Below are 57,671 nucleotides of genomic sequence, written 5' to 3' on the forward strand. Positions count from 1 at the left end.
GGCGTGCCTTACACTAAAGAACGCGAATAACCGGATGCGATATGCAGACCGAAAAAAACCGCTCAAAAGAGCGGTTTTTTATTATCTAGTATTAGCAACTATAGATTAGTGCTCACGTGTTGCGCGGAATTTAATATCCGGGAAACGCTCTTGCGCTAGGTTCAAGTTAACCATAGTTGGTGCTACGTAACTCAAGTTGTCACCACCATCAAGCGCAAGGTTTTGTTGGTTCTTACGTTTGAAGTCTTCAAGCTTCTTGTCATCATCACACTCAACCCAACGAGCTGTTGCAACATTAACACTTTCATAAATCGCTTCAACGTTGTACTCAGATTTTAGACGAGCAACAACCACGTCAAACTGAAGCACACCAACCGCACCAACAATAAGGTCGTTGTTTTGTAGCGGACGGAATACCTGAACAGCACCCTCTTCAGAAAGCTGAACCAAACCTTTTAGTAGCTGCTTCTGCTTCAATGGATCTTTTAGACGAATGCGACGGAATAGCTCCGGAGCAAAGTTTGGAATGCCAGAGAACTTCAGCGCTTCACCTTGAGTAAAAGTATCACCAATTTGAATGGTACCGTGGTTATGAAGACCAATGATATCACCAGCATACGCTTTTTCGGCGCGAGAACGGTCACCCGCCATAAACGTAACCGCATCAGAAATGCTGACTGTTTTGCCGGTGCGAACGTGGTTCATCTTCATACCTTGAGAATAGGTACCAGATACAATACGCATAAAGGCGATACGGTCGCGGTGCTTTGGATCCATGTTTGCTTGAATCTTAAAGACAAAACCAGAAAACTTCTCTTCCGTCGCTTCAACATCGCGCTCATTCGCTTGACGCGTTTGTGGTGCTGGTGCCCACTTAGTCAGGCCGTCTAGCATATGGTCAACACCAAAGTTACCAAGTGCGGTACCAAAGTATACTGGAGTTAGCTCACCTTTAAGGAAAGAATCAAGATCAAACTCAGGACAAGCGCCCATCACTAGCTCTAACTCTTCACGAACGCTTTCTGCTAGATCAGCACCTACCGCGTCATCAAGGTCTGGGTTATCTAACCCTTTGATGATACGAACTTCTTGGATTTCATGACCATGGCCAGATTCGTACAGAATCGTTTCGTCACGGTGAATGTGATAAACACCCTTAAACTCTTTACCACAACCAATTGGCCAAGAGATAGGGGCACACATCATACCCAGTTCACTTTCTACTTCGTCTAGCACTTCCATTGGGTCGCGTACATCACGGTCCAATTTGTTCATGAAGGTCACGATAGGCGTGTCACGAAGACGAGTTACTTCCATCAATTTACGGGTACGGTCTTCGACACCTTTTGCCGCATCAATCACCATCAAACATGAGTCAACAGCGGTAAGCGTACGATAAGTATCTTCCGAGAAGTCTTCGTGTCCAGGAGTATCAAGCAGGTTAACCAAACAATCGTTATAAGGAAACTGCATCACGGACGTTGTTACCGAGATACCACGCTCTTTTTCCATTTCCATCCAGTCTGACTTGGCGTGCTGCGCGCTGCCACGGCCTTTGACTGTTCCTGCTTTTTGGATTGCGTTTCCGAATAACAGTACTTTTTCAGTAATGGTGGTTTTACCCGCATCCGGGTGAGAGATGATCGCAAAAGTTCTACGTTTAGAAACTTGTTGCTGAAATTGTGGATTTGACATGAATCTCGATCTTCTTGGTTTGTAGAATAGCCGCTCAAACACCTATTAGGTCTAACGGTGTTTATGCTATTCGAAGGCGTCGAAAAAATAATGGGCGCTATTTTCACCGATCTAGCTAGGTTTCTCAATCAATAGTTTTCTCTGTGCCTAGGTTTCTAGTAGGTAACATACCTATTCCATCAAAGTAATTACGGGTTATACACTTCGGCAAGTCGCTACCTCTTTTTACACTATGAGTGAATTAAAGTGGCGATAGCTAAGCTCTGCAACCCAGTGTTTACCTATCACTTCTCTATAGGTAAATCATTTATGAAAATTTTTCGTCCTTGGTATCTGGCACAAATGTCTATCGGTGTCGTGCAATGGGTAGGTATCGCCTTGATGTTGACACCACTCATTATAGAGCGCACCGGAAGTGGCGCGCTTATGGGCGTTGTCATGTCTGTTATTGGGCTATTTGGAATCTGTGCACCATTAATTGGCTGGATATGCGATCGATACGCCATTCATCGTCAAATGCAAAAGGTAGCGCTATTTGCCCACCTACTTTCGTTAGCTTTGCTCTATTTTGCCACCAATCAAGCCTACTTATATGTACTAGTCGGGCTGTCTATCGGTATCGGCACGGTAACCCAACTGGTTCTTAACCCAACCTTCGTTCTTAACGCACTACCAAAAGAAGCGCACAGTCGCGGATTGAGTCGACTATTTCAATTGCAGTTTTTCGGTATCGTCGTTGCTGGTTTGCTGGTCGGCATCGTAAGCCTATTGGGCTGGAGTAGTGAGCAGCAGTTGATACTACTAATGGGATTAGTCATGGTTTCTATCCTTGCGGTGTTTGTATCACCACCGCCTAAGATTGAGATGACGACAGAGACAGATAACAGCGAGTTAACCTCATCGAATGACACACCAACATCAACGCCACGAACACTTGCTTTTGTGTTGTTCCTCACCACAGTCTTTATTTCGATGTTTACCTCGAGCAACCTAATGGAAACAGGACCATTAATCATCAAGGAGGTGTTTAACGTCGACTTGGGACACTCTGCCTTTGGATTATCAGCCTCTGCGGTGTTAACTATGGTCTTACTTGAACCCGCAGGTCGTTTCGCAGAAAAGTATGGTGCCTACGCGGTCTGGATGGCCGCCCTACTCTGCTATGCCATTACCGCTCTCGGTTTGTGGCTGGCTGTAGGCTCGAACATCCCAAGTTTCATCCCAATCTTGCTGATCATGCTGATGATGCAAGCCATTTCATGGTTTGATATGGCCATCCCATCGATTGCCGATAGTCTGAGCCCAAGCTCACCGGCTTTAACACAAGGCTTGTTATTATTCTCAATGGCAGGAGGATTTGGCGTAGGTACGTTTATTGCGGGTCAACTGATCGAAAATGAAGGGTTTGTTGCTGTCGTCAATTACTGCGCGGGAAGCATTGTTGTCGCTATCATCATTGCTATTACCACTTTGATATCAAAAGCAAAATAACCACTAACAATAGAGCCAGCGTATAGCTGGCTCTAATCACTCTGAATACTCTTTTACTACAGCTGCCAAGCATGACCTACAGTAATATAGTACGCCCACTCTTCAGGACCTTTTGCCACATCGACACCAGCTCGCATGTTTAACTGCCTCGCCACCAAATAGCGAAAGCCTCCGCCGACAACATTTTGATATTTGGCATCTGAAAAACTATCACCTTCATCAAACGCTTTGCCAGTGCCAGTAAAACCAATTAGCGACCAACGAGGGGTAAGGTCATAGCGAGCTTCCACTTCAACCAAAGCCATATCATCACCTTGATAGCGCATTGCTGGAATACCACGCATGCTAATAAATGGACGAGCATAGTATGGTGCATCATTGGAAACGGTTTGATAATCGCCACGTAGCCCCAGAACAAAATCATTGGCTAACGGTGCAAAATAGTTGGTTTGAAAGCGTCCTTTTTGGTAGTCCACATCGCCACCAAAAGCCGAATTGTGAAAATCGACGCTCAGCTTTGCCTTCAGGCCGTCATTCGGTGTGAAAATAGTATCTCTGCTGTCATAAGTGACTTTCAATTCAACCCCCGCATCGTTCATGTCGTAATCGATAGGCGGTATACCCGGAATAATATTGCCAATATCAAAAGTACTTTGAGAAGATAGGATGGAATATTTGGCACCGACAAACCAATCACTACCTGCAATGCGATAATCAATATCCTGCATGAAGTACAAGCCATCGATATTGAAATCGAAAGGAATATCACCTTCGTAATATTTTAGGTTGAATGAGCCGTAGAACAGACCACCTTGATAACGCCACGTATCTTCCTGCCATGAACCGAAGTGAAACGCCCCAGTTAACCACGAGCCATTTTCAGTCGCAGCAGCGGCAACCGCCGTCACACTCGGCGGCAATCCCACGACTTCATCGGGATTCTCTTCACGTAGTTGCTTACGTTTTTCTGATTCGTGGAAAAACAGCAACGCTGCACCACCACCTGCCCCAACAGCGGGATCGGTGATAATTATGGGTACAGGCATAAAGCCAACCGCATTATCAAGTACCCATTTACTGGCATCGAACATGCCATCTTTAGGATCGAGGAACTGTTCCATCGCAGAGACAGAAGACGCCGCTGCCATACCACCTAACAACCATACCGATAGCTTCTTCATACTTCTTCCTTGAACGCTATGCAAACCGATCCATCAAAACAATGAAAGGCTTACTAGTTATATGTTTTAACAATTATCCAACTAAATATACATCATTTCAAAAACTTGCTACTACACAAAAGCTATTTGACAGGATCTATCAATAAACCTCGGACTTACCCTACACTTCAACGCTTTCTAGCTAAGGTCTCAGCCATTTGATGCTAACCTTAAATAACACAGGTGAGCAGTCGCAAATAGTGAACTCATTACTATTTTTAGCTGTCTTAAAATGGCAAAATACCCAGATCCTACGATAAGAGAGTTAACTACGGTGTCAGAACAAGCTCCATTAGATATTCGAATAGAAGAGAACCAAACCCGAGTCAAAGATCAGCTTAACCGCATTCTTTCGAGTAAAGCATTTGATCAAAGTCCGAAGATGAAAGAGTTACTGTCTTTTGTTGTCGAGCAGACTCTCATTGGTAACGGTGATCGTCTAAAACAGTTTACGATCGCAACTGAAGTGTTTGATCGTGATGCTGATTTTGACCACCAAGCTGATCCTATCGTTAGAATTCAAGCAGGGCGAGTTCGCCGAACTCTAGAAACCTACTACCTTACCGAAGGCGTCAATGACCCCATTGTCCTGTCAATTCCAAAAGGGCGCTATAGTCCACTATTTACGCCGCAAGCGCCTCAAGCAGCAAGACAAACAGCATCCTTGGCTCAGTTTGCACGTGAAACTCAGAAATCCTTAAGCCCTACCTTAACGGTATTACCGTTTCTTTCACTGTCAGATGATCCTGAGAAACGCTTTTTTGCTGAAGGTTTCGGCGAAGAGTTAGCCACTGAGCTTGCGCGCTTTGATATGCTCAAAGTCGTCTCAATGCATGCTCTCGGTGAAACGAGCATTGATCCTCGAACCTCTGCCGATGTCAAAGGTTTAGGCGAAAAGCTAGGTGTGTCGTTTATTACCTCCGGTACCATGCAGGCATTAGGTAATAAGGTGAGAATCTACGCCAAGCTGTATCGCACTGACTCCGGTGAGCAAGTTTGGGCTGAGAAGTACACCTGTGATTTAGCAACCGACGATCTATTTTCTGTTCAAGATGACATCATTGCGGAAGTCGTCGCTGAGCTGGCTTCCAGCTTTGGCATTATTCACAGAGAAATCTATCAAAGCTGTAACCAGAAAAAGATTGAGCATCTCTCTACCTATGAAGCGACATTGCGTTATCGTCACTACTTAATGACGCTCTCGGAAGATACCCACCAACAGGCCACTCAAGCCTTGTTAGGCGCTGTACAAAATGAACCTGATGTTGCGTTGCTGCATGCTATGTTAGCTGTACTTTACTTTGATGCTGACATGTTAGGAATGAATAAGGTCGACAGTGCAGTAGAAACAGCCCTTAACTATGCCAAACGAGCGGTTGAGCTAGAGCCGACTAACCAAGAGTCCCAAATAGCGATGTTAATGGCGCACCAAGTTTCTGGAGACGTCAGTAGCGTCATCGAGACTGTCGATAAAGTGGTTGCGATTAACCCTAATGCCGCCTATCAGATTGGCTTATCCGGCTGGGCATTATGCATGGCAGGGGAATTTGACCGAGGATTGCAACTTATTCAAGACTCAAAATCTTTGAACCCATTTAAACCACCATGGTTCTCTGTGGCCTCTATTATTCACAAAATCATGCTTGATGATTTTGATGGTGCCGATAAAGCCATTAGCAAGCTATCATTACGCCGTGTATTTTGGATTCCAATGCTAAAAGCGATCATTCAAGTATATAAAGGTGAGTTCAAACAGGCTCAAGCCAGCTATAAAGAAATGCTGCAAATGCAGCCAGATTTTGAGAACAATGAAGAGCACTATCTCAGCGCTTATATTGCGAGCCCTGAGATAAAAACAAAGTTACTCAACGCTTTAGGCAGGCTTTAACCTCATAGCTATTAATTAAAAAAGAGAGCAGTTTGCTCTCTTTTTTGTCTAGATTCTAATCGTAATAGTCATCATCATACATTTCTTCTTCGATAATCTCTTCTTCCACGATTTCTTCGGCAATGTATTCTTCTTCGATATATTCCTCAGCAATATACTCTTCAGCGATGATCTCATCTTCAACAATAGCGTCAGTTGCCATCTCACAAGCGCCCTCATAATAAGCGCCATCGATAGCCCCCCCAACAGCCCCTGCGCCACCACCAATAACAGCACCAGTTTTCGCGCCTTCACCACCATCAACAATACCACCAACAATGGCTCCGGTTATTGCTCCATCCACGGCACCAACTATGGTACCTTCCGCGGTTTGGTCACAGTAGTACGCGTAGCTGTTAAAGCTGGCTGATAATAGTAGTACTAAAGTGATTTGAATGTGTTTTTTCATTATTTGCTCTCAATTACTGCGCAAGTTGGTTGTAGGCTTCAATACTCATACCTGCGCTAAAGCCACCGTCCACTCCGATGGATTGACCATTAACAAAGCTACTGTCTTCAGAGGCCAAGAAGTGGACAACGGCCGCCACTTCTTCAGGCTGAGCAATTCTTCCCATCGGGATCGAACGTCTCTCCATTCTCAGTTGAGGTTCGCCACCTTTGGCATAAGCACGAGGGGTATCGACAGAGGTGGGACAAACGGCATTAACACGAATCTGTTTACTGCCAAGCTCCAAAGCCGCCGTTTGAGTAATGCCAAGCACTGCCCACTTTGAACTAGCTAACGCGCCAAGATAAGGCACACCCTGAGTTCCTGACATCGAGGCAATATTGATGATACTGCTGCCTTTAGGCATATAGGGCACTGCATGCTTCATCGACAATGCTGTCCCTAGTGCGTTGACGGAAAAATTGGCTTCATACTCATCTTTTTTCGATTCCACTATGGTACTGTAACCGTTAGTCGAACCCGCGCAATTCACTAACACGTCGATTTTGCCAAACTTCTCGAAGGTAATAGCCATCAGTTCACTCAGTGACAACTCATCCGTCACGTCAGCATTAATATAGAGGGCTTCTAGTGATTGCAATTCTTTGTCTGATGCATTAACTCCAGCGATGACCAGCTTAGCGCCTGCAGAGCTAAAACGATGAGCAATCGCCTCTCCGATACCAGAGGTGCCGCCAATAATGACAACAACTCTATCTGTTAGCTGAAATGGCACTTTCATTATTGGCCTCTCTTCTATTTTTCACACTGAGATTAAACGAGCTGAGTAACGTGGGTATAAAGTCAAAACGCACTCTATCTCGACCGATAACAGCTGTTGAGTTATTAACTGGAATCGATCCAGTAACACGGAGAAAAAAGTAAGAAACAATTAGAGAGGATGAATAAAGGCTTCCGTGCCTTAAACTGAGTAAAGCGATGAGATTAGAAGAACCAAGTCGCACCAATGCGAACTTCTCGGTTACCGTCTAAGTGTTTCATACGCGATTCACCTGCCGCTTTAAAGAAGTGTTCAGAATAGGTCACGTTACCCCAGATGCTGCCATCATTGGTAAGCGGAATACCACCTTCAAAATTCAATTCAAGAGATTGTTCATTCTTACCGATAGCATTGTTGTAGTTGGCGTACTGTGGGTTTACTGTGATGTAAGACCCTTTTTCAGTTAGATAGAAAGAGTTAAACCAATTCGCTTGCCAGCCATTTTCTGAGCGACCGTTGTCGTACTCATTCTTCATTACAGCCAAATTTGGATAAGAGACCCAATTTTCAAATGGCGTAATCACTTTAGCCACGGCACCAATAGCAGCAGTTTGCTCTGTGCCTGAGTTCTTAGCTACCCAGTTAGAGCCATAGCTGATGTAGTCCAATGAGAAACCTATTTCTGGGAGTACCTCTAAGCCCGTTGCGTGCACTTGAAAGTAACGAGCTCGAATACGCGACAAACCAAAGTCTTTAGATTTGCCTGGTTGCGCATCCAGATTAGTTTGAAAGTCGGTTTCAAACTGGCCTAAATAGCCAATGTCTTCGCTGTATGAGCCCGCCATGTTTAACTGTAGGCGAGTCATACCATCTTTACCTTTGGCGCCAGAATCAACTTTAAGATAGGTTTGGGGACGGGTTACATCGGCAGGATCATTCACTTGTGCCTCATCTGCCATTACTTGAGCGCTAATAACACTCAATAAGGCAGCAGAAACTACAGAGAAGTATTTCATTTTCTATTCCTATTGTTATCAATAACTAATAGGAAGTATGAGGAAATCGTTTTTTTATCGAAGTAACTACGGGTAATGTAACCTATTTACAGAACGACTAGATTACCTCGCTTCATAGAGGGCCATGCGGATAGGTCACTACCCTCGTGATTTAGAAATAGACAGCAGAATTAACTCGAGAATAAAAAATAATAACTCATGATAACGGCGTCTTCTCGACCTTGGTCTGATGGATAATAATCACGACGTCTGTCAACTTCATTAAACCCTTCATCAAGATACAAAGAAACTGCGGCTTGGTTACTTTCTCGAACCTCTAACCAAGCACTTTCTGCTTCACGAGATTCACACTGTTCTAAAAAGTGATTCAGCAATGCCCTACCGTAGCCTTTGCCTTGCTCGCTCGGTGAGACCGCAATATTTAGCAACGAAACTTCACCTACAATGTTCTGTGCATAAAAGTAGCCAACAACGCGTTCGTCGGCCAATAGCACATAATTGAAAGCTCCGCGTCCATTCAAGTCGGTAATCATGGAGGCTTTCCAAGGATGGGAGTGCGCCATATTTTCTATGGATAAGATGGCATCCAAGTGCTCAGTATCCATGATTGCAAAGGTAAGATTAGCCATAGCTGCGGATTTGATTCCAAAGTGCACGTCTTTCCATATCATTACCATCAATGTTAGACAGTTGCGGAGAAACGAGTTTTTTCGGGGACGTGGTGAATTGATACTGTTGCGTTAATTGAGCAAAGCGCTCATTTGCCTGTTCTTCTCCAGCAAACCATATCCATTCTGGTATATGTTGACCATCAAGACTAAGTAATTGTTCTGGAGCAATATGTAGCGTCTCACTAAGATCCAACTTCATCGCTTTAAGGATCTTCTGATAGAACAGCACATTATCGCCTTGCGGCTTTACTGATGAAACAAACAAGAGTCGACAGTCAGGCCGAAGTGACAACGAAGGGCTACTACGCACAGGAATACGCTCAGGGTGAGTTAGTTCCCATGTTTGAACGCCCATTAACTGTAGTTTTATGCTGTCTTGCATGATTGATTTGCGCCAAGTAATTCGCCGTCATAATGACGCGCAGTTTAGCAGAGCTCTATTTGATTACCAAGATATCAACGTGCGGATAAAACAAAGCCTAGCGGTGATGACACAGCGTTAGGCTTGATATTTCACTTTGAACGCTATTACAGACCGTTAAACTCAGGGCAGTAATCCACCAACCCTTTACGGCCCGCGAGCTGTTCGGCCACCGAATCTTCCGTCAATGAACGAACTTGGAATGCACCTTCTGGTACTTCCCACTGACAATGAAGATCATAGTCAGCTGCAGAAGAAAACTGGAATCGTCCGTAATAGCTTGGGTCTCCAAGCACCACACAAGCGGGATAACCGAACTCAGGTAAAGTGGTGAATGCCTCTTCAGCGAGTGCAGATGCTACTCCTTGCCCCTGATGCTCCTTGGCAACCGCTAACGGTGCTAAACCTTGCCATGATAAGTCGTCGCCATCGATAGTGACAGGTGTAAACAACAGATGCCCAATGACTTCACCTTCATCGGAACACGCTACCAAAGATAACGTTAAACGACCATTTTCTCTCAGTGCCATTACTAAATTGGCTTCTGCATCCGTATCAAATACCGATTTGAGTAATCGGTCAATGGCAAGTATATCGGCCGGCGCTTCAGTTCGAATAAGCATTCGCTACCTCGTTAGGATTTGTTGCAGGCTGCATGCCTTTCTGAACAAAATCCGCTAAATGAGTCAATGCAGAAAGCATTGGTTTCGGTAATGCGTCAAGATCAACGCTATCCATTAAGTTCTTCACTTCTAGACCTAACTCGGTATCACCTTCAATACTCAAGCGGCGTTGGAAGAATAAAGTATCTGGGTCTTCTTTACGACCCGCAATCAACACTAAGTCATTTAAATTACCGCTAAAACTGACATCTTCCTGCTCGACAGTTTCAGAAACCACCAGCTGTTCATCGCTGTAAGAAATATACCAACTGAGGTTTAGATCACGAATATGAACTTTTAACCATTTTTCTTCGAGAAATTCAAAGTCACCGTCCTCAAGTGCTTCTTTAAAAACGGTTTTTAGTCCTTCAAGCAAAGCTCTATTCTGGATTTTAGTTGGCAGAAAGTGGACTGGAGATCGCAAAATTTGTGCTGCGTTTTTAACTAGTTGACTTCGAATCTTGTCTAACACGCGGTTTTTCCGTTAATTTGTAGTTCAGAAGGCTAATAATACGGCATTAGTACAAAAAAAATCCTGTTGTGCATCAAAAATTTTTTGCTTTCGCCTTTACCCTTTTCTAACTGATAAATCACAGTTATAGTGTTGGGGTTACTGATATATAAGCTCTCCGGAGAACTGGTAGTACATTGATGTCATCCAAAATGTTAAAGGAATACTTTGCTAAGTTAACATCCAATAGCCCCTTCTTTTTTGCTATTTTGGATGACGAGCATCATTACTGTATGGTCAACGACCGTTATTGTGATGTGGCAGGGTTAACACACAGCGACTTAGTTGGCATGAATGACTTGCAAATACTAGGTGAGCGTTTTTATAACCAGTTAAAACCCTATTACGATCGTGCGCTACAAGGTGAATCGATTGAAGCCGAAGTGACACTTGATGAGTCGGATGTCGAGTCCAGCCTGCATTTCAGCGTGTCGCCAATCCTCAATGACGGCGTCATCGAATACATAGTGTTCCATGCCATCGACACATCCGAAAAACAGATCCTAACCCGCTCTCTCGAAGAATCAGAAAGCAAGTTCCTCAAACTGTCTCAGCTTATCCCAGATGGATTAATTCTGGTTGAAGACGATTGTATTTTATCGGCCAACCCTGCGTCTGCACGTCTATTTGGTTACGCAAAAAGTACCGATTTACTAGGTGAGTCGTTAAACCGCTTACTAAGTAACGAGAAAAATAACAATCGTGTGCAACTCGATTTAGCCAATGTCGCTAGCGGCACACCACTGCATTTTTTGACCAGTGAGTACTGCGGAACGCAGCGCCGACTGTCACTGCATGTCGATGACGCTAATCTATTTGGCAACAGTGCTCATTTAGTCCTAATTCAAGATATGGACGAAAAGCCAAACCCAGTGGCTCAAAACAGCAATGAAGACGTCAACATTGATACCTTGACGAAGCTCTACAACCGACTAGGTTTCACCCGTTGCTTGGATCATTTTATTCAAGATAAAACTCCGCTCGTCATGCTTTACCTCGACATTGATAACTTTAAGAACATCAATGACTCTTTAGGGCACCACATTGGCGACCGAGTGATTCAGGAGGTGTCTTCTCGACTGAAGCGTCACCTTCCTCAACAATCGGTATTGGCCCATTTAGGCGGTGATGAGTTTGGGATCATTCTCCCAGAGCCTGAAAGCAACAGCACGGTAGAAATGTTGGCTGAGAAAATCATTGGTCTCATCAACCAACCTTTCGATTTACACCACTTCAGCAAACGCCTTGCTTGCTCCATTGGCAGTGTTCATTACCCAAACGATGGAAATGATGCACGTATCCTGCTGCAAAATGCCGATACGGCCATGTATGAAGCCAAAGCCAGAGGCAGGAACCGTCTCGTTAAGTTCAATGACCAAATGAACAAAGAAGCGCGCATGCGCCTTTGGTTAGAAATAGAACTGCAAAAAGCGCTACAGCAAAATGGCTTGGAGGTATGGTATCAACCCAAGGTCAATGCCCGTGACTTTAGTATCAACGGTGCAGAAGCGCTAGTTCGATGGAAACACCCCGTCGAAGGTTATATAAGCCCGGCTTCGTTTATCCCAGTGGCAGAACAAGCAGGACTAATCGAAAGCCTTGGCCGCGTGGTCATGCGCGACGTGTTCAACACCGTCAAACGCTGGAAACTACAAGGTATCTTACCGGGTCGCGTGGCGATCAACTTGTCTCCAGAGCAATTTGGCAACCCTAAGCTTATCGATTATATGGAGCGCTTATTACGCAGCACAGGCTTGGATCCTAGCTGTATCACGTTCGAACTCACTGAAAGTGCGGTAATGAGCAACAGTGAACACACATTGCAAATGCTCGATGCCATCAAGAAACTCGGCTTTGCGTTGTCTATTGACGACTTCGGTACAGGATACTCTTCGCTATCCTACTTAGCGCACTTCCCAATAGATGAACTTAAAATCGACCGCGCCTTTATCATGGATATCGATACACTGCCAAAACAGCTCACCGTTATCGAAAACATCATCAATCTCGGTAAATCACTCAATCTCTCTGTAGTCGCCGAAGGTGTGGAGACACGCCACCAAGCAACACTACTTTCCAATCTTAACTGCAACTCCATTCAAGGCTTCCACTTTCACCGACCACAACCTAAGCACGAAGTCGAAGCACTATTTGCGCAAAACCGTCGTCATCGAAATTGACCATGTTAACGTTACCTCTTTGGTGTTAATTACGTGTTTATTAAGGTAAACCTGCCTTACATCAAATTCGCTGTTCATAATTGTTCATAAAATGCGGGCTACTGTCAGAAATATGGTAATGAGCATATGGAACTCTTATGCCCAGCAGGGAATTTACCTGCTCTAAAAACTGCAATTGATTGCGGTGCGGATGCGGTTTACATCGGTTTCAAAGATGATACCAACGCGCGTCATTTCGCTGGTCTAAACTTTACGGGAAAGAAACTCGAGCGTGCGGCTCAATATGTTCACGATCGCAATAAAAAGCTACATATCGCGTTGAATACCTTCGCGCACCCTAATGGCTTTGAGCGCTGGACTAATGCCGTCGACCAAGCTGCCGATCTTGGTGTCGATGCATTGATTGTCGCCGATATTGCTGTATTGGATTACGCTGCCAATAAGTATCCTGAGCTAGAGTTACACCTCTCAGTACAAGCCTCAGCGACCAATGTGGCTGCTGTAGACTTCTACCATAAAAACTTTAATGTAAAGCGCGTTGTATTACCTCGAGTGCTGTCTATTCATCAGGTAAAACAACTGTCTAGAAACATTACCTCTGATGTCGAGCTTGAAGTATTCGCGTTCGGCAGTCTTTGTATCATGTCTGAAGGGCGCTGCTATTTGTCGTCCTACTTGACCGGTGAATCACCTAATACGGTTGGTGCGTGTTCTCCAGCGAAGTACGTGCGCTGGCAAGAAACAGAGCAAGGGTTAGAGTCTCGTCTAAATGACATTCTTATTGACCGCTACGCTCAGGGCGAAAATGCCGGCTATCCGACACTCTGTAAAGGCCGCTTTGAAGCCGAAATAGAAGGAGAGCGTAAGCGCTACCATGCACTTGAAGAGCCAACCAGTTTGAACACTTTGTCTATGCTTCCTGAGTTGTTCGCCGCTAATGTTGCGTCGGTGAAAATTGAAGGACGTCAGCGCAGTCCAGCTTACGTTGAGCAAGTCACTCGAACTTGGCGTGAAGCCATCGATGCGTATCAACGTAATCCTGAGAACTATCAAGTGAAACCAACCTGGGATCAAGCCTTGGCAAATGTTTCTGAAGGAACCCAAACCACATTGGGTGCCTACCATAGAAAATGGCAGTAAGGAGCAACTTATGAAATACGCATTAGGCCCATTACTGTACTTTTGGCCAAAACAAGACGTTGAAAGTTTCTATGAGCAAGCTAAATCGAGCTCCGCAGATATCGTGTATCTTGGAGAAACCGTGTGCTCAAAACGCAGAGAGATGAAACCAGCACACTGGTTAGATATCGCTAAGGAGCTAAATCTAGCAGGCAAGCAGGTAGTTCTGTCAACAATGGCACTGCTAGAAGCACCAAGCGAAGTTAACATCATGAAAAAGTACATCGATAATGGTGACTTTGCGATCGAAGCCAATGATGTCTCAGCGATTCAACTAGCAAGTGAACACAAAGTTCCATTTGTTGTTGGTCCTGCCGTTAATACCTACAATGCCCACACACTGAAGCTATTTGCCAAACAAGGCATGATTCGCTGGTGTATGCCTGTTGAGTTATCGCGTGAGTGGTTAAGCAACGCTCTAGAGCAAGCCGACAATATTGGTATCCGCGATCAATTTGAGGTAGAAGTCTTTAGTCACGGTTATCTACCGCTAGCTTACTCGGCACGCTGCTTTACAGCTCGTGCTGAGAACCGAGCAAAAGACGATTGCGAAACTTGCTGTATTAAGTATCCAACGGGTCTTCAAGTGGAGAGCCAAGAAGGTCAGTCAGTCTTTAACCTCAATGGTATTCAGACTCAATCTGGTTACCAATACAACCTGATCAATGACCTGAAATCTATGCAAGGTTTGGTAGATGTGGTTAGGCTTAGCCCGCTAGGGTTGGATACCTTCGCTGAAGTTGATCGCTTTAAAGCGAACGAAGATGGCACACAACCGGCCAAAATATTGGATAGGCAATGTAACGGCTACTGGCATCAGATCGCTGGGCTCGATATCAAGCAGATTTAGTCCCCGACTTTAAATGAAAAGACCTCGCTGATACGCGAGGTCTTTTTTTATGCCGTGAGCGGCTGTAAAGCCGTTCTATCAAGCTTACTAATGTCACGCCATATCATGACACCGACTACCAAGCTGATCGCGATGTTGGAAAGTGGGTACGCAACCCAAATACCATCCACTCCCCATAGCTTGGGCATAATGTACAAGAATGGCAACTGAACCAACATATTACCCAGCGTCACAAACAACGCTTTTCGACTATTACTGATCGCTTGATAGTACGCAGCAGCCACCACGATAAAGCCATCTAAGAACATTGAGAACAAGTGGAGGCGAATCCCATTTACGGTATGCTCAATCAAAAGCGGCTCACTCGAGTTAAAGATTGATACCGTTTGATATGGGAACAGGTTTAACACAGTGACAAAAATGGCACCGCCTAATACCGCACTCAAAGTCGCAATGTTAAATAGCTTACGCATATTATCTTGTCTTCTCGCGCCATAGTTATAGCTCAGTAATGGCTGCATAGCATTTGCCAGCCCCTCAGCCACAAGATAGTAAAACGCGACGATATAACCCAATATTGCATAGGCCCCCACTAAGGTGACCGAACCATAATCAGCAAACAATCCATTGTGTAGCGCGACCATAAACGAGCCATAGGCATACATAAAGAAACTCGCCAAACCAATAGATATGATTGATGGCAGCATACTAAATTGGAACTTAAGATTGGCTAACGATAAGCGCATCTTAGCTCGACCTGAGAAGAAGTAGGCAAAACCTAGCAGTGTCACTACCGCTTGAGCAATCGCTGTCGCTAACGCAGCACCACGCAACTCCCAATCAAGAACCGCGATGAACCAATAGTCCAAGGCAATATTAATAATGGCCCCTAGCACCATCAACATAGTAGCGGTGTTAGGACTATCATCATTACGTAGCAAAAATGGCACTGCTATCGAGCCCAGAGTAAATACACCACCAATAATCAAGATGTCCAAGTACTGCATAGCCAAGTCATGTACTCGCCCTTCTGCACCTTGAATGCTTAGAAATACATCTGAGTATTGCCATAAAATCACAGCGATAACAGGACTTAAGGCCACAAGCGCAATTAATCCAGTAGCCAGAGCATTCTTAGCATCTGTCAGCTTACCTTCGCCTTGTTTAATCGAGGCCAGCGCACCAGTGCCCACGCCGAGCATCATACCTAGACCAAGAATCGTACCGATAATTGGCCACGCGAGGTTAATGCCGGCTAGGCCATCCCCTCCCATATACTGTCCAATAAAGATGCCATCGACCACTTGGTAAAGACCATTAACCAACATAGCCGCAACGGTCGGAATGGCATAGCGCCAGAATTGTTTATAGATTGATTTCTCAGTCATATCATCCAAATAGTTAGTTATCTTAGCTAACTAAATCCTTAAATTTTTATCTCAGTGCTTTGGTCAATAACGTGTCAAGCAAGGCGAACTCCTGCTCGTCTAAATGTGCCCGCAGTTTTTCCGCTACCACACTGTATATCTCAGCTTCCGACATTAGCGGTAATCGTGATTTCTCCGTCAAGGTCACTCGCTTTGAACGCGCGTCTTCGGTACACGATAATCGCTTCACCAAACCTTTACGCTCAAGTCTTTTAACCATATTGGTTGCTGAGGGTTTGGACACCTCTAGTTCTTTTGCCAGATCGGTTAATCGAATCGGCTCTGCTGAAGATTGTATTGCTTTTAAATAATCGTATTCATTGAAGCTCAGGTGCCCTAGTGGGTCTTCTTTGCTGTAGCTACGCCATACTTTCGACGTCAGCCGCTCCATCTTCTCTAAATTAGTTTCTATAGTCATTCATATTAACTATTAATTAGCATGGCTAACTAGTTTAGCTAAATTAGAACTAGAGTCAACGGATAAAAAAACACCAGCGCTAGGCTGGTGTTTTTGTAGCGATGATTGTGAAAAGTTCACATTACTGTGAGTCGGTGGTGCTCTCTGCTGCTTGTTTAGCTTCTTGCTTCGCCTGCTCTGCTTGTTGTGCTCTCACAATTTCAAAGATTTTAGTTAACTCAAGAAATGCGTACTTATGCTCGGCATAATCGTAGACATTCTGGGCGATGGCCAGCTTATATAGAGAGACTGCTGCTGGATAATTGCCATCGATCTGATGACGTTTTGCCAAGTAGAAGTAGACTTCAGTGAGTCTTTCCGCTAACACGTTATTGTCTCGGCTGCTAGCGAGAATCGCTTTAAATGCCTGTTCTTCAGAGACTTTATCTAACATCAACGCAACCAGGATCCAGCCCCAATCATTATTACGTGCTTGGTAGCGCTTCTCTAGTGCAATAGCAGCATCCAGTGGACCAGCCTCACGAGAAATGATGTAGAGCCAAAGGGCACGATACGGATCGGCAGGGTTCTCTTGGTAATAACCGCGTCATGCCCTCAATCGCTAATGGAATACGATCACCATAGTAAAGCGCAATAGAACGGTTTCTTAATGCATAAGAGTTTGAAGGGTCAAGCTCTAAACTCGAATCGAAGGCTTCATACGCAGAGTCAAAATCGCCAATTTGGGTGAAGTACTGCCCCACTTGGTTAAAAACGACAGGTTGCGCAGGGTTAAGTTGTAATGACTGATTGAAGTCTAACTGAGCTAAGTCACGTAATCCGAGGCTGTTGTAATAGGAGCCTCGCTCGAAGTGCATTTTTGCTCTGACGTCATTCTCAAGGTCACTGCGCTGCAGAAGCTGTGTCAATCGGGCGACTTGAACTTCGTATTGAACATTTGCCTGTAATGGCACAGCCATTGGTGGGTTCAACCATTGTTCACCTTGTGTTGACGAGTTGGTAGCACAACCAGTCACTGCCACCACTAAGCTTAATCCTAAGATTCGAAACAACTTCACTATATCATTCTCCTTGTACCCACTATGGCGTCGCTATTATTGGCAACATTTAAAGTATCGTTATAGTTGCACAGCGTAATGCGTAGTAGCGGGAATTATCCTTCGCGCATTAAAAAAGGGGGCTATTGCCCCCTCTTTATAGCACGCTTTTTAACGTAATGGTCTAGAAAAGCGAATTATTCTGCGTCAGACGCTGAATTTTCATCCGCTGCTGGAGCTTTCGCTTCAGGCTTTTCCATTGCTTCTTTCATGCTTAGACGTACACGACCTTGGCGGTCAATTTCAAGCACTTTAACTTGAACTTCTTGACCTTCTTTCAGGTAGTCAGTCACTTTCTCAACACGCTCATGAGCGATTTGAGAGATGTGTACTAGACCATCTTTGCCTGGAAGAACCGTTACGAATGCACCGAAGTCTGCTAGACGAGCAACTTTACCCGTGTAGATCTTACCCACTTCAACTTCTGCAGTGATAGCTTCGATACGAGCGATCGCATCTTTCGCTTGGTCACCGTCAGTCGCAGCGATCTTGATAGTACCGTCGTCTTCGATCTCAATCGTTGTACCGGTCTCTTCAGTTAGCTGACGGATAACCGCGCCACCTTTACCGATAACGTCTTTGATCTTGTCTGCGCTGATCTTCATTGTGTGGATACGTGGAGCGAACTCAGAGATGTCTTCACGAGCACCAGAGATAGCTTCATCCATTACAGAAAGGATGTGCTTACGTGCACCTTGCGCTTGGTTAAGAGCAATTTGCATGATCTCTTTAGTGATACCTTCGATCTTGATGTCCATCTGAAGTGCAGTGATACCAGTGTTAGTACCTGCTACTTTAAAGTCCATGTCACCTAGGTGGTCTTCGTCACCAAGGATGTCAGAAAGAACAACGAAATCGTCGCCTTCTTTAACAAGACCCATTGCGATACCCGCAACAGAAGACTTGATTGGAACACCAGCATCCATAAGCGCTAGAGACGTACCACATACAGAAGCCATTGAAGATGAACCGTTAGATTCAGTGATTTCCGATACAACACGTACTGTGTATGGGAATTCTTCAACAGAAGGCATTACTGCTGCGATACCGCGCTTAGCCAGTTTACCGTGACCGATTTCACGACGCTTAGGAGAACCTACGAAACCCGTTTCGCCTACACAGTATGGAGGGAAGTTGTAGTGTAGTAGGAAGTGATCTTTGCGCTCACCTGTTAGCTCGTCGATGATTTGAGCATCACGCTGCGTACCAAGAGTCGCAGTTACGATTGCCTGAGTTTCACCACGAGTGAACAGTGAAGAACCGTGAGTACGTGGAAGAACACCAGTACGTACGTCTAGCGCACGAACCATGTCTTTTTCACGACCATCGATACGTGGGTTACCCGCGATAATGCTACGACGAACAACTGTCTTCTCTAGATCGTGGAAGATAGTGTGGATTTCTTTAGTGTTCGCTTCTGGATCTTCAGCAAGAAGAACATCGTTAACTTCTGCTGCAATCGCGTGAATGCGGTCGTAACGAGCCATCTTTTCAGTGATTTGGTACGCTTCAACAAGTTTAGCTTCTGCTAGTTCAGCGATGCGGTTGTTAAGAGTTGTGTTCTCTTCTGGAGCAACCCAGTCCCAAGCTGGAGTAGCAACTTCTGCTGCAAACTCGTTGATTGCTTTGATAACAACTTGCTGTTGATCGTGGCCGTAAACCACTGCTGATAGCATCTCTTCTTCTGTTAGGTTGTCTGCTTCAGACTCAACCATAAGAACAGCGCCTTCAGTACCCGCAACAACTAGGTCTAGTTTAGAGTTTTCTAGCTCAGTGTTGCTTGGGTTTAGTACTAGTTGACCATCAATGTGACCAACACGTGCTGCACCGATAGGACCGTTGAACGGGATACCAGAGATAGCAAGAGCAGCTGAAGTACCGATCATTGTTACCATGTCTGGCTGAACGTTCGGGTTTACTGACATTACTGTCGCGATTACCTGAACTTCGTTTTTGAATGCGTCTGGGAAAAGAGGACGAATTGGACGGTCGATTAGACGTGCAGTCAGTGTTTCGCCTTCAGAAGGACGACCTTCACGTTTGAAGAAACCACCAGGGATTTTACCTGCAGCGTAAGTACGCTCTTGGTAGTTTACTGTTAGCGGGAAGAAGTCTTGACCTTCTACTGCTTCTTTCTTACCAACAACAGAAACGAATACTGACGTATCGTCCATTGTTACCATTACAGCTGCAGTAGCTTGACGTGCGATAACGCCAGTTTCTAGCGTCACAGTGTGGTTGCCGTATTGGAACGACTTAACAACTGGTTTTTCGAACATTGTATTTCCTTTTTTCTGGAATCATTCCAGATAATTGATTGTGCGCTCAATGCATTACAAATCGCGACTAGTTCAAACAAACTTCACTTGAAAAAAAGTAAGTGTGCTTGGAATAGTCGCGACCCTGCGGTCGACTAAATGGACTGTAATGTACTGAGCAGATTGTGACTAAACGAATGCACTTTAGACAACTCTGTTTAGACGGGACGTAGTATAAACTACTTAGTGGAAGTTTTGCCATTAACTAAAGAATTTAGCTAACAAAAAAGGGGCATATAGCCCCTTTTAACAAACTTTCTATGCAGACGCTGATTAGCGACGTAGGCCTAGACGTTTGATTAGGTCTTGGTAGCGAGCTAGGTTTTTACCTTTTAGGTAATCTAGAAGCTTACGACGACGAGAAACCATACGTAGAAGACCACGACGGCTGTGGTGATCGCCTTTGTGTGCTTTGAAGTGACCTTGTAGGTGGTTGATAGAAGCTGTAAGTAGAGCTACTTGAACTTCTGGTGAACCAGTGTCACCTTCGCCTTGTGCGTATTCTGCAACGATTGCTGCTTTAGTTTCTGCATTCAGAGACATAATTCTCTCCTAATAAGAGTAAGTTTAAAAGTTGTAGCAGCCAATCTCTGATTCAGCCGCTACGCGAAGCGCGAATTATAGGGAATAATTCTAGCTAGAGCAAGGAGTATTCATGGCTCTATTGAGCACTTTCTTCCTCACGGAAAACAACGAGTCGCTTAGGTGCAAGCTTAGCATCGTCATTCATAGCGCCAACGCCGATGAATAAACGCTCTTCACCCATGGTCATGCGTACTGGTGCATCGACTGGTAACCCTGAAACCTGCACTGGCTGACCATGCTGAAGCAAGTCACCAAGCTCAGGTGATACATTCACTTCTTGAAGATCTTGTACTGCGCTGTCCATTGGCATTAGCAGTGGATCAAGCAACTCGCGCGGCTGACGCTCTTCACGCTTTGCCTGCTCAAATAACTCGTTAAGCTGCTCTAGGGTCACCATGTTCTCATAAGGATACTTAGCAACAGCAGTACGACGTAGCATAGTTACGTGCGCACCACAGCCTAACATTTCACCGAGGTCATCGACGATAGTGCGGATGTAAGTGCCTTTCGAGCAGTGTACTTCCATCTCTACTTCATCACCTTCAAAGCGATGTAGGACAATCTCATACACGGTAATTTTGCGCGCTTCACGAGGAACTTCGATACCTTGACGAGCGTACTCATATAGAGGCTTACCTTGGTACTTCAGTGCAGAGAACATTGACGGCACTTGATCAGATTCACCACGGAACTTGTCGATGCACTCATCAAGAAGCTCAGGAGTTACATTGATATCGCGAGTTTCTACCACTTCACCATCAGAGTCAGAGGTATTGGTACGCTCACCAAGTTTAGCGATAACACGGTAGCGCTTGTCTGAATCTAACAAGAATTGAGAAAACTTAGTTGCTTCGCCCAAGCAAATTGGCAGCATGCCAGTTGCTAATGGGTCAAGTGCACCAGTGTGCCCTGCTTTCTCAGCGAAGTAGATGCGCTTTACTTTTTGCAGAGCATCATTCGATGAGATACCGGTAGGTTTATCTAGAAGGATAACGCCGTTGACTGGACGTCCCTTGCGACGTCTAGCCATTACTGCTCTTCTCCCTCTGCACCGTTTTCTTCGCTGCGACCTGCTTCGTCTTGCTTACGCTTATCTTCGTTAACCACTTCACTCACTAGGTTAGACATACGCATACCTTCGACAAGCGTGTTGTCATAGTGGAAGCGTACTTCCGGTGTTAGGCGTAGGCGAATGCGTTTACCTAGCATCATGCGAATGTGAGCTTCGTGTTCACGAAGGGCTGCTAGGCTCGATTCTGGAGTCTGTTCACCAACACATAGGAAAGTAACGAATACTTTTGCGTATGCGAGGTCACGAGAGACTTCTACGTCTGAAATCGTCACCATACCTAGGCGAGAGTCACGAACTTCGCGTTGAAGAATAAGAGCAAGCTCTTTTTGTAATTGCTGCGCAACACGTTGTGTGCGGCTAAATTCTTTTGACATTTCTTTTCTCACTATAGAAAGAATGGGGGGATGGTATTAACCAGCCCCCCATGGCGTATTCAACAACCATCAATACTCAAGTTAAAAACTGAGTAACGATTTTGTCAATTAGTCTAGAGTACGTTTGATTTCAACGATTTCGAATACTTCGATTTGGTCGCCAACGCGAACATCGTTGTAGTTCTTAACGCCGATACCACACTCGTAACCGTTCTTAACTTCTTGAACGTCATCTTTGAAGCGGCGTAGAGACTCTAGCTCACCTTCGTAGATTACAACGTTATCACGCAGTACGCGGATTGGGTTGTTACGCTTGATAGTACCTTCAGTGACCATACAACCTGCGATAGCGCCAAGTTTTGGAGACTTAAATACGTCACGTACTTCAGCAAGGCCGATGATTTCTTGCTTGAATTCAGGAGCAAGCATACCGCCCATTGCTTGTTTCACTTCGTCAATCAATTGGTAGATGATTGAGTAGTAGCGAAGGTCTAGGTTTTCTGTTTCAACTGCACGACGAGCAGATGCGTCAGCACGTACGTTGAAGCCTAGGATGATAGCGTTAGATGCTGCTGCAAGTACTGCATCAGTTTCTGTAATACCACCAACACCAGAACCTACGATGTTTACTTTAACTTCGTCAGTAGACAGTTTCAGTAGCGAGTCTGCGATTGCTTCTACAGAACCTTGTACGTCTGCTTTCAGTACTACGTTAAGCTCAGCAACGTCACCAGCTGTCATGTTAGAGAACATGTTTTCTAGTTTCGCTTTTTGCTGACGCGCAAGTTTCACGTCACGGAATTTACCTTGACGGTAGTTTGCTACTTCACGAGCTTTACGCTCATCACGTACTACAGTCGCTTCGTCACCTGATGATGGCACACCAGATAGACCCAAGATTTCTACAGGGATAGAAGGACCAGCTTCTGTTACTTCTTTACCTAGTTCATCACGCATTGCACGTACACGGCCGTATTCTTGACCACATAGTACGATGTCGCCCTTGCGTAGAGTACCTGATTGAACAAGTACAGTAGCAACAGGACCACGGCCTTTATCTAGGAATGATTCAACAACCACGCCCGATGCCATACCGTCAGCAACGGCTGTTAGCTCTAGTACTTCAGATTGAAGCAGGATAGCTTCTAGAAGACCGTCAATGTTAGTACCTTGTTTCGCAGAGATGTGAACGAACATGTTCTCACCGCCCCACTCTTCAGGAATAACATCGTACTGTGCCAGCTCGTTCTTAACGTTATCTGGGTTCGCGTCTTCTTTATCGATCTTGTTTACAGCAACGATTAGAGGTACACCTGCCGCTTTCGCGTGCTGGATAGCTTCAACCGTTTGTGGCATTACGCCATCGTCCGCAGCAACTACAAGAACCACGATATCTGTCGCTTGAGCACCACGAGCACGCATAGCAGTAAACGCCGCGTGTCCTGGAGTATCAAGGAAGGTGATCATACCGTTTTCAGTTTCAACGTGGTATGCACCGATGTGCTGTGTAATACCACCCGCTTCGCCAGAAGCAACGTGTGTACGACGAATGTAGTCAAGTGTTGAAGTCTTACCGTGGTCAACGTGACCCATGATAGTAACAACTGGAGCACGAGATACGGCTTCAGACGTTGCATCACGATCAGACAGTACTGCTTCTTCCAGTTCGTTCTCTTTGCGAAGAACAACTTTGTGACCCATTTCTTCAGCAACAAGTTGAGCTGTCTCTTGGTCAATCACTTGGTTGATTGTCGCCATTGCACCCATTTTCATCATTACTTTGATGACTTCAGTGCCTTTAACTGACATCTTCTGAGCTAGCTCAGAAACCACGATTGTCTCACCAATTACAACGTCTTGCTTAGCAACGGTCGCTGTCTTATCGAAGCCGTGCTGCATAGAAGTTGGTTTAGCCAACTTACCTTTTTTGCCACGTTGGTTACGACCACCGCGACCGCCACGTGAATCATCACGCTCTTGTGCAGATTTCTTCTTACGACGACGAGGTGCTTTCTCTTCGCTGCGGTCTTGAGCGTCTTCCGCTTCACGAGCGTAAGTTGAAGTCGTTGTGTGATAGTCAGCTTTTTCGCTGTCTTTTGACTTCTTCTCTTCCTCAGACCAACGAGCTGCATTTTCTTCAGCCAGTTTACGAGCTTCTTCTGCTAGACGAGCCGCTTCAGCTTCTGCCTTGCGCTGCGCCTCTTCTTCTTGACGGCGCTTCAGCTCGTCCGCTTCTTTCTTCGCTTCAGCATTCTTTGCGTTCATTTGTTTCTTAGCCTTTTCCGCTTCGTCGCGCTTTTCTGCTGTTGATTCTGCGTTGCGTTTATCATCCGCTTCACGTTTTGCTTTTTCCTCAGCTAAACGTTTCTCTTCGGCTTCTCGCTTTGCTTTCTCTTCAGCTTCGCGCTGTGCTTTTTCTGCAGCTTCACGTTTGGCTAGCTCTTCGGCTTCACGTTGTGCACGCTCTTCCGCCTCACGATTTGCTGCTTCCTCAGCTTCACGTTTTGCTTGCTCGTCGATCGCACTGCGTTTTACATAAGTGCGCTTCTTACGCACTTCTACCTGTACATCTTTGCTTTTACCGCCACCTGCAGAAACAGATAACGTGCTACGAGTCTTACGTTGTAGTGTAAGACGTGTAGGCTCAGCATCGCCCGATGTATCACCATGTTCTTTTTTCAGGTGAGTAAGAAGCGTTTGCTTCTCTTCATCGTTCACCTGATCGCTCTCTGATTTGTTAAGACCAGCATCAGCAAGTTGTTCAATTAGGCGATCCACTGGCGTACCAATTTCTTCGCTAAGTGCTTTAACCGTAAGTTTTGTCATGCAACTACCTCCTTGCTGATTATTATTCTTCGTCGCCGAACCAACAGATGTTACGTGCAGCCATGATTAGCTCACCTGCGCGCTCTTCTGTTAACCCTTCAATACCCTCTAACTCGTCTACACCTTGGTCTGCAAGATCTTCAAGCGTAGCTACACCTTTGGCAGCTAGTTTAAATGCCATTTCACGCTCAAGACCTTCTAGTGCTAGTAGGTCTTCTGCTGGTTCAACACCTTCAAATGACTCTTCTTGAGCAAGCGCAAGTGTCGTTAGGGCATCTTTTGCACGGCTACGAAGTTCTTCTACAAGCTCTTCGTTTAAGCCGTCGATTTCTAGAAGTTCATTCACTGGCACGTATGCCACTTCTTCTAGTGTTGAGAAGCCTTCTTCAACCAGCATTTCTGCAAAGTCTTGCTCGATGTCGAGGTGCTTCATAAAGTTTTCGATAGAAGCAACAGCTTCTTCTTGGTGTTTCTTCTGTAGGTCTGCAACTGTCATTACGTTCAGTTCCCAACCCGTTAGTTGAGACGCTAGACGTACGTTTTGACCACTACGACCGATAGCTTGTGCTAGGTTGTCTGCTTCAACAGCGATATCCATAGAGTGCGCGTCTTCATCAACGATGATAGAAGCAACATCCGCTGGAGCCATTGCATTGATAACAAACTGTGCTGGGTTATCGTCCCAAAGCACGATATCGATACGCTCACCGCCAAGTTCACCAGAAACAGCTTGAACACGCGCGCCACGCATACCAACACACGCACCCACAGGGTCAATACGACGGTCGTTAGTTTTCACAGCGATCTTAGCGCGAGAACCAGGATCGCGAGCTGCGCCCTTAAGTTCAATTAGCTCTTCTGCAATTTCCGGCACTTCAACACGGAATAGCTCTGCAAGCATTTCAGGCTTAGAACGAGTAATGAATAGTTGGAAACCGCGAGCTTCTGGTGCCACTTTGTATAGAAGACCACGTACACGGTCGCCCGGACGGAAGTTCTCACGAGGTAATTGATCATCACGCAAAATAACCGCTTCAGCGTTGTTACCAAGGTCTAGAATAATAGTGTCACGGTTAACTTTCTTAACCACACCTGTCACTAGATCGCCTTCGTTATCAATGAACTGCTCAACGATTTGTGCACGCTCAGCTTCACGTACTTTTTGCACGATAACTTGCTTAGCTGTTTGAGTCGTAATACGGTCAAACGTTACAGAATCGATTTCTTCTTCTACGAAGTCACCAACTTGAATAGATTCATCATCGAATTGAGCTGCTTCAATTGAGATCTCTTTTGTTGGGAACTCAACTTCTTCTACTGCCATCCAACGACGGAATGTTTCGAATTCGCCCGTTTTACGGTCGATAGCTACGCGTACATCAATTTCGATTTCGTGTTTCTTTTTCGTTGATGTTGCTAGCGCAATTTCTAGCGCTTCAAAAATACGCTCACGAGGAACAGCTTTCTCGTTAGAAACTGCTTCTACTACCGCTAAAATTTCTTTACTCATTTATCTAGCCTCTAAGCTTTTATTATTAGGGACCTAAAATTTAGGGATCAGGTTAGCTTTAGAAATGTTACTCAGTGCCATTTCTTCTTCGTTGCCGTCAACAATGATTGTGACAGTCTCGCCTTCAATAGATTGGATTGTACCTTTCCACTTACGACGGTTACCCACAGCCATTTTCAGAACGATGCTGACCTCGTGACCAATAAATTGTTCGTAGTGTGCTGCTTTGAAAAGTGGTCTTTCTAAGCCTGGTGAAGACACCTCTAGGTTATAAGCCACCGTAATTGGGTCTTCAACATCCATTACTGCACTTACTTGATGACTTACTTCTGCGCAAGCATCAACAGTAATACCATCTTCATGGTCGATATAGATACGAAGGGTAGAATGCTCACCAGCACGGATGAACTCTAAACCAACAAGCTCGTAGCCAAGTGCCTCAACAGGCGCTTCGAGCAATTCTGTAAGTTGTCTTTCTAAACCAGTCATTTAACCACTCCAGAAACAAAAAAAGGGCATATAGCCCAATTTAAATTCCAAGCATTTATTCGAGCTTTTCAAAAAGCTCAAATAACAAAAAACCCCGAAAGTCGGGGTTGTTTGTTGCTGGACCCTGATCACTAAGAAAAAGTAACACTCTACACATAGTAGTCAGTGTTTTCTTAGTGTGCAGTGATTTTTTCACACTGCTAAACTTGCAATCCATCAACACTTAGAAAGTATTGGTTGCGGGGGCCGGATTTGAACCGACGACCTTCGGGTTATGAGCCCGACGAGCTACCAAGCTGCTCCACCCCGCGTCCGACTTGCTGAGCATTATACGCTCACCAAACTGTATTACAAGTTTATAAATAATGGTGCCGAGAGAGGGACTCGAACCCTCACACCAAAGGCACTAGCACCTCATGCTAGCGTGTCTACCAATTTCACCATCTCGGCATTTAAGTTAATCGTCTAGTAAATAGCGATTAACTTATTGAGGGATTTCATCACTGCTTTTAGCAGGAACATCACTCGCTGCATCAACTTGCTGTTCAACAACTTGACCTTGAGAAGGGTCAACCCATTGAGACTCACCTTTGTGAGTGTACATGTTGCCAAGTACTAAGCTGATAACAAAAAATACGATTGCAAAAATTGCAGTCATTCGGGTTAGGAAATTCCCTGAGCCACTAGCACCAAACACAGTGTTTGACGCGCCAGCACCGAATGAGGCTCCCATATCTGCGCCTTTACCTTGTTGAATTAACACTAGGCCAATAACACCAAGCGCAGCCAACAGGTAAATCACAAGTAGAACTTGAATCATTTGTCCACCTATGTTCCAAATTGTTGAGCCAGCGCCGCTTTCATTGCTACATGCATTGAAAACCTGGCTATGACCTCCTAAGAGAAGGCGGTGGCAATACTAGCGAATGCCGCACTGACTGACAAGAGAAAAATGACAAAAATCTTTCGCCGAGCCGTTAACCGCTCAAAAAAAAGGCGAAAGCTCAATTATCGTAAATAAGAAGCGGTTAATCATATAGAAAACAAACAAGAACCAAAAGCAATTTTTGGTTCTTGTTAAATATGATAGCCTGCGAAGGTTAGCAGTTTTCTTTTACAATATCGGCAATGCACTGAGCTGAGTCGTTAACCAAAGTTTCGTCCTCACCTTCAACCATAACTCGCAGCAGCGGTTCAGTACCAGATTTACGCAGAAGTACTCGACCTTTATCACCTAGATCTGCTTCTACTTTCTTAACTGCAGCAATAACAGCATCCGCTTCCAATGGATTTGCATCACCGCTAAAGCGAACATTAATCAGTACTTGCGGATACAACGTCATGCCACTTGCTAGTTCATTGAGTGACATTTTCGCACCAACGATAGAAGCCAGTACTTGCAGTGCCGCAACAATCGCATCACCAGTGGTGACTTTATCAAGTAGAATAACGTGCCCAGAGTTTTCAGCACCAATGCGCCAACCTTTCTCTAACAGTTGCTCCATTACGTAACGGTCACCAACTGCTGCGCGAACAAAAGGAATTCCTAACTGCTTAAGGCCGTTTTCCATCCCTAAGTTGGTCATCAATGTACCAACAACACCGCCTTTAAGTTCACCGCGGCGTAGTGCATCGCGAGCAATAATATAAGCGATTTGGTCACCATCGACTTTATTGCCTTGGTGGTCAACCATAATAATGCGGTCGCCATCACCATCAAACGCTAAACCAATATCTGCTTTTTCAGCTACCACTCGAGCTTGTAAGGCACGAACATCCGTTGCGCCAACTTCGTGGTTGATGTTCGTTCCATCTGGTTCAACACCCATTGTGATGATATCAGCACCTAATTCGGCAAACACAGACGGTGCAATTTTGTACGTCGCACCATGAGCACAATCTAGAACGATTTTTAATCCAGCTAAGCTAAGCTCATGTGGGAAAGTACTTTTACAAAATTCAATGTAACGACCAGCGGCATCATTTAGACGGCTTGCTTTACCCAACTCAGCAGATTCAACACATTCAATATCTTTGTCGAGCTCTTCTTCAATAGCCAGTTCAATCGCATCCGGCAGTTTCGTGCCTTCCGAAGAGAAGAACTTAATACCGTTGTCGTAATATGGGTTGTGTGACGCTGAAATCACGATACCAGCTTCGGCACGAAATGTCTGAGTGAGATAAGCAACGGCAGGCGTTGGCAGTGGGCCTGTAAAAATAGCTTTCAGACCTGCCGCAGAAAGACCTGCTTCCAAGGCAGACTCCAACATGTAGCCAGAGATACGAGTATCTTTACCGATGATAACCTTTTTAGTACCTTGTTTTGCGAGTACTCGGCCAGCAGCCCAACCGAGTTTTAGTACAAAGTCTGGTGTGATTGGAAATTGACCAACCTTTCCACGAATACCATCAGTACCAAAATAACGTCGTTGTGACATAGTATTTCCCTAATTTTATTTTTTATATATTTGATTGCATCATCTGGACGATTTTCATCGCTTCGATGGTTTCTTCTGCATCGTGCACACGAATAATTTGCGCACCTTTAGCTGCGGCAAGCGTCGCGCAAGCTAAGCTCCCAGCAAGACAGTCTGCTGGTGCTTTATCAAGTAATTTAAAGATCATCGACTTTCTCGACATGCCCGCCAGTATTGGCAGACCAAACTGGTGAAATTTCTCCAGATGAGCCAGAAGGTGATAATTATGCTCTAGCGTTTTACCAAAACCAAATCCAGGGTCAAGAATCAATTGATCTTTTTTGATTCCCACTTCCTCACAAGCCTTAATGCGCTGTTCTAGAAACTCAGCGACGTCTCCAAGTAAGTCGTTATAAGTTGGATTCGTTTGCATGGTCCTAGGCTGACCTTGCATATGCATTAAGCAGATAGGAACGCCAGCATCAGCCGCAACTTGAAGCGCTCCAGGCTCTTGCAGTGCTCGAACGTCATTGATGATATCCGCACCCGCTTCAATTGCCTTTTGCATCACTTCAGCTTTACTGGTATCGATTGAGATCCAGACATCGTAGCGTTCACGAATCGCTTGGATAATCGGAATCACGCGTGATAATTCTTCCTCAAGTGTCACATCTGGCGCACCAGGACGTGTTGACTCGCCGCCGATATCGATGATCGATACACCAGCTTGAATCATAGATTCAACCTGAGTCAAAGCTGCATCGATCGAATTGAATTTACCGCCATCAGAAAACGAATCAGGGGTAACATTGACGATACCCATGACATGTGGGCGATCCAAAGGGAGGGATTTATTGTTTGCTTTTAAAATCATAGTTGCCATAAACAAGAAAAGCCCCGAGCAAAACTCGGGGCTTATTTATTACTGCTTATTCTGAATCTTTCTTCGTCGTTTCAGAATCTACTTTTTCAGCCTTAACATCGGAGTCAACCGCTGGTGCAGACTCTTCTACTTTAGGCTCAGCTTGTTGCGGTTTCGCTTCCGCTTTTGGCTCTGGAGCACTTTCCTGCTGAGATTTAGCTTGATCACCCCAACCCGCCGGCTCACGAATGTCATCTTTACGTTCCATTAGGTCATCGATTTGACCCGCATCGATGGTTTCGTACTTAACAAGCGCATCTTTCATCGAGTGCATGATGTCCATGTTCTCTTCAAGAATCTTCTTAGCGCGATCATAGTTGCGGTCGATGATCAAACGAACTTCTTCATCAATCAGTTTCGCTGTTTCACCAGATATATGTTTAGTCTGAGTTACACTGCGACCCAAGAATACTTCGCCTTCATCTTCTGCATACAGAAGAGGCCCAAGTTTCTCAGAGAAACCCCATTGAGTAACCATTTTACGAGCGATATCTGTTGCGCGTTCAATATCGTTTGATGCACCTGTAGATACCTTGTCTTTACCGTAGATAAGCTCTTCAGCAAGACGACCGCCGTATAGACTTGAGATCATAGACTCTAGGTGTTGGCGAGACATACTCACACGATCTTGCTCTGGCAGATACATAGTCACACCCAGTGCTCGACCACGTGGAATGATGGAAACCTTATACACTGGATCGTGTTCAGGAACCAAACGACCAACGATCGCGTGACCCGCTTCGTGGTATGCCGTCGACTCTTTGGTTTCTTCCGAAAGCACCATAGAGCGGCGCTCTGCACCCATCATGATCTTATCTTTCGCTAATTCGAACTCGACCATAGATACATTGCGCTTGTTACCGCGCGCCGCAAATAGTGCCGCTTCGTTAACTAGGTTTGCAAGGTCTGCACCAGAGAAGCCCGGAGTACCACGTGCAATCAAAGATGGCTCTACGTCTGACGCTAGAGGCACCTTGCGCATATGTACTTTCAAGATCTGCTCACGGCCACGTACATCTGGTAGACCAACCACAACTTGACGGTCAAAACGACCAGGGCGAAGTAGTGCTGGGTCAAGTACGTCAGGACGGTTAGTTGCTGCGATAACGATGATACCTTCGTTACCTTCAAAGCCATCCATTTCTACCAGCATTTGGTTCAATGTTTGTTCACGTTCATCGTGACCACCACCCACACCAGCTCCACGCTGACGACCTACCGCATCGATCTCATCGATGAAGATAATACAAGGTGCTGCTTTCTTCGCCTGCTCGAACATGTCACGTACACGAGATGCACCCACACCAACGAACATTTCAACGAAATCTGAACCAGAGATAGTGAAGAACGGTACTTTTGCTTCACCAGCAATAGCTTTAGCAAGCAATGTTTTACCAGTACCAGGAGGACCAACCATTAGAACACCAGTTGGAATCTTACCACCCAATTTCTGGAAGCGGCTTGGATCACGTAGGTAATCTACCAGCTCTTTTACGTCTTCTTTTGCTTCATCACAACCTGCAACATCAGCAAACGTGGTTTTGATCTGCTCTTCACTCATCATACGAGCTTTGCTCTTACCAAACGACATGGCACCTTTACCACCGCCGCCTTGCATTTGACGCATGAAGAAAATCCAAACACCAATAAGAAGAATCATTGGGAACCATGAGATAAAGATAGTGCCCAATAGGCTTTGTTCTTCTGGTGGTGTCCCTGAAACTTTTACGTTTTGGTTAATTAGGTCATCAAGTAGCTTTTGATCATAAACTGGCATGTAAGTCACAAAGCGACTGCCACCGCCACGGCGAGTAAAGGTTATCTCGCTGTCTTTAAATTGAGCTTCTTGAATCTGGCCATTGCCAACTTCCTGTACGAACGTGGTGTAATCTACCGCTCGACCGTTGCTTTCGCCTGGTCCAAAGCTTTGGAATACCGACATCAACACAACGGCGATGACTAACCACAAAATTAAATTCTTTGCCATGTCACTCAAGGTGTCAGCCTCTCGATAACTAATTGTAATTAAAGGTAGGGTACTACAGTTTTTCGGCTGTAGCTACATTGTTAATTTTGTCTTTGTAAACTAATGTTCAGCCTTTGAAACCATTAGCTACAATAAACACCTCACGAGAGCGAGCTCTAGATGAGTCTGGTTTGCGAATCTTCACTACTTTGAAGGCATCGCGCACCTGTTTGACGTACTCATCAAATCCTTCACCTTGGAACACTTTCACTACGAAACTGCCGCCTGGTGCCAAAGTTTGATGACACATATCTAATGCTAGTTCAACAAGATACATTGCTCTAGGCTGATCGACAGATAAGTTACCTGCCATGTTAGGAGCCATATCAGACATTACTACGTCGACCATATCCGGTTGGATTCTTTCGAGTAGTGCATTTAGAACTGCTTCTTCTCGAAAGTCCCCTTGAAGAAAGCTTACACCTGATATTGGATCCATCGGCAATAAATCACAAGCAATTACCTGCCCTTCATCACCTAAAACCTTTGCGGCATATTGGGACCAGCCACCGGGAGCTGCGCCTAAGTCGACAACTGTCATCCCAGGTTTCAGTAGCTTATCTTTATTTTGAATCTCTTCAATCTTAAAGATAGCACGAGAGCGGTAACCTTTTCTTCTGGCTTCATTCGCATATTTATCATCAAAATGCTCTTTCAACCAACGACCAGAACTGGCCGAATGTTTTTGCTTACTCATTCAAATTCCAACTCAATAAGGGCACGCCCTCAGAATAAAGTATAGTCTTCGTCATTAGATGGCGTTAAAATACGACTTTTCAACCCTAATAGTAAATAAATTTGGCCGCGTTATGAACCTAAGCACCAAACAAAAGCAGCACCTAAAAGGCCTAGCACACGCACTTAAACCTGTCGTGCTTCTAGGCGCAAATGGACTAACAGAGGCTGTTCTAGCGGAAGTAGAAATCGCTCTTGACCACCACGAACTGATTAAAGTGAAAGTGGCATCAGAAGACCGTGAAACTAAGCTACTGATAATCGACGCGATTGTGCGCGAAACTAAAGCTGAAAAAGTTCAAGTTATCGGTAAGACGCTTGTTCTTTACCGTCAGTCAGAGCAAAAGAAAATCGAACTGCCACGCAAATAATTTGCCCACCGTTTGATTTGATTGAAACATTTTGTTTCAAAGTGGAAAAGGTCGCAACAGCGGCCTTTTCATTTTTCTTACATCCTGAACTCGTATCTCATCTACAAAAAAAGCCGCTCTTGGCGACTTTTTCTCTGTGAAATCAGCTTAAATATAAGCAACTTTATCGATTTCAAAATCTTTTTGACCGCCTGGAGTCACGATAGTCACTTCATCGCCTTCCATTTTGCCAATCAATCCACGTGCAATTGGGGAGCTCACTGAAATACGGCCTGACTTAATGTCAGCTTCGTCATCACCAACGATTTGGTAAGTCTGTTCAGCGTCAGTATCGATATCAATCAAAGTCACTGTAGAGCCGAAGATGATCTTGCCAGAGTTGTCTAGCTTAGTCACATCAATAACCTGAGCTACAGAGAGTTTATATTCAATATCACGAATTTGAGCTTCACAGATGCCTTGCTCTTCACGCGCAGCATGATACTCAGCATTTTCTTTTAGGTCGCCTAGCTCACGAGCTTCAGCGATTGCTTCAGAAATTTGTGGGCGAAGCTTAAGTAGACGATCTAAATCTTCACGTAGCTGTTGTTCGCCACGTACAGTCATTGGAACCTTTTCCATTTTAACAACCTCTTTTCCAAAGCAGACTTTGGACAATAAAACCCTACTCAAGCGAGCCTGAGTACAATTTAAAAAATAACTGGATTAAGCCTAGTGTAATCAAAGTGCGTAGACAAATCACTGAAATTCACACATTCGTTCATTGATGCTAGAAACAATCAATCATCGTAAGATTCACAATTGCGACGACTATCTGTGTGTTTCGAAGTGAACACTGGCTCTATTCTGCCTTAAGTTCGAAAGCTTAGTGGTCAGCAAGACAATATAGCTTAGGTCTCTTAGCATACGCAAGGTCAACTCAACTAAGTTGAGATTTATATTGTCAACAAATGCATATCGTATTTCACTGTCTACCTTGAGATGAAAACTTCATAGATTCCTTCGATAATTTATCACTTTATCTCGACTTAATAGGTTGTTAGCCTACATTAAAAATAAGCCCAACTTAACGAACCGACTTATGAAATCCAAATGCTTGCTCACTGCATTAATGATGCTACCTTTTTCCTCTTTCGCTACTGGTGTCGACGCGACTCAGTACTTGCCAGATGGTAGCCGCAACGCATTACTTTTAGCGCCATTACATTCACCAACAGAAACGCTCATCTCACTGGATGCCGACCAGTTTTTTCCCCCCGCTAGCACGCTTAAAGTGGTCACTGCGCTCGCAGCAAAGCTCGCTCTACCCAATGATTTTCGTTTTGAAACAGTGCTATCACACTCTAAAAACACCTTAATTATTCGCTATACAGGCGATCCAACTTTTAGTCGCGAAGCACTAAGAACGATGCTAAAAGAAGCTAAATCAAGTGTTGGTAAGAACATCGATACGATCTGGCTTGATGATACAGTGTTCAGCGGATACGAAAGAGCTGTAGGGTGGCCATGGGATATTCTCGGTGTCTGTTATAGCGCCCCATCTTCAGCGATCACCTTAGATGGTAACTGTGTCCAAGGTGCACTTTATACCAATAAAGATGGCACTACTCGGGTAAATGTTCCTGCTCATCAGCCTATTACTGTCTCTACTTCTGCCGTTAGTCTTTCTAAACAAGATCAAGAACAAGCTCACTGCGACCTCGAACTTCAATTTGATGGACAAAACCACTACTCAATTGGTGGTTGTGTGGTCAATAGAAGTGCCCCCTTGCCACTTAAGTTTGCTGTCGCCTCACCCGATTTATTTACCTCAAAAGTTATCAAAGCAGAACTCAAGCGTTTAGACATGAATCTTAAAGGTGAGATAAAGATTGGTAATCCTGAGATAGCGGATGAGCAGCCACTATTTATCCAGCGCTCAAAACCGCTTCCTGAGTTATTGGCCGTGATGCTTCAAGACTCCAATAACCTCTATGCCGACAATATTACCAAAACACTCGGCGCTCGCTATTACGGTCAGGCGGGCTCATTTAATAACGGAACAGCAGCAATTAAAGAGATTTTGCGGACTAAAGCAGGTATTGATATTCAATCTGCCGTGCTTGAAGACGGGTCTGGGCTTTCACGCAATAATCGTCTTACTGCCAACCAAATGCAGCAAGTATTGCGCTACATCTATGATAATGACAGCACGTTAAAACTCATCAAGCTTATGCCCGTTTCCGGCAACAATGGTACATTGAAATATCGCTCTAGTATGAGAAAGGCTCCTATCAAAGGCGCGCTTATCGCCAAAAGTGGGTCGCTATTTGGAACTTACAATATGATGGGGTATGGCCTTGATGATAAGGGGAAACCAGAAAGTCTATTTGTACAATTTGTCACTGACTATCACCCTCAAAAGCCGAAAACGAAAACTCCCACTATTTCACCATTAACGCAGTTTGAGCAGAGCTACTATCGCCAAGTAGTAGACTATAGCTACTCTTTGGGACGTTCAAAAAACAAAGCGCAGCCGTAGCTGCGCTTTACTTAAGTGACTCTTCACACAGATTTAGGATAAACCTAAGAAGTGATTCACAACAGTGAAGTAGATCCACATACCCGAAATATCAACAATCGAAGCCAGTACTGGGCTCACCAGTACTGCTGGATCTAACTTAAAGACTCGAGCAATAATAGGTAATACGCCACCTAGGGTCGTTGATACCGTTACCTGAATAAACAACGCGACTGCAATGGCCATGGCAATTAAATGGATATCAAAACCACCGGCTGAGTTCACATCACCAAAGACGAGAATTCGACCAACCATCACTAAAGCAACCGCCGCCGCAAGACAGACTGCGACTCGGCTTTCTTTCCAAAGTACCTCTAACCACTGCCGCTTTCTTAACTCTCCTGTTGCCAGAGCACGAATCACCAATGTCGCTGCTTGGGTACCAGTATTACCACCAGCAGCAGCTATTACAGGCATATAGACGGCTAATAGTACTAGTTGGCTAAGCGTATCTTCGTACTGAGCAATAATAAGACCCGAGACAATCCCTAACAGTGCCAACGTAATGATCCAACCAATGCGTTGCTTTACGTGTTCCAGAACACCTGTTGTCAGATAACCACCTGTGGTCTCTGCTTCAGAGTGAATCAGTCCCAATTGGTGAGCAAAATGCCTGGCTCGTCTATCATGGCCTTGCAAGTCGAGTTGTTCGATTAAATATTGCACCTGCCCTAAAGCACAGTGTTGCAACACACCAACGGCTTCGTCTATTGGCATCACGGTCAATAGGTTCAATTGCTGTGCTGTGTCGTATTTCAAAAATGCTTGAGTTGCCGCACTGATTTCTTCTTCTGAAAACAGTGGCGCATTCTCAATATAAGTATTGTTCATTACCGTCATGGCGAATCTCCCGATTAGCGTTGGTAACGACCATCAAACGTCAAAATAATAGCCTTACACGCAAATGTGCAGACGTCTTAACGAAATAGCAGAAAGGAGAAAAATAACGATAAGTTATTAAAAGGAAAGGAGCCCTACCTCGAAGGTAGGTACGAAGATCGCAATTACCGACGAGTTGTTACTTTTCTCCCTTGATACTAGGAGGATGGTCGGTATTGTTCATAGTTATCTCCGAAAAAACTATCGATTCGATAGCGGCGCTAGGATACCAAAAATCGTCAATGAGTAAAGGTGATTATCTTAGTTGAAACGATTTTTTACCTTTCGTAATCTTTACGCAATGATTTATAAAGCTGCCTTAGTAATATCAATACTTAATAAAAAAACGCCGCATCATGATGCGGCGTTTTCATGTTAATCAACCTGCTTGATTTGCAGCTCTCTAGGAACTTCAAAGAACATGTTTTCTTCTCTTCCTAACACTTCTTCAACGTCATCTGCACCCAAGTCTTTAATTTTATCAATGATCTGATTCACGAGCTCTTCAGGAGCTGAAGCGCCCGCCGTTACGCCCACTAACCCCTTACTTTCAAACCAAGATGCCTCAATCAAGTCTGGAGTATCAGTGAGATAAGCCGGTGTCCCCAGCTTTTCCGCAAGTTCTTTAAGACGAGTGGAGTTCGATGAGTTTGTTGAACCAACAACAACCATCACATCCACGGCTTGTGCTAGCTCTCGGACTGCATCTTGACGGTTTTGTGTCGCGTAGCAAATATCATCTTTGCGAGGCCCTTGAATCTCTGGGAACACTTCACGCAGCTTTTCGATCACATCGGCCGTTTCATCCACAGATAAGGTCGTTTGACTAACATAATGAAGGTTACTTGGATCGTTTACCTTAAGCGTAAGAACATCTTCTGGTCGCTCAACAAGGTACATTCCGCCAGTCTCACTAGAGTATTGCCCCATTGTGCCTTCCACTTCTGGATGACCAGCATGGCCAATTAGAACGACTTCCATGTTTTTACGACTGGCGCGTGCTACTTCCATATGAACTTTCGTTACCAGAGGGCACGTTGCATCAAACACGGTAAGAGCACGTTGCTTAGCTTCTTTACGAACCGCTTGGGAAACACCATGAGCAGAAAATATCACGATGTTGTCGTCTGGCACTTCGCTGAGTTCTTCCACGAAGATTGCACCGCGCTGTTTTAGACCTTCTACCACAAATCGGTTGTGAACCACTTCATGACGAACATAAATTGGCGGCTGATACATTTCTAAAGCACGCTCCACAATACTGATCGCTCTGTCTACGCCGGCGCAAAAGCCTCGTGGGTTTGCTAACTTAATTTTCATTTCATTACTCATTGATCAACCGCTTCTACTTACTCTGCTTGCTATTCTACTTCGAGAATTTCCACTTCAAATGTCACGTCTTGTCCGGCCAACGGGTGATTAAAATCAACCGTTACAGAATCACCAGCAATATCGGTAATAATGCCAGGAATCTCCATACCATCAGGACCAGAGAAGGCCATTATTGTACCGACTTCCACCTCAGAGTCACCCACAAACTTCGCTCTGTCCATATGATGAATATTGTCTGGATTCGGCATACCAAAAGCGTCTTCTGCTTTCAGCTCGATAGCTTTATTCTCGTTCACTGATAAACCGATCAGACAACTTTCAAAGTTCTCACTTAAACTTCCGTCACCAATAATAAACTTAGCGGGTTTGCCCATATTATGGGTGCTATCTGCGACTGAGCCATCCTTCAATTTAATGGTGAAATGTAGAGTGACCGCACTATCTTGGGAAATTTTACTCACGTTACTGCTTCCTTTGCTTTCAAAGAGTCTTGGTATTGCTCTTTGTTATTTGTCGTTTCGTTATCGCTATTGTTATATAAAAAAGCGCCGTGCATATCAACGCACAGCGCTTAAGGTTATTGGAAATTATTACTTCGCTTCTTTGTTGCGAAAGCTATCAATGATAATCATCCCGGCACCGAGACAGATAGCCATATCAGCTAAATTGAAAGCTGGCCAATGGTATGTTCCCCAGTAAAAGTCTAGGTAATCAACAACAAAGCCATGTACAACACGGTCAAACACATTACCAACCGCCCCACCAATGATCATGGCATAAGCAATATTGTTCCACTTTTCTTTCGCTGGGAGCTTGCTCATCCAATAGGTTAATAGCCCCGTAACAATAAACGCAATACCAGTGAACAGCCAACGCTGCCATCCTGCTTGTTCGCTTAGAAAACTAAACGCAGCACCATAGTTGTGAACGTACAGTAAATTGAAAAATGGCAGGATTTCAATGCGATTTGCCCAGCCATATCCCATATTGTCCATAACAACCAGCTTGATGCTAATGTCGGCAATAAAAATGACAATGGCCAACCAAAGCCAGCGTACACCTGATTGCTTAAAGGTAATTGTTGTTTCGCTCATTCCAATCCTTAAATTGTCATGCTTAAACAAGCATAAGAAAAGTACTAGCTAAAAGTAGCCCCAGTAAAAACTGGGGCTGTCATATTAGTTAAAAGTTCCGTTGGCTTACTGTCAATTAAGCAAACTTACGAACTTCACCTTCACCTGCGATGTTCGAAACACAGCGACCACAAATCTTCTCGTGACCTTCGATCGTGCCTACATCTGGAGTATGGTGCCAGCAACGATCACATTTCTCGTTTTCCGTTGCCTTAACTTCAACAAACAGACCTTCAACTTCTGTCTCTTTCGCAGCGTCAGTTTTCTCTGATAGCGGCTTAACTGTTGCTGCTGAAGTAAGAAGTACAAAACGCAGCTCATCTTCAAGCTTGTTGATGGTTGCTGTCAGTGTATCATCTGCATATAGAGTAACTTCTGCTTGTAGTGCACCACCAATGATTTTTTCTGCACGTGCAGATTCAAGTTGCTTGTTCACCGCGTTACGAACTGACTGGATTTCAGTCCAGAATTCGTTGCTTAGCTCTTCGCCTTCAGCAAGACCGAATAGGCCATCGAACCACTCACCTGCAAACACAAACTTGTCACGTTGACCCGGCATTTCATTCCAGATTTCGTCTGCTGTGAACGACATGATTGGCGCCATCCAACGAACCAGAGCTTCTACGATGTAGTAAAGTGCAGTTTGACAGCTACGCTGTGCGTGACCACCCAGTTTCGCTGTATATTGACGGTCTTTGATCACGTCAAGATAGAAAGAGCCCATCTCGATAGAGCAGAACTGCATTAAGCGTTGTGTTACAGCGTGTGTGTTGTACTCACCGTAAGCTTTCACAATCTCTTCTTGTGCAGCTAACGCACGACCAACCGCCCAGCGGTCAAGTGCTACCATTTCATCAGCAGGAACAAGATCCGTTTCTGGGTTGAAGCCATTTAGGTTCGCTAGGAAGAAGCGAGCTGTGTTACGAATACGACGATAAGCATCAGCAGAACGCTTAAGGATTTCATCAGAAACCGCTACTTCACCAGTGTAGTCTGTTGAAGCTACCCACAGGCGAAGGATATCTGCGCCCAGTTTGTTGGTAACATCTTTTGGAGCTACAACGTTGCCAATAGATTTCGACATCTTACGGCCGTGACCATCAACCACAAAGCCATGAGTCAGCACTTGTTTGTATGGTGCTTCGTCTTTCATCGCAATAGACGTAATTAGCGACGATTGGAACCAACCACGGTGTTGGTCAGAACCTTCTAGATATAGGTCAGCACTATTGCCGTTATACTCTTCACGTGCATCCACAACAGAGTAGTGTGTCACACCTGAGTCGAACCATACGTCTAGTGTATCAAGCACTTTCTCGTAGTTGTCGGCTTCATCACCTAATAGTTCAGCAGGCTCAACATCCCACCAAGCTTGAATGCCTTTTTGTTCAACAAGTTGAGCTACTTTTTCGATAAGCTCTAGCGAATTCGGATGAAGCTCAGCAGTTTCTTTGTGAACAAACAACGCAATTGGCACACCCCATGTACGCTGACGAGAGATACACCACTCAGGGCGACCTTCAATCATACCTTCGATACGGCTTTGACCCCACTCAGGCATCCACTCAACACCTTTAATTGACTCTAGTGCTTTAGCACGCAGGCCAGCTTGGTCCATCGATACGAACCATTGTGGTGTTGCACGGAAGATGATTGGCGTCTTATGACGCCAGCAGTGTGGGTAGCTGTGCTCGTAAGCGTGGTGATGCAGTAGCGCACCTTTTTCTTTAAGTACTTCTACAACGGCATCGTTAGCTTTAAATACATGCTGACCAGCAAATAGCTCAGTGTCAGGTAGATAGACACCGTTAGAACCTACAGGGTTCGCAACTTCTAGACCATATTTTTGGCCTACAGCAAAGTCTTCTTGACCGTGGCCAGGTGCTGTGTGCACCACACCAGTACCAGAATCGGTAGTTACGTGATCACCAAGGATCGCTGGTACCGTAAAGTCATAGAATGGGTGGTTGAACTGAGATAACTCAAGATCTGCACCTTTCGCAAAACCTAGGTTATGGAAGTGCTCGATACCAGCACGATCCATCACATCTTTTGCTAACTCAGACGCAACGATAATACGCTCTGGGTTGTCACCTTCCGTTTGAATCAATACGTACTCTAAGTCATCACGTAGACAGACTGCTCGGTTTGCTGGCAGAGTCCAAGGTGTTGTTGTCCAGATGATGATTGAAATATCACCCTGTCCTTCATGACCTTCATTCAATGAGAATTTAGAGATAAGCGCGCTTTCATCAGCCGCTTTAAAACGTACATCAATAGAAGGAGAGACTTTATCTTTATATTCTACTTCTGCTTCTGCTAGTGCACTACCACAATCTGTACACCAGTGAACAGGCTTGAAGCCTTTCAATAGGTGACCTTTATCAGCAATTTTGCCAAGCGCACGAATAATGTTCGCTTCAGTATCAAAGTCCATTGTGCGATAAGGCTTATCCCACTCACCAAGAATACCTAGACGTTTGAAGCTCTCTTTTTGACCTTCAACTTGGCCTTCTGCATAAGTGCGACACTTTTCGCGGAACTCAGCAGCCGTTACCTTCTGACCTGGTTTGCCAACTTTCTTTTCTACCATTAATTCAATTGGTAGACCGTGGCAATCCCAACCAGGAATATAAGGGGCGTCAAAACCTGAAAGTGTTTTGGATTTAATAATAATGTCTTTAAGAATCTTATTTAGTGCGTGACCAATGTGAATGTCACCGTTCGCGTATGGAGGTCCATCGTGCAGTACGAAGGATTTTTTGCCTTTCTTAGCTTTACGGATCTCACCGTAAAGATCTTCTTTATACCAACGCTTAAGCATTTCTGGCTCACGATTTGCCAGATTGCCGCGCATAGGAAACCCTGTTTCAGGTAGGTTCAGGGTATCTTTATACTCACTCATCGATTCTTAATTCCGTTGTATTGGGCGAAAGTTAGACATTATGTTAGCGGTGGAATCTTCCGCTAACCCTTAAACTGACGTAGCCACACCCTTGCTACATCAGCATCCAATTCTATTTGCTGCTTAAGCAGCTCAAGTGACTCGAACTTTTTCTCATCACGAATTTTATGCAATAAAGCGACTTCAATTTGCTTACCATAAAGGTTGCCTTCAAAGTCGAAAATATGCACCTCTAAATCTGGGGTTGTCCCTGCTACTGTTGGCTTTTTACCAACATTAGCAATGCCAGGTAACGGTTGACTATCAACCCCATAAACCTGCACAGCGTATACACCACGCACAGGTGACACATAGCGTTTCAAAGAAATGTTAGCGGTTGGAAAACCAAAATCACGCGCCAATTTTTGACCGTGAGCCACTCTCCCAGACAGCGTATAATGACGCCCTAACATTTCTGCACTCTCATCAAGATGATCACTTGCTAGTGCTTGGCGAATCGCCGTACTGCTCACACGTGTGTCTTCTACACAGAAACTAGCGGTATTCACCACCTCAAAGCCGAACTCTTCACCGGCTTTTTTGAGCATATCGAAGTTGCCTTCACGCCCTTTGCCAAAGCGAAAATCATCGCCGATAACAAGGAACTTAACACCCAATTTATTCACCAACAAGTCTTTGATAAAAGACTCCGGTGACATGCTGGCAAAGCGGCGGTTAAAGTTGACGCACAATAAACGATCCAAGTGCATTGCTTCAAGCAATTCAAACTTGTCACGAAGACGAGTCAGTCTAGCCGGCGCTTTATCCTTAGCAAACAATTCCATCGGTTGCGGTTCAAAAGTCATTACTACAGCAGGCAAACCCAAAAGCAATGCTTTCTTCTTCACCTGTTCGAGTACACGTTGGTGCCCCAAATGCACACCATCGAAGTTTCCGATGGTTAACACACAGCCATGGTGCTGACTTTTTAGGTTATGTATGCCTCGAATGAGTTCCATGAAACGACTAAACCACCTGCTTAATGAAATAATACTAGTGTGAAACCGACGGATTATAACCAATCATTGTTAATCTGTCGCTGCTTTTAGATCTCGAGCTCGAACACCAAGAACAAATAGACTAACTAGATAACTCACAGCGCCGATCAAAATCAATCCAATCAAGGTATACACACGCTCTGTTAAGCCCCAAGTCAGCCATTGCTGCATATCTTGTAGCTGCCAACGAAGCACTAGCACCATAACAACGGCTGCCATCACTAAACGTGCCACAAAACCAATAGTCTGGCGACTAATCTGGTAAACACATTGTAGGTGTAGCCCTCGGTATAACAACGCCATATTGATAAATGCCGACAACGCGGTTGCCATCGCCAGTCCAACATAACCATAGAAGTAAGCAAAAATAGCATTGAAGACCATATTAGACACCATGGCTACAATGCCATACTTCACTGGTGTTTTGGTATCCTGACGCGAGTAGTAACCCGGAGCCAGCACCTTAATCAACATAAAGTTAAGCAGACCAGATGCGTAAGCTAGCAGTGACAATGACGCTTGATGAACGTCGTGAGGGGTAAACTCTCCACGCATAAATAGGACCATCAGCATCGGCTTGGCTAACACCATCAGCCCCAACATGGCAGGAAGACCTAATAGGATAACCATTCGAACTCCCCAATCCATCGTACTAGCAAATCCTTCACTATGTGCATCCACGTGTTTGCGTGACAGCGCAGGAAGAATAACCGTCGCGATGGCAATTCCAAACAAGCCTAGAGGGAACTCAAGTAGTCTATCGGAGTAGTAAAGCCAGCTAATCGAGCCCGTGGCAAGAAAACTAGCAATAAAGGTGTCAAAAAGCAGGTTAATTTGGCTAACCGACACACCGAATAAGGCTGGAATCATCAAGGTTCTGATTTTCACGACGCCAGGATCGCGCCAGCCCCACTTAGGTTTTACCAATACGCCCTCTTTTATTAAGAAAGGCAATTGAAAGGCAAACTGGACAAAACCACCTAAGAATACACCAAGAGCTAAGCCAATTTCCGGCTGGGCAAGGTTTGGAGAAATAAACCACGCACAGAGGATAATCATGACGTTTAGAAAAACGGGGGTAAAAGAAGAAACAGCAAACTTACCTAAAGTATTGAGAATAGCCCCAGATAACGCCACAAAGGTGATGAACCATAAGTAAGGGAAGGTAATCTTAAGCATCAAGCTGGCAAGCTCAAACTTAGGCGCAGCAGGCCCATCATTCAGCCAATCTAAGAACCAACCGAAACCAAATAGTGCAGTGACAACACTTGACCCTATCACACCTAATAACGTCACTATTGTCACAATGACGCCTAAGGTACCTGACGCTTTCGCTATTAAATCACGAGTTTTATCTTTATCTCCTGATGCGTGGTACTCCGTTAACACCGGAACAAATGCTTGAGAAAAAGCGCCTTCAGCAAACAGGCGACGTAAAAAGTTAGGAATCTTATTCGCAAAGAAGAAAACATCTGCGCTTGCACCTGCCCCCATAAGGTTGGCAACTACAACGTCTCGTACCAGTCCCAATACACGAGACACCAGCGTCATGGCACTAACAATCATGCCTGACTTAAGAAGGCGTTTACTCACAATAACCTCTGAATTACCTAGCCAATGCCTGCTATTTATCGGATTCAATAGCGTTTGTTATTGAAGAGAGGATTAGTATTAGCATTGGTCGAAAAATACTGTTAGAATCCCCGCCATCTTAACCGCGATAGCCCACAGATATCAAAAGTTGTTTTGTATCGTCGGGTTTTTGCACAAATCATTTGACAATTAAGCGCAAATGAGGGATATTCCTCGCCCTTAAATTGTCACCGAACTAAGTTTTTGGGAGTTAGACCCTTGGCAAACAGTAAATCTGCTAAGAAGCGCGCTATCCAAGCTGAGAAACGTCGTCAGCACAACGCTAGCCGTCGCTCTATGATGCGCACTTACATGAAGAAAACAATCGCAGCTATCGCAGCTGGCGATAAAGAAGCAGCAACTTCAGCATTTGCAGAAGTTACTCCAATCCTTGACCGCATGGCGACTAAAGGCCTTATTCATAAGAATAAAGCAGCTCGTCACAAGGCACGCTTCTCTGCTGCAATCAAAGCTCTATAATTTAGACTTTGTATTGTGTTAAAAAAACCGGCTAATGCCGGTTTTTTTGTATCTAAAAATCACACTATTCTGAGCTGCAATAAAGGCCGTGTAATAGTTCAATCAACTGACGAACTTCTTTACTACTTAATGTGTAGTAGACCGTTTGCGCTTCTTTTCTCGTCGACACTAAGCCATCTCGACGCAGCCAGGCTAAATGCTGTGACAATGCTGACTGACTGAGTTCTAATCGAGTACACAATTCCCCTACTGATAACTCTGTATTGTGGAGCATGCACAGAATTTGCAGGCGTCTCTCATTAGCCATCGCCTTAAGGAGAACTACCGCTTGTGATGCGTTTTTTTCCATCTCCTGCAAGTTCATACTTTACCTCTATGTTTTATCCGTCTTTATTTACTTTTCTATTACTTAGGCACTAACCATCTTTCTCGTAATAAATCCATAAATCTCATCACATTTTACATGGATAAAAATGTTGTTAGTAGCGCTTTGTTTAAAATAGTGTATTTCTCTTTACCAATTTGTTACCTAACTCCAATCTTAGAACGCTAGCAAATCGGTGAAATCTGCTTCACAAACACTCTTTACCGCCGGATGTTGAATCATTCGCTCTGCAAAAATAACGTAATACTCTTCTTTCAAATCTTCAATATCGCCAATTAGTTGAAGGTGGCGCTTATCTCTCATCTCTGACATATAAATACTTGGAGCAAGAAAGATGACATCCTCTTTATACATAGAGAAGGCTTTCATCAACGCAACATCATCAAATTCACCAAGAATATTAGGTTGAATACCCTGTTGATCAAACCACTGCAGTACTTTACGTCCCATTGAGGTACGACTACCGGGTATCAGCAAACGTCTTTGTTCAAGAATCTCAGGGAAACTCACATTATCGATATAGCCCGACGTAAAGAAACTCATGCGGCTTTCACCTAACTTCTTACTAAACAAACCAGGACTTTGACTTGAATCCACAGGACAGTCCGATAGGATCATATCTAGCTTATGCTGAGCCAATTGCTCCAGCAACATTTCGTGAGTGGATTCAAAACAGCGTAGATGAATACTGTTGTCTGGCGGGATAGTGGTCATCAATATTTTACTGACCAGGCGTTTAGAAAGAGCATCCGCCACACCAACATCGAACAGTACATTCGAACGCTGGCTATAGTTTACGATATCCAACATTTCGTAGCTTAAACCAAACATGCGGTCAGCATACTTATATACCAACTGCCCTAACTCAGTTGGCTCAACACTACGCCCATTTCGCTTAGTGAGCTTACCGTCCATTCTCTCTTCTAACGCTTTAATCTGCCCTGTTACTGTTTGAGGCGTTAAAAATAACGCATCGGCGGCTTTCGTAACCGAGCCTTGTTTGCAGACCATCCAGAAATAATAGAGGTGATTATAGTTAAGGTGTGACATGCGATATCGCCTAAAATGAGTGTGTTTCATTTATAGCAAAATCTGCACCAAGCGACAATATTCGATAAAACTTACGTTACAATTAAAATACAATGAAATTTCCGAATGTTTAATTGTCACATTCGCCACCTCACTGTCATATAAGCATCATAATTCTCGCTCTAAATCGAATTTATTCATTGATGACGGCAAATTAATCTCTTTTTCTCCTAAAGAAAACAGTCTTTAAAAATCAATAGTTTATATAAACAAAAAATACCGACAAGTACAAAAACCAAGCAAACATCGCAGTTAATTAACACAGAAATAGAAACGTCATATTTCTGTAATATTTGAGATCTAATATCGCCTCAGATTCAACAACAGGCCAACTTACGAATTACACGGCCAAATGGAGAAAACTATGATGAACCAAGCAACAACAGCTGCGACTCCAATGTCGAATACGACGCGTTGGTTACGCTGGGCTAACTTGGCGTTCATGCTTTATTTATTGCTACTTGCTGTTTCAATGGTGGGTAGTGGCTTTAAAATGGCAACAGGTGAACATGCAAAAGTCCTATTTGAATTTGCCTCACACCCTGTAGCTGGGTTAATGATTGGTCTAGTTGCTACTGCACTAATTCAGTCTTCTAGTACCGTCACTTCGATTATTGTTGGTTTGGTTGCTGGTGGTTTACCTGTAACGACAGCCATCCCTATGATCATGGGTGCAAACATTGGTACTACGGTTACTAATACACTAGTAAGTTTGGGTCACGTTCGTTGTAACACTGAGTTTAAACGTGCTTTTGCAAGTGCAACGATCCATGACTTCTTTAACCTGCTAGCCGTTGCTATCTTCCTTCCATTGGAGATGATGTTTGGCATTCTAGACAAAATCTCTAGCTGGCTTGTATCACCAATGCTAGCAACAGGTGACATGAGCATGAAAGGCCTGAACTTCATCAAGCCAATCACCAAGCCTGTTGTAAGTGCGATTCAGGAGCCATTAAGCTCATTTGGCAGCGTAACAGGTGGCGTACTACTGATTGTTCTTGGTATTGCAACTATCTTCGTGGCGATTACTGTTATGGGTAAGCTAATGAAGAGCCTGATGGTTGGCCGTGCACGTGAAATTTTGAAAAACGCTATTGGTCGTGGTCCGCTACATGGTATCGCATCAGGCTCTATCGTTACGATTCTTGTGCAATCTTCATCAACAACGACCAGCTTAATGGTGCCTCTCGTTGGCTCAGGTGCGCTGAAAGTTCGTGATGTTTACCCATTTACACTAGGTGCGAATATCGGTACATGTATCACTGGCTTACTAGCAGCGACAGCAGTTTCTGGAGAATACGCAGTATTCGCATTGCAAATCGCGCTGGTGCACCTGGTATTCAATATCATGGCAACCGTCTTTATCTTCGGTATTCCATTCTTGAGAGAACTGCCAGTGAAAGGTGCAGACTATATCTCGGACATGGCTATCAAGAACAAAGCCGTCGTCGCTGGTTACCTCGCTTCTATCTTTGTTGTTATTCCAGGCACTATTCTAGCGCTAACAGCATAGACACTAAGCAGCCAGACGTAAGCTCTACTAAAAAGGCCCAGCTACATTTAGCTGGGCCTTTTACTATCTAGAAATCACCGTAGTCATAATCAAAGTCATCATAGTGCTCGATCAAATCGGCGTCGTCGATATCATCCCAGTAATAATAGCTGTCGTAATAGTAGTTATAATATGGGTCACCAACATAATAAGTTTTAATGCGTTTATCTTCAGTCCAAAGATAGTAGTTTGAAGCTTTTAATACCGGAACCTTAAGCTCCTGTTGCCCAACCGTAATTGAAGTCATGCCTTCTATAACACCAACAAATGTCATTGATTTACCTTGAGTAAACGCCTTAGGGTCTAAGAACCTATCGACATTAACGACAAATCGCTGACTGCCCTGCTGAGTCTCATCAGGACGACCTTTTGAGTCCAATGCAAATTGACTAATTTGTAGCTCACTGGTGTTAGGAGTTAAATTGGTCAAATTTGCAATCACTCCACCCCATCTAGCTGGCTGGCCGACATACGGTGTCGCCTCTTTTACCGCTTGGTTAAACTCAACCAATAACTTCTCATCAGCGACTTGGATTTCGTTAGGCGCACCGCTGCATCCCATTAATATAAGACTCAACGCCATCCCTAGTAATCGCATGCTCCGTCTCCACTGGTTCTTTTAACCCAAGTATGAGTGACTTATTTACTATCTCGCAAGTGCCTTATAACTCCTTTTCTGGATTTATTAACGATACTATCAGTGAGGAAAATCCATTCCCTTCTGTTAATTACGCTCAACAATAAACACACTCTAAACTAACCAAGGTTTGACGAGATGTTACTTATAATAACCAATTCAATCACTTAGGCTAATAGGCAAACTCATCAATCGAGAAACAAACCATGAAACTCAAGTTCTTTGCCCTAGCTCTAATCTTATCTTCACCGAGTTATGCCTATTACTGTGACCAAACCGCTGAAGGCGCTATTGATGGTGCAGTCGACGGGGCGATTACTGGTGCAGTCGTTGGCGGTATTGTAGATGGTGGTTCTGGCGCTGCTGCTGGAGCAGCTATTGGTGGCGGTGCTGGCGCAGTGGCGGGAACCATCGACGGTGCATACGATGAAGGAGCCTGTGAAGTGGCGACGGATGTTGTCGTAGAAGAAGAGATTATTGAAGAAGAAATCGTTGAAGAGGAAATTATCGAGGACGCCTATTACGACTAAGCATTACCATTGACAGCATAATGTATGGGACAGAGTAACATTCCCCTTGTTACTCCCCTTTTGATAGTCCCATCGATAGACTGGCCTAAATGTCGTCAACAAAAAGGTCAGTCATGCAGAAAATTGCCTTAGTCACCGGTGCTTATCAGGGTATCGGCTTAGCCACCTCAGAGTTATTAATGGAACAAGGCTTTCATGTCATCATGGCCGACATTCAATCCTGCTCAGCATTAGTTAATGATTTTCGCCAGAAAGGCTATACCGCCTCCCACCTTAAATTAGACCTCGCCATGTCATCGATCTTTCCTGCGGTTGCTAATAAGATAGAAGAGCAGTTTGGTCGCCTTGATGTACTCGTTAATAATGCAGCTATCTTAGTCGATCTTGGTAGACATCCTTCTCTTATTGATGAAGATACCTACCGCCGAGTGATTGAGGTCAACCAAATTGGTCCTTTCTTACTGACTCGAGCTCTAACACCACTCCTCAAAAAGTCCTCACAAGCCAGAATAGTCAATGTATCAAGTCAAGCTGGGCAACTTGCTCAACTTTCTGACATGGCCTCACCGATTAAAGATGATGTATGCGCAGCCTATCAATCCTCAAAGATTGGTGTGAATGCCAACACGGTATTATTCGCAAAAGAGCTAGAGCCATTTGGAATTAAAGTAAACTCATACTGCCCTGGGTGGGTTGATTCAGGAATGAATTTGGATGAGCTGCCTGATTATGGTGAACATATTCGATTAAAGTCCCCCAAAGAAGGCGCTGATACAGCCATTTGGTTAGCAACGCTCGATGCCGATGGACCAACGGCGGGATTCTTTAGTGAAAGAGAGAAAATTAACTGGTAGCTCTCGTTAAAAAATAAGGCCGAGCAATGCTCGGCCTTATTTTCAGACAGAAAATGGATAGCGAATAGGCTCGTGACACTCGTAACCTTCTACTTCAAAGTCATCAAGCGTCACCCAGGTTTCTAAGTCTTCAAGCGTCTTAATCTTTGGGTTGATACGGAACGTCGGAGCCGCCAGTGGTTCACGTTTTAGCTGAACATCTCGCATCAACTCCAATTGGTCTTCATAAATATGCGCATTAACGATCTTATGAAATGCTTGTCCCGGCTTTTTACCGGTAATCTGAGCCATAATCGCTAGGAACACATAGACTTGAACCATATTGAAGTTTAAACCAAGGGGTACGTCACACGAACGTTGCGTACTGTTTAAATACAGCGTATCACCTAATAGCGAAAAGTGATGGCTGTACATGCATGGGCGCAAACACCCCATATGAAACTCGCCTGGATTGTAGAAGTTTAAGATCTCACCACGATCATCAACCCCTTTGCTTAAGTCATCCACAATCTTACGCAGTTGATCTATATGACCACCACCTGGCTTAGCCCATGCACGACCCTGCACACCATAGACACGGCCCATATCATCTTCACCTTTACGGTAAGAATTGTTCAGCCACGCTTCATTTAAGTTCGCGTTAGCATCCCATGTTTTGGTTCCTAACTTGCGAAAGTCTTCAGCGTTATCGTAGCCGCGAATATATCCCAATAGCTCAGCTACGGCTGCTTTCCAAAAGCTCTTTCTTGTAGTAACTAGAGGAAATGCGTTGTTGGCGACATCATAGGTCAGATCTGCGTTGATTACGGTTAAACAACGTTTACCCGTACGCTCATTTTCAATCCAAACACCTTCGTCAACGATTCGCTGACATAAGTCTAAATACTGCTTCACGACAATTCCTATTACTTTGATACTTTTTGTAGTTTCGGTCCGTTGACTTTGTATGCCCATGCAATCATTAGTGCACCAAGGATAATCATTGGTGAAGACAAGATTTGGCCCATAGAAATAAAGCCACCAAACAGTCCTAATTGTGCATCCGGTTCACGTACGAACTCGACCAAGAATCTAAATGTACCATAACCAAGAAGGAATAAACCTGACACAGCCCCTTCTGGGCGAGGTTTCTTGATAAACCAATTCAAAATTAAGAACAGTACAACACCTTCTAAGGCAAATTCGTACAGTTGAGACGGGTGACGTGGTAAAGGTCCGCCATTAGGGAAGATGATCGCCCATGGCACATCAGTCACTCGCCCCCAAAGTTCACTGTTCATAAAGTTACCTAGACGCCCCATACCTAAACCAAAAGGAACAAGAGGCGCGATGAAGTCTGCGACATTAAAAAACGTGCGTCCGTTCTTTCTGCCATACCAGAACATCGCGGTAATGACACCTAACAACCCACCATGGAACGACATACCGCCGGTCCATACTTTGAACAAGTAGAGCGGGTCACGTAGCAGTTCATCAAAACCATAAAATAGGACGTATCCTATGCGGCCGCCTAGCACCACCCCTAAGAAACCTGCAAACAACAGATCTGACACTTGCTCGCGCGTCCATCCTGAGTTTGGCTTGTCGGCTCTACGATTAGCTAACCACATCGCGAATGCAAAGCCGACAAGATACATCAAGCCGTACCAACGAATAGAAATGGGACCTAATTCAACAAGAACTGGGTCGATATTAGGAAACTGGATATATCCCTGAGACATAAAACGCTCACTTATCAGGTTTGAATATTGAGATTAAAACATCATTGAAAATGCAACGAATAATAAGAAGACTGCAAAAATCTTCTTTAGTTTCGGTGTTGGCATAGTTGTCGCCAATTTTGCACCAAATTTCGTTGTTAACATTGAGGTAGCAGCAATGGATAGCAAAGCCGGCAAGTAGACATAGCCGATACTGTACTCCGGTAGCCCTTGTGCTTTAGCGCCATGCATAATAAAGCCAATCATGCCTGCGATCGCGATCACGCAACCACATACTGATGAAGAGCCTACCGCTTTTCTCATCTCAACGCCATGTTTACTAAGAAAAGGAACCGACATTGAGCCTCCACCAATCCCCGCTAAGCTCGAGACCATGCCGATTCCCGCACCACAACAAGTTGTGATAAAAGGACTAGGAAGATTACGCGTCACTTGAGACTTGATAGACAAAAACATCTGAATTGCCAGAAGCAGTACAATGACAGCAAACACCTTCGGTAGATAGTGAGAAGGAATCCACTCTGCAACATTGGACCCCGCAAATCCGCCAATCACCACCCCAGGCATAAGCCATTTAATAACAAACAAATCAACATTACCCAGTTTAAGATGGTTAAGTGCCGAAGAGCCTGATGTAATAATGATAGAGGCTAAGGAAGTCGCCAGTGCAATATGCATAACCATATCACTTGCGATACCAAATTTAGGTAGGATGAAGGCCAATGCAGGGACAACAATAAGTCCCCCACCAATGCCCAGCAACCCGGACATGGTACCGACTACTGCGCCAAGGCACAGGAGTAATAAGATCAGTTCGTAGTTCACATGTATTCCAAAAGGGTTGGTTTAAGACTTACCAGCACGGATGAAGCCAGCTAGTCCTTTATCCTCAAAGTAATCGCGCATTTGATTATAAATGGTTTCACCGTACGGTTGCATCAATGCTTTGTCAGCAAGTAACTTAAGTTCCTGCTGTGAGGTCTGTCTGAGCAAGTACTTCACTTTCGCGACGTTCGACGTGTTCATACTTAAAGTATCGTAACCAAGCCCCACCAGCAGCAAAGCACCAATAGGGTCACCTGCCAGCTCACCACAAATACAAACAGGAAGATGATACGACTGACAAGTTTCAAAAATATGTTTCATCGCCGCCAATACGGAAGGATGCAGGGTTTCGTAAATATCGGCCACCTGAGCGTTGTTGCGGTCAACAGCCAATAAATATTGCGTTAAGTCGTTCGTTCCAACCGATACAAAATCCACCTTCTGTGCCATAAATGGTAAGAGATACAGCATAGAAGGTACTTCGATCATAACGCCAATTTCCGGGCGTTTTACCTTCGGATGTTCTGCGGACACTTCTTGATAAGCTTGCTCAATAAGCGCCGTCGCGCCATCAAGTTCTTGTACTGACGACACCATAGGTAAAAGAATGCTTAAGTTATCTAATCCCTCGCTCGCACGAAGCATAGCGCGCAACTGAATCAAGAAAATATCAGGATGATCGAGAGTAAAGCGGATACCGCGCCAACCTAAGAAAGGATTGTCTTCATCAATAGGCAGATAAGGCAAAGGCTTGTCGCCGCCGATATCAAGCGTACGCATCACAACACGCTTCGTCGGATAAGCACCGAGCACCGAACGATACTGATGCACCTGCTCTTCTTCCGAAGGGAACTGCTGCTGAAGCAAGAAGGAAATTTCGGTTCGATATAACCCCACACCATCGACATTCTTATTCAAAGAAATACTAGTATCAGCGCTAAGGCCAGCATTCAGCATAATTTGGATGCGTTTACCATCATTTGTACTTGCTTCAAGATCAACGGTTTGTTCAACCATTCGAGACAACTCAGTCTCTTCTGTCACTAACTCTTGGTATTCAAGTAGTAATTCATTGCTAGGGTCAGGGAAAATCTCACCGCTATACCCATCAACGATACCAACCTTGCCACTTAAGCGCTCAGGGTTAGTGTTCACTCCCATAACGGCAGGAATTCCCATCGCTCTGGATAAGATAGCCGCGTGAGAGTTCGCCGCCCCCTCAAGAGACACCACAGCTAGTAGCTGTTCCTTGGGTACTGAAGCGAGAATGGACGCAGTAAGTTCACGCACAACTAGAATAACGGGCTCGTTGAACTCATGAATAGGCTGCTCAGTATTGTGCAAGAAAAACAGCAAACGCTGGCCCAGCTCTTTGACATCTTGAGCACGCTCGCGCATGTATACATCAGACATCTTGGCAAAACGGTTCGCATAACTTTCTACTACTTGGCGCAAAGCCCAGTCTGCTCGATCGCCTTTTTGTATCTGCGCTTTTAAATCATTGCGCAGCATAGGATCATTGAGTAAGTGAGTGAACAGATCAAATATTGCTAGTGCATCTTTATTTAATTCGAGATCCAACTTCTTACGCATGCGCTTAAAGTCAGCCAATGCATTTTCGATGGCGACCGATAGCGTTTCGTGTTCACGCGCAATATCTAACGCGGAAGCTGGGAATACATTGCTTAAGTCAGGTTGAGTGTTGTCCCACCAGATTGGGCCGATAGCTACTCCCGATGACGCCCCAATCCCTTTAATCACCGCCGTTTTATTATCGTCAAAGAAGCCATGTCCCTGTGCAGTTGCATGTGCTATCAAAACCGCAATCTGAGCTGCGAGTGTGACTAAGAAAGACTCTTCCATCTCGCTAAACTGACGCGACGTTTTTTGCTGGATAACCAAAACGCCAAGGACCTGTTTACGATGAATAATCGGTGTACCAAGGAAAGAATGGTAGATATCTTCACCAAGTTCTGGGAAGAATTTAAATGCGGGATGTTTGGCAGCTTCTGCCAAGTTAATCGGTTCGGCGGTTCGTTTTACAAGGCCAACTAGACCTTCGTTAAAATCGATATGGATAGTGTCGCCTTTGAAGGTCAGGCCCTGTGTTGCCATTAACTCCAAACGCTGTTTATCGTTATTTGCCAAATAAATTGTGCAGCATTCAGTATGCATAGCTGCACAAGTTTGTTGAACAAGAATTTCGAGGGCGGCGTGCACATCTTCAACCTTTGAAACGTGCTCAACTATATCCCTTAGTTGCGATAGCATACTTACCCTCTTCGATGCTTTCTCTTGCCTTTAAATTTACGTTCCTTAAACGGCATTGCCAATGATGCAAACTCTTTCATCGCACGTCGATACACATCCCGTTTAAAAGAAACCACTTGCCTGACTGGATACCAATAACTTACCCAGCGCCAACCATCAAATTCAGGGGTATTACCACGCTGCATGTTGATCTTAGATTCATCACAATCTAAACGCAGTAAAAACCATTTCTGTTTTTGCCCAATACAGACTGGCTTCGAATCCCAGCGTACTAATCGCTTGGGTAATTTATATCTCAGCCAATGGCGACTAACTGCAACGATTTTGACGTCGTTCTTGGTTAATCCCACCTCTTCATAAAGTTCTCGATACATGGCTTGCTCAGGGGATTCACCATCGTCAATGCCACCCTGAGGAAACTGCCATGAATGTTGTCCGTATCGCTTAGCCCAGAAGACCTGACCATGGTTGTTACAAATCACAATACCAACATTAAGTCGGTAACCATCGCCATCTATCACTGGCCAACCTCAATTAAATTTTCATTACCCTGATTTTTCCACATATCCCCAAGTTGAGCAAACTTAGTCGCCCGTAAATTTGAACAATTACCATTAAATGCTGCCATACTGGATAAGTTTCGCGCAAAGCCTTAGTTATCAACACAACAATGAGACCCAGCCCACATTTATTCACCTTTTCTGTGAATAACCATGTGAAGAATCTATGATCTTTACGACTTTTTGGTTCTTTTTCTACCAAGTCAAATGTTTCCAAGATCGAAGTGATAAAATTAAAATTATAATTTTCATTGACTTAAAGTTAAATCAATCAAGTAAAAGTCTCTAATTTACTACAAATAAATACACACACTCAGATCGGTCAAAGATCAACCTATGGCTATTTTATCCACACTGAAACTGTCGAGTTTCAAACAAACCTCGATTTATCAAGTGTTAATCCGCTTTAAAATACTGATGATTCATACAGCACATGGCAAATTCAACTTAGAGAATAAATTTTCTGTGGATAAGTCATGAATAGATCAAATCTCAAACAGACTGATCTTTTTTTATACCGATAAAATATTCATCGCCATGATAGAATAGACAGCTCCCTATTGGGTCAAAATTAATCTACAGCGTATTTATGAAACCTACCCCAACCTCCGAAACAGAACTATTACAACGCGCTCGTGATATCGCAGGATTAACATTTGGCGAACTCGCTGCACAGGCAGGCATGTGCGTACCAGATAACCTTAAGCGCGATAAGGGTTGGGTAGGACAACTACTTGAGTGGCACTTAGGTGCAAAGGCCGGAAGTAAGCCTGTTCAAGACTTCCCCGATATTGGCGTTGAGCTCAAGAGCCTTCCGATTAGCCATACCGGCAAGCCTTTAGAATCAACTTTCGTCTGTGTTGCACCACTTACCGGCATTCATGGAGTAACGTGGGAAACTAGCCACATACGCAATAAGCTGTCTCGTGTCCTTTGGCTGCCGGTTGAGGGTGAACGAGAGATCCCCGTTGCAGAGCGACATGTTGGCTCTCCATTAATCTGGAGCCCATCTCCAGAAGAAGAGACCATGTTGAAAAATGATTGGGAAGAATTGATGGAGCTTATTTCATTAGGTCAAGTCAATCAGATCACGGCCCACACCGGCGAGGTGTTACAAATTCGCCCTAAAGCTGCCAATAGCCGAGTGAAAACGGAAGCTTATGGTACTTCAGGACAAAAAATACGTACCCTACCCCGAGGTTTCTACCTCAGAGCACGCTTCACTGCTCATATACTTGAACAGTACTTTGTCTAAACCAAAAATTTTCGAACTAGTTAATGAAGTTTTAGCTCGATATCACAATAGCGATTCATTTCCGCACTGCCACATTCATCGTAAGCGTTATGCAATCTAAGGTACGCTTTTTCGATACCTAGTCGATGCAACTCCTCTTTCACCGAGTCCAACGACTCAAAATGAAGTGGCTCATCATCTTGTTTAATTGGTTCTAATTTATGTTTGTATTCCACTGCTAACAGATAGTGTGAAATATCAGCACAACCAATCACAAAAACTTTGGGTTGTTTATAAGTGTCTTTGTGATACCCATGTAGCCAACGATCGAGCTGATGTTTTTGCATATTCCACCCCCTTACTCTTTTTGTGGATAATGCGTTACTGATAAAAGTCAGTTTAGTAAAAATAATCACATTGGGTACTAAACAAGCAGATCTTTTACCAAAACGAGGTATAGTGGATAAAAACAACAA

Annotated in this window: 53 protein-coding genes, 2 tRNA genes and 1 pseudogene (1 of these 56 cut by a window edge); 13 read left to right on the plus strand and 43 right to left on the minus strand. The window is 44.4% G+C overall.

Features of this window, described 5'->3' with window-relative positions; genetic code table 11:
• Positions 1–30 carry the 3' portion of an ABC transporter permease gene (locus HW45_RS05805; protein WP_038225478.1) on the plus strand. The gene continues 936 nt to the left of window position 1, outside the view, so 30 of the gene's 966 nt are visible here — the last part of the coding sequence; its start codon lies off the left edge, out of view; the stop codon is at positions 28–30.
• A 75-nt stretch (positions 31–105) separates the two neighbouring features.
• Here the strand turns inward: HW45_RS05805 and prfC are convergent, their stop codons facing one another.
• Positions 106–1,695, minus strand: a complete 1,590-nt coding sequence (gene prfC, locus HW45_RS05810) for a peptide chain release factor 3 (protein WP_006071994.1) — start codon at positions 1,693–1,695, stop codon at positions 106–108.
• A 309-nt stretch (positions 1,696–2,004) separates the two neighbouring features.
• Between prfC and HW45_RS05815 the strand changes: the two genes are divergently transcribed.
• On the plus strand, positions 2,005–3,186 hold the full coding sequence (locus tag HW45_RS05815; RefSeq protein ID WP_038225479.1) for an MFS transporter: 1,182 nt from the start codon (positions 2,005–2,007) through the stop codon (positions 3,184–3,186).
• A 56-nt stretch (positions 3,187–3,242) separates the two neighbouring features.
• On the opposite strand, the gene HW45_RS05820 is transcribed toward HW45_RS05815, so the two are convergent.
• On the minus strand, positions 3,243–4,367 hold the full coding sequence (locus tag HW45_RS05820) for a BamA/TamA family outer membrane protein (protein ID WP_051867823.1): 1,125 nt from the start codon (positions 4,365–4,367) through the stop codon (positions 3,243–3,245).
• Between the two features lie 271 nt (positions 4,368–4,638).
• Between HW45_RS05820 and HW45_RS05825 the strand changes: the two genes are divergently transcribed.
• Positions 4,639–6,294, plus strand: a complete 1,656-nt coding sequence (locus HW45_RS05825) for an adenylate cyclase (RefSeq protein WP_038225480.1) — start codon at positions 4,639–4,641, stop codon at positions 6,292–6,294.
• A gap of 55 nt (positions 6,295–6,349) precedes the next feature.
• On the opposite strand, the gene HW45_RS05830 is transcribed toward HW45_RS05825, so the two are convergent.
• The 7 genes from HW45_RS05830 to ubiT form a co-directional block, all read right to left on the minus strand.
• Positions 6,350–6,742 (minus strand): hypothetical protein, encoded by a 393-nt coding sequence (locus tag HW45_RS05830; RefSeq protein ID WP_038225481.1) that lies wholly within the window; start codon positions 6,740–6,742, stop codon positions 6,350–6,352.
• A gap of 13 nt (positions 6,743–6,755) precedes the next feature.
• Positions 6,756–7,523: an SDR family NAD(P)-dependent oxidoreductase gene (locus tag HW45_RS05835; protein WP_038225482.1), complete on the minus strand. Its 768-nt coding sequence runs from the start codon at positions 7,521–7,523 to the stop codon at positions 6,756–6,758.
• A 203-nt stretch (positions 7,524–7,726) separates the two neighbouring features.
• Positions 7,727–8,518, minus strand: a complete 792-nt coding sequence (locus HW45_RS05840; protein WP_038225483.1) for a hypothetical protein — start codon at positions 8,516–8,518, stop codon at positions 7,727–7,729.
• A gap of 170 nt (positions 8,519–8,688) precedes the next feature.
• Positions 8,689–9,147: a ribosomal protein S18-alanine N-acetyltransferase gene (rimI, locus tag HW45_RS05845; RefSeq protein ID WP_038225484.1), complete on the minus strand. Its 459-nt coding sequence runs from the start codon at positions 9,145–9,147 to the stop codon at positions 8,689–8,691.
• Positions 9,140–9,571 carry a DNA polymerase III subunit psi gene (locus HW45_RS05850; protein WP_038225485.1) on the minus strand — a complete coding sequence of 144 codons (432 nt, stop codon included), beginning with the start codon at positions 9,569–9,571 and terminating at the stop codon, positions 9,140–9,142. Before HW45_RS05850 ends, rimI begins: the two co-directional genes overlap by 8 nt.
• Positions 9,572–9,717: 146 nt before the next feature.
• Positions 9,718–10,233 carry a GNAT family N-acetyltransferase gene (locus HW45_RS05855; protein WP_038225486.1) on the minus strand — a complete coding sequence of 172 codons (516 nt, stop codon included), beginning with the start codon at positions 10,231–10,233 and terminating at the stop codon, positions 9,718–9,720.
• Positions 10,217–10,744, minus strand: coding sequence for a ubiquinone anaerobic biosynthesis accessory factor UbiT (gene ubiT / locus HW45_RS05860; RefSeq protein ID WP_006072010.1), 528 nt, complete (start codon positions 10,742–10,744; stop codon positions 10,217–10,219). Before ubiT ends, HW45_RS05855 begins: the two co-directional genes overlap by 17 nt.
• A gap of 179 nt (positions 10,745–10,923) precedes the next feature.
• On the opposite strand from ubiT, the gene HW45_RS05865 reads away from it, so the two are divergent.
• From HW45_RS05865 to HW45_RS05875, 3 genes are all read left to right on the plus strand, one after another.
• The gene (locus HW45_RS05865) at positions 10,924–12,963 is read left to right on the plus strand and encodes a sensor domain-containing protein (RefSeq protein ID WP_038225487.1); all 2,040 of its coding nucleotides are present in this window, start codon (positions 10,924–10,926) and stop codon (positions 12,961–12,963) included.
• Between the two features lie 126 nt (positions 12,964–13,089).
• Positions 13,090–14,103 carry a ubiquinone anaerobic biosynthesis protein UbiU gene (gene ubiU, locus HW45_RS05870; protein WP_038225488.1) on the plus strand — a complete coding sequence of 338 codons (1,014 nt, stop codon included), beginning with the start codon at positions 13,090–13,092 and terminating at the stop codon, positions 14,101–14,103.
• A gap of 10 nt (positions 14,104–14,113) precedes the next feature.
• Positions 14,114–14,992, plus strand: coding sequence for a U32 family peptidase (locus tag HW45_RS05875; protein ID WP_031494832.1), 879 nt, complete (start codon positions 14,114–14,116; stop codon positions 14,990–14,992).
• A gap of 47 nt (positions 14,993–15,039) precedes the next feature.
• On the opposite strand, the gene HW45_RS05880 is transcribed toward HW45_RS05875, so the two are convergent.
• The 17 genes and pseudogenes from HW45_RS05880 to rlmE form a co-directional block, all read right to left on the minus strand.
• Positions 15,040–16,380, minus strand: coding sequence for an MATE family efflux transporter (locus tag HW45_RS05880; protein ID WP_038225489.1), 1,341 nt, complete (start codon positions 16,378–16,380; stop codon positions 15,040–15,042).
• Positions 16,381–16,426: 46 nt separating this feature from the next.
• The gene (locus tag HW45_RS05885; RefSeq protein WP_031494136.1) at positions 16,427–16,837 is read right to left on the minus strand and encodes a MarR family winged helix-turn-helix transcriptional regulator; all 411 of its coding nucleotides are present in this window, start codon (positions 16,835–16,837) and stop codon (positions 16,427–16,429) included.
• Positions 16,838–16,958: 121 nt separating this feature from the next.
• Positions 16,959–17,895: pseudogene (gene nlpI, locus HW45_RS05890) on the minus strand (lipoprotein NlpI).
• Positions 17,896–18,071: 176 nt separating this feature from the next.
• Entirely contained in the window at positions 18,072–20,213 is a 2,142-nt protein-coding gene (gene pnp, locus HW45_RS05895) for a polyribonucleotide nucleotidyltransferase (RefSeq protein WP_038225491.1), read from the minus strand.
• A gap of 312 nt (positions 20,214–20,525) precedes the next feature.
• Complete coding sequence (rpsO, locus tag HW45_RS05900; RefSeq protein WP_005380094.1) at positions 20,526–20,795, minus strand: 30S ribosomal protein S15; 270 nt, start codon at positions 20,793–20,795, stop codon at positions 20,526–20,528.
• 118 nt (positions 20,796–20,913) lie between these two features.
• A complete protein-coding gene (gene truB / locus HW45_RS05905; protein ID WP_038225493.1) occupies positions 20,914–21,867 on the minus strand; it encodes a tRNA pseudouridine(55) synthase TruB in 954 nt (317 codons plus the stop codon).
• Positions 21,867–22,283 (minus strand): 30S ribosome-binding factor RbfA, encoded by a 417-nt coding sequence (gene rbfA, locus HW45_RS05910; RefSeq protein ID WP_006072035.1) that lies wholly within the window; start codon positions 22,281–22,283, stop codon positions 21,867–21,869. Before rbfA ends, truB begins: the two co-directional genes overlap by 1 nt.
• Before the next feature lie 108 nt (positions 22,284–22,391).
• Positions 22,392–25,109 carry a translation initiation factor IF-2 gene (infB, locus tag HW45_RS05915; RefSeq protein ID WP_038225495.1) on the minus strand — a complete coding sequence of 906 codons (2,718 nt, stop codon included), beginning with the start codon at positions 25,107–25,109 and terminating at the stop codon, positions 22,392–22,394.
• A 22-nt stretch (positions 25,110–25,131) separates the two neighbouring features.
• Positions 25,132–26,619 (minus strand): transcription termination factor NusA, encoded by a 1,488-nt coding sequence (nusA, locus tag HW45_RS05920; protein WP_038225496.1) that lies wholly within the window; start codon positions 26,617–26,619, stop codon positions 25,132–25,134.
• A 33-nt stretch (positions 26,620–26,652) separates the two neighbouring features.
• Positions 26,653–27,108 carry a ribosome maturation factor RimP gene (rimP, locus tag HW45_RS05925; RefSeq protein WP_006072042.1) on the minus strand — a complete coding sequence of 152 codons (456 nt, stop codon included), beginning with the start codon at positions 27,106–27,108 and terminating at the stop codon, positions 26,653–26,655.
• 234 nt (positions 27,109–27,342) lie between these two features.
• Positions 27,343–27,419 (minus strand) — tRNA-Met (locus HW45_RS05930).
• A 55-nt stretch (positions 27,420–27,474) separates the two neighbouring features.
• Positions 27,475–27,558: transfer RNA gene (locus tag HW45_RS05935), tRNA-Leu, on the minus strand.
• A 34-nt stretch (positions 27,559–27,592) separates the two neighbouring features.
• Entirely contained in the window at positions 27,593–27,928 is a 336-nt protein-coding gene (secG, locus tag HW45_RS05940; protein WP_006075643.1) for a preprotein translocase subunit SecG, read from the minus strand.
• 280 nt (positions 27,929–28,208) lie between these two features.
• Positions 28,209–29,546 carry a phosphoglucosamine mutase gene (gene glmM, locus HW45_RS05945; protein WP_038225498.1) on the minus strand — a complete coding sequence of 446 codons (1,338 nt, stop codon included), beginning with the start codon at positions 29,544–29,546 and terminating at the stop codon, positions 28,209–28,211.
• A gap of 22 nt (positions 29,547–29,568) precedes the next feature.
• A complete protein-coding gene (folP, locus tag HW45_RS05950; RefSeq protein WP_038225500.1) occupies positions 29,569–30,399 on the minus strand; it encodes a dihydropteroate synthase in 831 nt (276 codons plus the stop codon).
• A gap of 55 nt (positions 30,400–30,454) precedes the next feature.
• Positions 30,455–32,443 (minus strand): ATP-dependent zinc metalloprotease FtsH, encoded by a 1,989-nt coding sequence (ftsH, locus tag HW45_RS05955; protein ID WP_081875766.1) that lies wholly within the window; start codon positions 32,441–32,443, stop codon positions 30,455–30,457.
• Positions 32,444–32,540: 97 nt separating this feature from the next.
• Entirely contained in the window at positions 32,541–33,170 is a 630-nt protein-coding gene (gene rlmE, locus HW45_RS05960) for a 23S rRNA (uridine(2552)-2'-O)-methyltransferase RlmE (RefSeq protein WP_038225504.1), read from the minus strand.
• Positions 33,171–33,282: 112 nt separating this feature from the next.
• Here rlmE and yhbY point away from each other — a divergent pair, with 112 nt between their 5' ends.
• Complete coding sequence (yhbY, locus tag HW45_RS05965) at positions 33,283–33,579, plus strand: ribosome assembly RNA-binding protein YhbY (RefSeq protein WP_038225582.1); 297 nt, start codon at positions 33,283–33,285, stop codon at positions 33,577–33,579.
• Between the two features lie 147 nt (positions 33,580–33,726).
• Here yhbY and greA read toward each other — a convergent pair whose 3' ends face one another.
• Positions 33,727–34,200 (minus strand): transcription elongation factor GreA, encoded by a 474-nt coding sequence (gene greA, locus HW45_RS05970; RefSeq protein ID WP_038225505.1) that lies wholly within the window; start codon positions 34,198–34,200, stop codon positions 33,727–33,729.
• Positions 34,201–34,660: 460 nt separating this feature from the next.
• Here greA and dacB point away from each other — a divergent pair, with 460 nt between their 5' ends.
• Positions 34,661–36,100 (plus strand): serine-type D-Ala-D-Ala carboxypeptidase, encoded by a 1,440-nt coding sequence (dacB, locus tag HW45_RS05975; RefSeq protein WP_038225506.1) that lies wholly within the window; start codon positions 34,661–34,663, stop codon positions 36,098–36,100.
• 33 nt (positions 36,101–36,133) lie between these two features.
• On the opposite strand, the gene HW45_RS05980 is transcribed toward dacB, so the two are convergent.
• From HW45_RS05980 to murJ, 7 genes are all read right to left on the minus strand, one after another.
• Positions 36,134–36,979, minus strand: a complete 846-nt coding sequence (locus HW45_RS05980) for a magnesium transporter (RefSeq protein WP_038225507.1) — start codon at positions 36,977–36,979, stop codon at positions 36,134–36,136.
• Between the two features lie 414 nt (positions 36,980–37,393).
• Complete coding sequence (gene ispH, locus HW45_RS05985; RefSeq protein ID WP_038225508.1) at positions 37,394–38,338, minus strand: 4-hydroxy-3-methylbut-2-enyl diphosphate reductase; 945 nt, start codon at positions 38,336–38,338, stop codon at positions 37,394–37,396.
• Positions 38,339–38,379: 41 nt separating this feature from the next.
• The gene (gene fkpB / locus HW45_RS05990) at positions 38,380–38,811 is read right to left on the minus strand and encodes an FKBP-type peptidyl-prolyl cis-trans isomerase (RefSeq protein WP_038225509.1); all 432 of its coding nucleotides are present in this window, start codon (positions 38,809–38,811) and stop codon (positions 38,380–38,382) included.
• A gap of 129 nt (positions 38,812–38,940) precedes the next feature.
• Positions 38,941–39,444: a signal peptidase II gene (lspA, locus tag HW45_RS05995; RefSeq protein ID WP_038225510.1), complete on the minus strand. Its 504-nt coding sequence runs from the start codon at positions 39,442–39,444 to the stop codon at positions 38,941–38,943.
• A gap of 115 nt (positions 39,445–39,559) precedes the next feature.
• A complete protein-coding gene (gene ileS, locus HW45_RS06000) occupies positions 39,560–42,388 on the minus strand; it encodes an isoleucine--tRNA ligase (protein ID WP_006075371.1) in 2,829 nt (942 codons plus the stop codon).
• 62 nt (positions 42,389–42,450) lie between these two features.
• Positions 42,451–43,386, minus strand: coding sequence for a bifunctional riboflavin kinase/FAD synthetase (gene ribF / locus HW45_RS06005; RefSeq protein WP_038225512.1), 936 nt, complete (start codon positions 43,384–43,386; stop codon positions 42,451–42,453).
• Between the two features lie 69 nt (positions 43,387–43,455).
• Complete coding sequence (gene murJ, locus HW45_RS06010) at positions 43,456–45,018, minus strand: murein biosynthesis integral membrane protein MurJ (RefSeq protein WP_038225514.1); 1,563 nt, start codon at positions 45,016–45,018, stop codon at positions 43,456–43,458.
• 258 nt (positions 45,019–45,276) lie between these two features.
• On the opposite strand from murJ, the gene rpsT reads away from it, so the two are divergent.
• A complete protein-coding gene (rpsT, locus tag HW45_RS06015) occupies positions 45,277–45,537 on the plus strand; it encodes a 30S ribosomal protein S20 (RefSeq protein WP_031493675.1) in 261 nt (86 codons plus the stop codon).
• A 64-nt stretch (positions 45,538–45,601) separates the two neighbouring features.
• Here rpsT and HW45_RS06020 read toward each other — a convergent pair whose 3' ends face one another.
• Positions 45,602–45,901, minus strand: a complete 300-nt coding sequence (locus HW45_RS06020) for an ArsR/SmtB family transcription factor (RefSeq protein WP_006075375.1) — start codon at positions 45,899–45,901, stop codon at positions 45,602–45,604.
• Between the two features lie 177 nt (positions 45,902–46,078).
• Positions 46,079–46,972, minus strand: a complete 894-nt coding sequence (gene nhaR, locus HW45_RS06025) for a transcriptional activator NhaR (protein WP_006075376.1) — start codon at positions 46,970–46,972, stop codon at positions 46,079–46,081.
• A gap of 406 nt (positions 46,973–47,378) precedes the next feature.
• On the opposite strand from nhaR, the gene HW45_RS06030 reads away from it, so the two are divergent.
• Positions 47,379–48,524: a Na/Pi symporter gene (locus HW45_RS06030; protein ID WP_031493676.1), complete on the plus strand. Its 1,146-nt coding sequence runs from the start codon at positions 47,379–47,381 to the stop codon at positions 48,522–48,524.
• A 67-nt stretch (positions 48,525–48,591) separates the two neighbouring features.
• On the opposite strand, the gene HW45_RS06035 is transcribed toward HW45_RS06030, so the two are convergent.
• On the minus strand, positions 48,592–49,161 hold the full coding sequence (locus tag HW45_RS06035) for a Slp family lipoprotein (protein WP_038225516.1): 570 nt from the start codon (positions 49,159–49,161) through the stop codon (positions 48,592–48,594).
• A gap of 245 nt (positions 49,162–49,406) precedes the next feature.
• Here HW45_RS06035 and HW45_RS06040 point away from each other — a divergent pair, with 245 nt between their 5' ends.
• Together HW45_RS06040 and HW45_RS06045 are read left to right on the plus strand one after the other, a co-directional pair.
• Entirely contained in the window at positions 49,407–49,730 is a 324-nt protein-coding gene (locus HW45_RS06040; protein ID WP_006075637.1) for a hypothetical protein, read from the plus strand.
• 113 nt (positions 49,731–49,843) lie between these two features.
• A complete protein-coding gene (locus HW45_RS06045; RefSeq protein WP_051867825.1) occupies positions 49,844–50,584 on the plus strand; it encodes an SDR family NAD(P)-dependent oxidoreductase in 741 nt (246 codons plus the stop codon).
• Positions 50,585–50,626: 42 nt separating this feature from the next.
• On the opposite strand, the gene HW45_RS06050 is transcribed toward HW45_RS06045, so the two are convergent.
• Genes HW45_RS06050 through rppH form a run of 5 tightly spaced genes read right to left on the minus strand, consistent with a single transcriptional unit; the run spans position 50,627 to position 55,922 of the window.
• Complete coding sequence (locus HW45_RS06050; protein WP_038225520.1) at positions 50,627–51,478, minus strand: thymidylate synthase; 852 nt, start codon at positions 51,476–51,478, stop codon at positions 50,627–50,629.
• Between the two features lie 11 nt (positions 51,479–51,489).
• Positions 51,490–52,305 carry a prolipoprotein diacylglyceryl transferase gene (lgt, locus tag HW45_RS06055; RefSeq protein ID WP_038225522.1) on the minus strand — a complete coding sequence of 272 codons (816 nt, stop codon included), beginning with the start codon at positions 52,303–52,305 and terminating at the stop codon, positions 51,490–51,492.
• A gap of 33 nt (positions 52,306–52,338) precedes the next feature.
• Positions 52,339–53,130 carry a sulfite exporter TauE/SafE family protein gene (locus HW45_RS06060; RefSeq protein ID WP_038225523.1) on the minus strand — a complete coding sequence of 264 codons (792 nt, stop codon included), beginning with the start codon at positions 53,128–53,130 and terminating at the stop codon, positions 52,339–52,341.
• 21 nt (positions 53,131–53,151) lie between these two features.
• The gene (gene ptsP / locus HW45_RS06065; protein ID WP_038225526.1) at positions 53,152–55,401 is read right to left on the minus strand and encodes a phosphoenolpyruvate--protein phosphotransferase; all 2,250 of its coding nucleotides are present in this window, start codon (positions 55,399–55,401) and stop codon (positions 53,152–53,154) included.
• Positions 55,402–55,403: 2 nt separating this feature from the next.
• Positions 55,404–55,922: an RNA pyrophosphohydrolase gene (rppH, locus tag HW45_RS06070; protein ID WP_038225527.1), complete on the minus strand. Its 519-nt coding sequence runs from the start codon at positions 55,920–55,922 to the stop codon at positions 55,404–55,406.
• A 628-nt stretch (positions 55,923–56,550) separates the two neighbouring features.
• Between rppH and mutH the strand changes: the two genes are divergently transcribed.
• On the plus strand, positions 56,551–57,216 hold the full coding sequence (gene mutH / locus HW45_RS06075; protein WP_038225529.1) for a DNA mismatch repair endonuclease MutH: 666 nt from the start codon (positions 56,551–56,553) through the stop codon (positions 57,214–57,216).
• A 20-nt stretch (positions 57,217–57,236) separates the two neighbouring features.
• Here mutH and HW45_RS06080 read toward each other — a convergent pair whose 3' ends face one another.
• A complete protein-coding gene (locus tag HW45_RS06080; RefSeq protein WP_038225530.1) occupies positions 57,237–57,542 on the minus strand; it encodes a DUF6482 family protein in 306 nt (101 codons plus the stop codon).
• Positions 57,543–57,671 lie beyond the last annotated feature (129 nt).

The organism is Vibrio sp. ER1A (assembly GCF_000733315.1).
GTDB classification, from domain to species: domain Bacteria; phylum Pseudomonadota; class Gammaproteobacteria; order Enterobacterales; family Vibrionaceae; genus Vibrio; species Vibrio mediterranei.

What these genes read in the sequence shown, in the direction of transcription:
- prfC (WP_006071994.1), bottom strand. Translation starts at nt 1,695, where the DNA reads ATGTCAAATCCACAATTTCAGCAACAAGTTTCTAAACGTAGAACTTTT.
- HW45_RS05815 (WP_038225479.1), top strand. Translation starts at nt 2,005, where the DNA reads ATGAAAATTTTTCGTCCTTGGTATCTGGCACAAATGTCTATCGGTGTC.
- HW45_RS05820 (WP_051867823.1), bottom strand. Translation starts at nt 4,367, where the DNA reads ATGAAGAAGCTATCGGTATGGTTGTTAGGTGGTATGGCAGCGGCGTCT.
- HW45_RS05825 (WP_038225480.1), top strand. Translation starts at nt 4,639, where the DNA reads ATGGCAAAATACCCAGATCCTACGATAAGAGAGTTAACTACGGTGTCA.
- HW45_RS05830 (WP_038225481.1), bottom strand. Translation starts at nt 6,742, where the DNA reads ATGAAAAAACACATTCAAATCACTTTAGTACTACTATTATCAGCCAGC.
- HW45_RS05835 (WP_038225482.1), bottom strand. Translation starts at nt 7,523, where the DNA reads ATGAAAGTGCCATTTCAGCTAACAGATAGAGTTGTTGTCATTATTGGC.
- HW45_RS05840 (WP_038225483.1), bottom strand. Translation starts at nt 8,518, where the DNA reads ATGAAATACTTCTCTGTAGTTTCTGCTGCCTTATTGAGTGTTATTAGC.
- rimI (WP_038225484.1), bottom strand. Translation starts at nt 9,147, where the DNA reads ATGGCTAATCTTACCTTTGCAATCATGGATACTGAGCACTTGGATGCC.
- HW45_RS05850 (WP_038225485.1), bottom strand. Translation starts at nt 9,571, where the DNA reads ATGCAAGACAGCATAAAACTACAGTTAATGGGCGTTCAAACATGGGAA.
- HW45_RS05855 (WP_038225486.1), bottom strand. Translation starts at nt 10,233, where the DNA reads ATGCTTATTCGAACTGAAGCGCCGGCCGATATACTTGCCATTGACCGA.
- HW45_RS05865 (WP_038225487.1), top strand. Translation starts at nt 10,924, where the DNA reads ATGTCATCCAAAATGTTAAAGGAATACTTTGCTAAGTTAACATCCAAT.
- ubiU (WP_038225488.1), top strand. Translation starts at nt 13,090, where the DNA reads ATGGAACTCTTATGCCCAGCAGGGAATTTACCTGCTCTAAAAACTGCA.
- HW45_RS05875 (WP_031494832.1), top strand. Translation starts at nt 14,114, where the DNA reads ATGAAATACGCATTAGGCCCATTACTGTACTTTTGGCCAAAACAAGAC.
- HW45_RS05880 (WP_038225489.1), bottom strand. Translation starts at nt 16,380, where the DNA reads ATGACTGAGAAATCAATCTATAAACAATTCTGGCGCTATGCCATTCCG.
- HW45_RS05885 (WP_031494136.1), bottom strand. Translation starts at nt 16,837, where the DNA reads ATGACTATAGAAACTAATTTAGAGAAGATGGAGCGGCTGACGTCGAAA.
- pnp (WP_038225491.1), bottom strand. Translation starts at nt 20,213, where the DNA reads ATGTTCGAAAAACCAGTTGTTAAGTCGTTCCAATACGGCAACCACACT.
- rpsO (WP_005380094.1), bottom strand. Translation starts at nt 20,795, where the DNA reads ATGTCTCTGAATGCAGAAACTAAAGCAGCAATCGTTGCAGAATACGCA.
- truB (WP_038225493.1), bottom strand. Translation starts at nt 21,867, where the DNA reads ATGGCTAGACGTCGCAAGGGACGTCCAGTCAACGGCGTTATCCTTCTA.
- rbfA (WP_006072035.1), bottom strand. Translation starts at nt 22,283, where the DNA reads ATGTCAAAAGAATTTAGCCGCACACAACGTGTTGCGCAGCAATTACAA.
- infB (WP_038225495.1), bottom strand. Translation starts at nt 25,109, where the DNA reads ATGACAAAACTTACGGTTAAAGCACTTAGCGAAGAAATTGGTACGCCA.
- nusA (WP_038225496.1), bottom strand. Translation starts at nt 26,619, where the DNA reads ATGAGTAAAGAAATTTTAGCGGTAGTAGAAGCAGTTTCTAACGAGAAA.
- rimP (WP_006072042.1), bottom strand. Translation starts at nt 27,108, where the DNA reads ATGACTGGTTTAGAAAGACAACTTACAGAATTGCTCGAAGCGCCTGTT.
- secG (WP_006075643.1), bottom strand. Translation starts at nt 27,928, where the DNA reads ATGATTCAAGTTCTACTTGTGATTTACCTGTTGGCTGCGCTTGGTGTT.
- glmM (WP_038225498.1), bottom strand. Translation starts at nt 29,546, where the DNA reads ATGTCACAACGACGTTATTTTGGTACTGATGGTATTCGTGGAAAGGTT.
- folP (WP_038225500.1), bottom strand. Translation starts at nt 30,399, where the DNA reads ATGATTTTAAAAGCAAACAATAAATCCCTCCCTTTGGATCGCCCACAT.
- rlmE (WP_038225504.1), bottom strand. Translation starts at nt 33,170, where the DNA reads ATGAGTAAGCAAAAACATTCGGCCAGTTCTGGTCGTTGGTTGAAAGAG.
- yhbY (WP_038225582.1), top strand. Translation starts at nt 33,283, where the DNA reads ATGAACCTAAGCACCAAACAAAAGCAGCACCTAAAAGGCCTAGCACAC.
- greA (WP_038225505.1), bottom strand. Translation starts at nt 34,200, where the DNA reads ATGGAAAAGGTTCCAATGACTGTACGTGGCGAACAACAGCTACGTGAA.
- dacB (WP_038225506.1), top strand. Translation starts at nt 34,661, where the DNA reads ATGAAATCCAAATGCTTGCTCACTGCATTAATGATGCTACCTTTTTCC.
- HW45_RS05980 (WP_038225507.1), bottom strand. Translation starts at nt 36,979, where the DNA reads ATGACGGTAATGAACAATACTTATATTGAGAATGCGCCACTGTTTTCA.
- ispH (WP_038225508.1), bottom strand. Translation starts at nt 38,338, where the DNA reads ATGAAAATTAAGTTAGCAAACCCACGAGGCTTTTGCGCCGGCGTAGAC.
- lspA (WP_038225510.1), bottom strand. Translation starts at nt 39,444, where the DNA reads ATGAGCGAAACAACAATTACCTTTAAGCAATCAGGTGTACGCTGGCTT.
- ileS (WP_006075371.1), bottom strand. Translation starts at nt 42,388, where the DNA reads ATGAGTGAGTATAAAGATACCCTGAACCTACCTGAAACAGGGTTTCCT.
- ribF (WP_038225512.1), bottom strand. Translation starts at nt 43,386, where the DNA reads ATGGAACTCATTCGAGGCATACATAACCTAAAAAGTCAGCACCATGGC.
- HW45_RS06020 (WP_006075375.1), bottom strand. Translation starts at nt 45,901, where the DNA reads ATGAACTTGCAGGAGATGGAAAAAAACGCATCACAAGCGGTAGTTCTC.
- nhaR (WP_006075376.1), bottom strand. Translation starts at nt 46,972, where the DNA reads ATGTCACACCTTAACTATAATCACCTCTATTATTTCTGGATGGTCTGC.
- HW45_RS06030 (WP_031493676.1), top strand. Translation starts at nt 47,379, where the DNA reads ATGAACCAAGCAACAACAGCTGCGACTCCAATGTCGAATACGACGCGT.
- HW45_RS06035 (WP_038225516.1), bottom strand. Translation starts at nt 49,161, where the DNA reads ATGCGATTACTAGGGATGGCGTTGAGTCTTATATTAATGGGATGCAGC.
- HW45_RS06040 (WP_006075637.1), top strand. Translation starts at nt 49,407, where the DNA reads ATGAAACTCAAGTTCTTTGCCCTAGCTCTAATCTTATCTTCACCGAGT.
- HW45_RS06045 (WP_051867825.1), top strand. Translation starts at nt 49,844, where the DNA reads ATGCAGAAAATTGCCTTAGTCACCGGTGCTTATCAGGGTATCGGCTTA.
- lgt (WP_038225522.1), bottom strand. Translation starts at nt 52,305, where the DNA reads ATGTCTCAGGGATATATCCAGTTTCCTAATATCGACCCAGTTCTTGTT.
- ptsP (WP_038225526.1), bottom strand. Translation starts at nt 55,401, where the DNA reads ATGCTATCGCAACTAAGGGATATAGTTGAGCACGTTTCAAAGGTTGAA.
- mutH (WP_038225529.1), top strand. Translation starts at nt 56,551, where the DNA reads ATGAAACCTACCCCAACCTCCGAAACAGAACTATTACAACGCGCTCGT.
- HW45_RS06080 (WP_038225530.1), bottom strand. Translation starts at nt 57,542, where the DNA reads ATGCAAAAACATCAGCTCGATCGTTGGCTACATGGGTATCACAAAGAC.